This window comes from Pandoraea bronchicola (assembly GCF_902459805.1).
GTDB lineage: Bacteria > Pseudomonadota > Gammaproteobacteria > Burkholderiales > Burkholderiaceae > Pandoraea > Pandoraea bronchicola.
Genome location: NZ_CABPST010000013.1, coordinates 57,672 through 114,005, shown reverse-complemented (window position 1 = coordinate 114,005; position 56,334 = coordinate 57,672). Strand labels below are relative to the sequence as shown.

Here is a 56,334-nt window from a genome sequence, read left to right as displayed (position 1 = left end):
GCAGGTTCGACCAGCGCGCCTCCTTGGGCACCCAGAACACGTTGTCAGCGAGGTACTCGTCTTTGTCCTCGGCGGCCTGCACGTCTTCAGCCAGCAGCGCTTTGTGCTTGGCCTCGAAGGCATCGGAGATGTACTTCAAGAAGATGAGCCCGAGCGCGACGTGCTTGTAGTCGCTTGGCTCCATATTGCCGCGCAGCTTGTCGGCGGCCTTGAAAAGATCAGCCTCGAAGCCGAGGTTGCCTCCGTTCCCGTTCTTGGCGGTGTCGTTCTGTGCCATCGTGTTCTTATCCTTTGCGTGATGTTTTTGCTGCCGGGGCTTGATAGCCCGGTGCGAGCTTTGCGTTCTCAACGCCGTACAGGGCCAGCGGATCGCTGAGCCATAGGCGGTACTGTTCTTCCTTGAGCCGGTGGTCGGGCGAGCAGTCCACGCTCCAGCGCAGCAGCATGTACCCCGCGACCGCAGCGCGAACGCGCATCCGAATCGAACCCTCAGTCATCCCGTAATCCAACTTGATGATCTCGGGGTGATCAAGGCGCGGATGCGGCACGAAGTCCAACTCGACGATGCGCGTCCACTGGATGTCGTTGTCCGGACGCTCGTTGGCCTGTGGTTCCTCGTCGAGCAGCGTTGGCGCTTCGATGCGGGTGACGACGAAATCCCGAAACTCTCCGCTCTTGCGATCAAAGGCCCGGACGTGCCAGCGCAGGCCGGTATCCACCAGCGCGAAGGGAACGATGATGCGCTCGGACTCACCGCTGCTCATCGAGTGGTAGCGGATGGCGACAGGCCGCTTGGCGTGGATCGCCCGGCAAACCGGGGCAAGCACGTCCATCCTGGGGTTGCTCAGAGCGGTGGGTGACTCGCACGGCAGCAGCGGCTGCGTTGCACCGTTCAAGCCATCGCCGAAGCCGAGCGCCAGCGCCGACAGCACGCGCTGCGATGCGTGGTCGAACAGCGGCGAGAATGCCTGCCCGATCCGGTAGATCTTGTTGCTGCCGTCAAAGGTGATGTTCTGCGGCGCGATTTCCCGGTACAGCGCCAAGTCGCGTGTCGCCCCTGCCGGAGCCACGCCGAAGCGCTCAATCAGGTCTGGGCGACCGATCTCACCGAAGAAGTAGAGTCGGAAGTCGATGTAGGCGAGCCGCTCGCGCTGGGCGTGGCTCAAGCTCTCGACGCGCTGGGGTTGAGTCACCGAAGGCTCCTCATCCAAGACGGACGGCCAAAAGTCTGAGATTGGTTTTATATTGGACCATTCTATGGCGCATAATGTAATCACTTTGATCACATTATGCGCCGTCAAGCGGACTCCTGCAACACAGCTACACCTCTACGCCGGGTCGTCAAGTTCAGAACAAGCTAGCCCCCTAGGCGGCGCACGCTAGCTGCACCCAGTTGCAGTCGTTAGCTCTATTCCGGCTCCTCACGATGAACCCCCTGAATGCCCAAGCCATACCTCGCCTCCAGCTCCAAAATCCGCGCCTCACGCGCTTCCAACTGCTTGATCAGGGCCTGCGCTTCCATCATGGTTTTCTCGGCAAATGAACGCAGTTGGCGGTCTCGTTCGCCCGTCCCACGCGTGATCTCTCGCGCACGCTGGAGCAGCGCGGCCTGCGCCGGCAGCCCGAACTTCACCCGCGTCCACTGCGCACGACTCATGCGCTGGCGACCCGGCCCCAAACGAGCGAGTCCAGACGGACCGGCAACGTGCTCCCAGAATCGGTCCTGAAATGCGCGCATTGCCGTGTTGTAGGCAAGGCGCTGTTCCTTGGGTGTTTGAGCGCCCTTTGCCGCACGGAAGCCGGGATGTAAGTCCTTGACGTTGCCACCGTCAGGATTGACGACATAGAAGTGGAGGTGCGGGTGCGCCTCATCGGTGTGCTCGACAACGGACCGAAGGCGATCACCGAATTCCGTTTGCAGCCACTCCAAGGTGCTTTGCTTCCAGTAGCTGTACTCAATGCCTCCACGTGGATACGACGCTACGCCAGCCATCAGTACGGACGCATCCTTTCGCAAACGGCGACCAGCTGCGTCACGGCTGCGCGCATGGATGGCGCCAATCTCGGCTTCCAGCTCTGCCAGGCTGGGACCATGCAGCAGGTTGGGTGACCTCGGTCTCGGCACATGCAAGCAGGCTTGCGGCTCGCGGCTGGCCTCAGCAATCACGTCGCGCACAGCCCATTTCCGATCCGCTCCCCGCGAGGTTTTCTTCGGTGAGTGCAGCGAATAGACAGCGATGTGAACAAACTGGATGCCGCCTGTGATCATGGCGCACCGTGTTCGCAAACATAGTGACCGACTATATTTATCGCCGCTGTCGCAACGATAAATGTCGGCCAGGGGGAAATCCCCTGGACCCCGCCGCCCAATGTGCGAACAGTGTGTTGAAACTGTGCGAACCAATGGGCGAAACTGTGTGAACAATTGGCCGATTTGATACCAACCATTGTGCTAACAATGTGGCCATGATGTGGGGGCACGGTGGCGCATATTGTGTAATCAGTGTGTGAGTTGCCCACGGCTTCTCCGCTGATTACCGAAAATTTGGGTGAGCAGACCGTCGTTCACCAGGCTCTTCAACAACTCCGGCGCAACCAAATGGACTGGGGTTGATGGGACCTGCAGCAGCCTTTCGATGACAGCATCGAGTGGAAGCCGGGCCACATACTCGCGCAGTACGAGGCCGGTGTCCGTATATTCGATCAACGTGTTCTGATCGAGCGCAATGAGACAAAGCCGCATGCATCGGTCGTTGCCGAGAGCTGGTTGCTGTACGCATTCAATATTGACCCTGCCTGTCGCCACGGTGCAGGTTTGCATCCATCCCCAGCCAGCCCATTTGTCATCCGCCACGACATCTCGCCAAGCGAATCGGCTTTCCAAGTTTTTGTTGTTCATGCTGTGCCTCGTGTCATTACCGGTGTCTGCGCCTTCTTTGCGAGTTCATCGCGCATCTGCTGGAGCCTTTCTCTGACTTGAGCCCGATCCACCGATGGCCGATCCGTCTCGATTGTTTGAGCGAGCTCAGCTGCGGCTTCCACGGCGCGTTGCCGCCTGATGATTTGCCGAAGGTCCCTTCGCAGCTCTGACCCAGCCGACAAGCTGAACTTGCCCTCGCGAGCCCTGCGCAGCAGGGAGGCAAGGAATTGGGGGACAGTTTTGCGGATGCTGTTTTGTCGCCTGCATTCGAGGACTTCTGCCAAAACATCCAGAGCTACAGATGTGGGGACGGCTGCCAGCCGGTCTCGATCACCAGTTGCTGGACAAAGCCCTGGAAGGCGAGCTGCTGCCGCTCGCTGATCGGCTGCCGGTCGGGGATGGCCAGCATGGGCGGCTTGGGGCCAGCCGTACGGACATTGCCGCTGTGGTCGACCGCCATCTGCTGCATGAAGAGGTGCAGGTTGGCGGCGTTGTTGACCGCGTACCCCACTGACTGCCCCCAGCACACCGAGAAGGTGGGTACAGGTTCGGACTTGGTTTTGCTCCACCAAATCGTGGCCGTGCCGACCCAGCAGTCGTTGCGCGACCAGTCCGTGACCGTGACAGCCACTCGCGGGAAGTAGGTCTTGGGCGTTCCGTCGTAGGGATGCTTCGCGAAGACGCCTGCCAGCGCTGTTGCACGGATGCCAGGAGCGCCGGGCGGCGCGCTTTGGTCTGGCCTGGCTTGATTGGCAACATCTGCTGGGCGAGCCTCGGTAGCAGGAGGTAGCGCTGGGTTGCCTTGGCTAGCTTTGGATACGCCACCCAGGGAGAGATGAACCTTGGTCGAGCCGTCAGCCTGTGGCTGTGAAGTGACACAGCCGGTCACGGTCGTCACAACGGCCAGCCCGGCCAGCATCCGAAAGCAGACTCCACTCATCCATCAGCTCCCTTTGATCTCAAGTGGAGCCAATTATGAAGACTATATTCGACATTGTAGAATATAGTCCGTGGATTAAAGGTCTCGTGACGCCCATGCTCGGCGTTGATGGGACGAGACTACGAGCAAGTGCGTCAGGACTTGGCGCGCAACATGAAAGACTTCCGGGGCAGGCGTGGCTTGTCGCAGGAGGCGCTCGCCCTGAGCGCGGATGTGGATCGCACCTACGTGAGTCAGATCGAGCGCGCCGTGGGCAACCCCTCCCTGCTGGTCCTGTGCAAGCTGGGCTCGATCCTGGAGACCGACGTGCTCGATCTCTTGGCTGAGCAGGCCAAGTAAGCACGGGTGCGGCCCTCCACACGGGGACGCTCGCAAAAAATGTATACGGAGGTGACTACGGAATGCGACGATCTGCACTGGGCCCCAGTAAAAATGGCACTTCCGAGGCCATCTTCCGCTTTACGTCTGACGCTCTCGTCTGCCAAGACCACCGACACCCCGGCCATCGCGCCGGGGTGTTTTGTTTTCAGCGCTGGAAAAGCGAGGCCTTCAACCCTGTTGTCCCGCGAACGTCATCTCGACGTATTCGCCGTCGTCCGACACGCCACGGCCGGTCACCTGGAAGCCATGACTTGTGTAAAACGCGCTGGCGCGCGTATTTCGAACAAGGCACTTCAGCCGATAACGGTGCCCCGGCCAGCCGGGCAGGGCTTGCAGTAACCGCGCGCCAACGCCGCTTCCTTGCGACGACTCTCGGACATAGAGCATGTGGATGAAATCGTCGGCGCGCCACACCGAGACGAAGCCCAGAACACTGCCGTCACCCGATTTCGCGACAATCACCTCCTCGCCCGCCGAATGCAACGCGAAATCGTTCTCGTCAAAGGTCGACGGATCGAGCCACGTCATCGTGGCGACGCGCACCTCGTAATAGAGTCTCGCGACTTCACGTCGATCTGCATCCGCCAGCGCCTCGACAACGTAATCGCCGCCGCCGGCACGAGAGGTTTCGAACTCGCTCACGCCGCCCATCCTTCACGAATGATCCGAGCGATTTGCTCGCCCGTCGCACGATTGTGCGCTTGTACCAGTGCGACGGCACCGGCATCGTCACCCGTCTCGCATAAACGCAGCAACTCGCGATGCTCCTCATGCGAGCGCAACGCGTTGCCCGCCTTCTGCCAGGTGAGAAACAGATAGCGTCCGAGGTTCAGTCGCGCTGTCGCCACGGCGCGCTGGAAATACGGGCGCTCCGCCTTCGCGTAGAGCATGCCGTGAAACGCGGCGTTGCGCGTCACGATGTCCGCGAGGTCAGTCGCCGCCTCAAGCGCATCGAGTGCCGCTCGCGCACGAGAGAGATCCGCGCGCGAAAGATTCGGCATCGCCAGCGCCATCAGGCGCCCCTCGAGCATTGCGCGAAAATCCGCCAGCTCCAACGCATCCGCTTCCGTCAGTGCCGTCACCACCGTGCCGCGATTGACCCGGCTCACCGCCAGCCCATCCGACGCCAGCATCGTCAGCGCTTCACGCACCGGGACATGACTCACGCCCAGCGCCGCCGCCAGATGGTCCTGACGCAGGGCCTCGCCCGGCTTCAACTCGCCACGGCCGATCTGCTCGCGCAGCGCTTCGTACGTGCGCTCCACCGCCGTTCCCATCCCCGATTCCTGACGCATTGACGATCTCCATCGGCAAATTATATATAATCGTTTCAAATTATATATTATTTAACAACAGGTGACGCCCATGCCCTCGGTCAACCCCTCATCATCTGCCCCGTCTGCCCCAGCGCCGGTTGCGACGGCAGTCCCCGCCGACGCCTTCGCACCCGGCCGCCTTTGGCGTCACGCACTGCTCACGGCGATCAGCGCTGCCGCTGGCCTCGCCCTCTACGCCGCAGGACTACGCGGTGACGCGCTCGCCGTGGCCGTCATCGTTCTGTTTTGCCTCAGCTACTGGGCAACTGGCTGGCTGCCAGACTTCCTGGTATCGCTCGCATTGATGTTCCTGCTCGCGACCTGCACGTCGCTTGGCGCGAACGTCGTGTTCTCGGGCTTCATGTCGAGCGCGTTCTGGCTCGTCTTCAGCGGCGCGGTCATCGGCATGTCGCTCGGCGTCACAGGACTGGGCGAGCGTGTCGCCTCGCGTCTCGCCGACCATTGCGCTCACGCCTATGGCATCGCCCTGACCGGCTTCGTCGCCATCGCTTTCCTCCTCGGAATCGTGATGCCGTCGACGCTCGGCCGGATCGCCATCCTCACGCCCATCGTGCTGAGTTTCTGCGAGCGCGTCGGCCTGACGCAAGGCCGCCCGGGCCGCACCGGGCTCCTGCTGGCAACCGCGCTGGCCAGTTGCGAGTTGTCGACGGCGATCCTTCCCGCCAATCTGCCCAATCTCGTGATGGCCGGCACCGCCGAGACCGTACTCGGTCTGCGGCTCGGTTACGGCGAATACGCGATCGCACTCGTTCCGGTGCTCGCCGTCGTGCGCGGCGTGGTGCTGGTGGTCGTCGCCATGCGGCTCTTCCCGGACCGGTTGACGCCCCTCGCGACAACGGCGGTCGACGGGACGCGCACGACGATGCGTCCCGACGAATGGCGTCTGCTCGCCGCGCTGGCACTGATGCTCGGGCTTTGGCTGACGGAGCCGTGGCACCACATCGCCGCCGGGTGGATTGGACTCGGCGTGGCATTGCTCTGCCTCGGCCCATTGCGGCTGGTGAACCCGGATGCGTTCCTCAAGCAGGTCAAGCTCGCCCCGCTATGGTTCGTCGCCGCCATCATCGGGCTGACGGCCGCCGTCGATCACGCCGAACTCGCCAACGCGTTGCGCCCCGCGCTGTCGCGGCTCGATCTGGCGCAGATGTCTACGCCGTCGGCCTATCTGGTACTCGTCGCGCTATCGGTCACGCTGACCTTCCTCGTGACCTCGAACGCTGCCCCCGCGCTGTACACACCGTTGGTACCCGCGCTCGCCGTCGGTGCACCGCTCGGCGTAAAGGCAGTCTTGCTGACGCAGACCGTCGGCATCTCCACCATTGCACTGCCCTACCAGGCACCGCCACTCGTGCTGGCCATGGCGCTGGCCGGCATCGGCATTCGCGACGCCACCCGCTACTGCTTCGCGACCGCGCTTCTCGCGCTGGTGACCGTCGTCCCGCTAACTCCGCTCTGGTGGCAACTCATCGGCCTGCTGCGTCTTTCAGGAACGCCGTGACCCGCGGCGGGCGGCGGCACATTGCCCGATCTCGTGGCTCGAATTTCCCCTTCAAACGCCGGTTTGCCACATCCGGCACCGGAATCCGATCTGACGTGCTCCGAAGTGACTTGCCATGATCCTTTCGGAGACCGTCTCGTCTAATATGGAATACCGGGAATGCCCTGCTTGAGGTGACTGCGCACGACCCGCGACAATCGGTCATAAAACAAGACATCACAAGCACTGCCTCGCGTCACCCGATGCAGTCACCGTAGTCGAGCATCGCCGTTTTCATGCAGCCAAGGGGAGGTTCATGCATGACATCGAAGCCGTCGACCGTCTTTGAAGGGACACCGCGCGAGCGCCGGCATTGGTCCGACGACCGCGCGCGCATTCGGCTGTACAGCGGCGCCGGACTGTGCTTCGCCATCGCCATAGGCGTCGCCTGGTGGTATCAGCACTCGTACCTCCCCACGCCAAAGATCGGCCCCGTCGGTCTCGACTTCCTGCCGTTCTGGGGGGCATCTCATTTCGTGTTGCAGGGGCATCCGCTCGACGCCTACAACATCGAACTGATGACGCGCGTCCAGATCGCCGAGCAACCGTGGGCCGAGAAGTTGGGCGGCGTCATGCCATGGCTTTATCCGCCGGTCATGATGCTGCTGCTCGCGCCGATCGCCTTTCTCTCGTTCACCTATGCCTATACGGTGTATGCCTGCGTCGGCTTCGGTCTGTACTACGCGGCCCTGCGACGCACCGCCCCGTGGCGTGACGCGCGGCTGGCCACCGTCGGCTTCCCCGGCGTACTGCTGGTCATCCTCGCAGGACAGATCTCGCTCTACACCACGGCACTCGCGGGCTTCTCGCTGGTCATGCTGCGCAAACGCCCCGTCTGGGCGGGCATCCTCGCCGGGCTGCTGTTCGTCAAACCGCATATCGCCCTGCTCTTCCCGCTGGCCTTTCTCTGCGCACGCCAGTGGCGTGCGTTAGCCGCCTGTGTCGCCACGGTCGTCGGCACAACGGTGCTTGCCGCTGCGGTCTTCGGTCTCGATGTCTATCCGACGTTCCTGCACGCGACGGCATTCGCGCAACAGAGCATCGTCAACGGCACCGCACAGATCGCTCGCGTGCCGACGTTCTTCGTCACGGCACGCATGCTGGGCGCGCCTCTCGCGATCGCCGCCGTCATTCATGGCGTGGTAGCACTCTGCGCCGTGGCGGTGATGATCGACTTCTGGCGGCGTCCGACGGCGTTTGCGCTGCGCGCGGCCATGCTCGTGTGCGCGACCACGCTCGTGAGCCCTTATCTCTACGACTACGACCTCGCAATTCTCTCGCTCGTCATTGCCTGGTATGTGCGCGACGGCATCGCGCGCGGATGGCTGCGCGGGGAGCGCGAATGGCTCGTCGTGCTGTGGCTCACGCCAATGTCCGGATTGCTCGGCGTGCAGTACGTCGGCTTTCAGTTCATGCCGTTCATCACGCTGGCAACGCTCGCGATGTTGTGGCGCCGGCGTCGCCACCTCGCGCATGTGCCCGATCTGCCAGATACGCAGCACACCTCCGGCACCGCCCGCCCATCTCGCCGTTCGTCCGTCACTGCACCCGCGTTCACGAGGTGAGCCCCATGCCCCGCGCCGCCGATACCCGCCATTCGTCTTGCACCCAGCGCGCGCCGCTCGTCTCGCTCGTCGTGCCCTGTCACAACGAAGCACCGGCGCTAGACAAGTTCTACCGCGCCGTGGCCCCTGTGCTGGCCAGCGTGACTGACGTGCGCTTCGAGATCGTCTGCGTGAACGACGGCAGCACCGACGACACGCTGAGCGCCCTGCTCGCGCTGCGGCGAGCCGACCCGCGTATCCGCGTGATCGACTTCACTCGCAACTTCGGCAAGGAAGCCGCCCTGAGCGCGGGCATCGACGAAGCGCAGGGCGATGCCGTCATTCCCATCGACGCCGATTTGCAAGACCCGCCCGCCCTCATCCCCGTGATGATCAAGCGCTGGCGCAATGGCGCCGAAGTCGTGCTCGCCAAACGCACGAACCGCACGAGCGACAGTGTCGCCAAACGTGTCGCTGCGGGTCTTTACTACCGGGTGCACAACCGTCTCTCGGAAGTGAAACTGCCCGAGAACGTGGGCGATTTCCGCTTGATCGACCGGCGCGTCGTAACCGCCATCAAACGGCTGCCCGAGCGCCGCCGCTTCATGAAGGGGCTGTTCGCCTGGGTCGGATTCCACACGGAAATCGTGGAGTACGTGCGCGATGCGCGTAGTGCGGGCGAATCGAAGTTCTCCGGGTGGCGGCTGTGGAATTTCGCGCTCGAAGGCATTACCAGCTTCAGCACCGTGCCGCTGCGTTGCTGGACCTACATCGGCGTGTCGCTCGCCCTCGTCTCGCTCGCGTACGGCAGCTATATCGTGCTGCGCACCCTCATCCACGGCATCGACGTGCCCGGCTATGCCTCGCTGCTCGTCGGCATCTTGTTCCTCGGCGGCATCCAGCTCGTCGGCATCGGCGTGATCGGCGAGTACGTCGGACGGATCTACTACGAGTCGAAGGGACGCCCGCTGTATCTGGTGCGGCGTCGCTATCAGTCGAGCGTCAAGGTAAGCCACTTGCCGTCGCGCGCACCCTTGCACGAGCCCGGGGTCCGCTTGCCGTCTGCGCGAAAGACCCTCCGGGCGCACACCGGCATCGGCAAATCGGCCACCTCGCGCGTCCACCGTTTCATCGTGCGTTGAGGTGACGGCAAAACGCGACAGGTGTCAGGCGCCGCGATATGTCCAATAGCGATGCAGCAGAAAGGTCGCCGGCGGCACGATCAGCACCACGGCAGCGATGCCTGCCCAATGATTGCCGCCCAGATGCTCGACCGTGCGCGCGACGAACGTCGTGAGCAACAGGCCGAAGATCGACACCGGCAGGAAACGCGCGAGACTCGTGCGATGCACCCGCGCGGAAAAGCTCCACAGCGTATTGAGCAGATAGGAACACGGTGTGGCCGTGCAGAACGCCACGGCATTGGCCAGCACCGACCCCGCCCCGAAGACTTCGATGAGCGTGATCGCCACGATCACGTGGACTGCCGTCGAAATCACCCCCGAGACACCGAAGCGCATGAGCGGCACTACCAGCGTGCGCACATGCGTCGACGCACGCCCGCGTTGCCCGGGCATGGCGGGTTCGTTCGAAGACGTCTGACGCATATCCGGCATGGGCGTAATTGCAGAAGTGACCGACAGAAGCGGTGGCGGGTTCGCCTGACGATACGGGCACGCACACGCGCATGCGCAGAGGTTTGCGATGCAGCCTCGAAAAAATGCCCCGTCATGGCTCGACGACTAAGAATTTATTCCATTTCCAGGAATATAGGTTGCACACCCGTGCGATACGTCTAGGATTGCGTGGTACTCCGCAGCATCAAGACCCCCAACAAGAACAGGAGGAAGACAATGCAACGCCCCAATGCCATCCACGCCGCCAGTGTTCTGGCTTTCGCCGTCACGACGTGGAGCGCGAGCCTGCATGCCGCCGATGGCGCGGCTGCCGCAACACCGTCGCAGACCCTCACCGTCGCAGGTCTTTCGCAACCGGCCGATATCCTGATCGATCATAACGGCGTGCCGCACATCTTCGCCGCCAACGAGCGCGACGGCTTCTTCGTGCAAGGCTTTAACGCCGCCCGCGATCGTCTGTTTCAGATCGACCTGTGGCGACGCCGCGGACTCGGCCAGTTATCCGAAGTGTTCGGTCGCGCCTACGTCGCCCAGGACGACGCCGCACGCCGCTTCGTCTACCGTGGCGACATGGCCACCGAGTGGCGCCGCTATGGGCCCGATGCGAAGCCCGCCGCCGAGGCGTTCGCCGCCGGTGTGAACGCCTATATCGGCTGGCTCGCGTCGCATCCCGATCAAATGCCTTACGAGTTTCGCAAGGTCGGCTACTGGCCTGCGAAATGGACGGCCGAGGACATCGTGCGCATTCGCAGTCACGGCCTGACACGTAACCTGAAGAGCGAAGTCGCTCGCGCCAAGGTCGTGTGCCGTGCCTCGCTCGAGGCCGACAGTGTGCGCGTCGGCCTGCAACCGACCTGGAAGACACAAGTCCCCGACGGTCTCGACCCGTGTCTGCCCGACGACCTGCTGAAGGTTTTCGATCTCGCGACGCAAGGCGTGAAGATCACCAGGGAGTCGTTGCAACGCGCGGACGCCGACGTAGTGCAGCTCGCGGATAACGGCCCTTACGATGTGTCGACCGAGTCGGCCGAAGGCAGCAACAACTGGGTGATCTCGCCGCAGAAGTCGTCCACGGGCCGCGCCATCATGGCGAACGATCCGCATCGCGCCTATGCCGCGCCGAGCCTGCGCTACATCGTGCAGGTGAGCACGCCCACGCTCAATCTGATCGGCGCGGGCGAGCCGGCCATTCCCGGCGTGGCGATCGGCCACAACGGCACCATCGCGTTCGGCCTCACGATCTTCAACATCGATCAGGAAGACCTGTACGTGTACGAGCTGAACCCCGCCAACCCCGATCAGTATCGCTATCGCGGCAAGTGGGTGCCGATGCGCACCGTCCACGAGACCATCGACGTGCGCGACGGCGCGCCGGTGCAGACCGATCTCAAGTTCACGAAGCACGGCCCGGCGATTTACGTCGACGCTGCCAAACATCGCGCGTACGCCGTGCGCACGGCCTGGCTGGAGCCCGGCATGTCGCCCTATTTCGACGCCATGCGTTACATGCGCGCAAAGACCTACGCCGAATTCCAGACTGCGCTCAACACGTGGGGCGCGCCGACGGTGAATCAGGTCTATGCGGATACAGCGGGCAACATCGGCTGGGTGCCAAGCGGCATGGCGCCGATTCGTCCGAACTGGGACGGCCTGATGCCCGTGCCGGGCGACGGCCGCTACGAATGGGCAGGCTTCTGGCGGCGCGATCAATTGCCGTCGGCCTATAACCCGGCGAGCGGCTATTTCACCACGTCCAACGAGATGAACATGCCGGCCGGCTACCCCTACGCCGAACGCAAGCTCGGCTTCGAATGGACCAACGGCTCGCGGCACGCGCGCATCGACGAGGTGCTCAAGGCGAAGGACAAGGTCTCGATCGAGGACTCCGAGCGGCTGCAAAACGACATCGTGTCGATTCCGGCGCGGCGTCTCATGGCGTTGCTCTCCCCACTCTCGAGCGCCGACCCGCAAACGGCCGCTGCACTCAGGCTGCTCAAGGGCTGGGATGCCAACATGCGGGCCGACTCTGCTCAGGCCGCGCTCGAGGAAGTGTGGTTCAGCCGTCATCTGGGCCGCGCTTACAAGAATGCAGTGCTGCCCAAGGCCGCTGCCGATAGCTTCGGCGCGCCCGACCCGGCCGCCATGCTCGACGCCCTCGAACAGCCCGCCGCCCGTTTCGGCGAGAACGCCAACGCCAGGCGCGACGCCGTGTTGCTCTCGAGTCTGGGTGAAGCGTGGGGCGAGATGGTCAAGCTGCAAGGCAGCGATCCCGGTGCGTGGCAGTGGGGCAAGCTCCAGACAAATCTGAACGCCCATCCGCTCGCCGACGCCGTGGACGCCGACATGCGCGCCAAGCTCAACGTCGGCCCGCTTCCCAAAGGCGGCAGTGCGTTCACGCCGAACCAGTCGACCTATCGGGTCAGCGACTTCCGGCAGACGAACGGCCCGTCGTTCCGGATCGTGGTCGACGTGGGCAACTGGGACAACACGCGCGCCATGAACCTGCCCGGCGAATCAGGCAACCCGGACAGCCCGCACTACCGCGATCTGGCGCAGAAGTGGCTCGATGGCGAGTACTTCAAGCTGCCGTACTCGCGTGCAGCGGTCGAGGCGGACACGGAGACGCGTCTGCACCTAGTGCCGGAGGCGTCGCGTTAAGCCGTGGGTCGTTGCGGCGTTGCCGCCATGAAAAACGGCCGGTGGGAGATCCCAACCGGCCGTTTTGTTTTGTGTGTTGCGCGACAGAATCGGTCGATCAATGCCCGCCCGGCACGAATTCCGGCTTTTCGCGCTTGGTGTCACGCGAACGGTCCACCGCATGGGTCGGCACCAGCAGCAGTAACAGCACGACACCGATCGAAATGGCCAGGATCGACAGGAACGTGAGGTGCAGCGAATGTTGCAGCACCGCGCGAATCATCTGATCGGCCACCGTCGACACGCCCCGGTCTTCCAGCACGTGACGCAACTGATCGGAAGTGACGACGCCCACACCGCTCGAATGCGTCAGTCCGAAGTTGAGTACCGCGCCAAAGAGCGTAGCGCCCAGCGTGCTGCCCAGATTCCGGGAAAAGATGTTCGACGCCGTGGCGCTGCCACGCTGCGACGGATCGACCAGTTCCTGAATCAGCACGAGCGCGCTGACGCTGCCTGTGCCCATCGAGAAACCCATCAGCAACGAGCCGAACCCGGCAAGCAGCGGCGAACTGTTCGGCCCGAGCAAGGCGAAGACGATCCCGCCGACCGGCATCAGCAGGCTGCCGCCCACGAGAATGCGGCGCAGACCGAAACGCGTGAACGTCTTGGCGGCGAGCGTCGCGCCAATCGGCCAGCCGACCATGATCATGGTCAGCGCCATGCCCGCCACGACTGGCGTCTGACGCAGCACGCCCTGCGCGTACATCGGCAGAAAGGTCGTCAGCCCCATGAGCACCATGCCCGAGAGCAGCGTCGCCGCATTGGCCGCCGCAATCGGACGGCGGCTCCACAGCGCGAACGAGATCATCGGGTCCTTGGCGCGGCGCTCCTGCCAGACGAACAGCAGCGAGGCGATGGCGCACGCGAGCACCCCGGCCCAGACGTGCGTGTCGGAGAAGGCGTTCGCATCGGTGAGCGCGATCATCAGCGCCGCCACGGCAATCGTGAAGAATACGGCGCCGAGCACATCGATGCTCGGGCGCTGACGTGGCGCGTCTTCGTGCAGGTAGGCGATGAAGCCCACCGCCGCCAAAAGACCGATGGGGATGTTGATCCAGAAGATCCACGCCCACGACAACTCACGGATGATGATGCCGCCGAGCATCGGGCCGAGCACGGCCGAGATGGCCCACACGCTTGCCAGATAGCCCTGCACTTTGCCGCGCTCGCTGATCGGGTAGTAGTCGGCAATGATGGTCAGGCTGACCGGCTGAATGCACGCCGCCCCGACACCTTGCAGCAGGCGAAAGGCGATCATCGCCGGCATCGACCAAGCCAGCCCGCCGCCGAGCGACGCGATCAGGAAGACGACGATGCCCACGAGGATGACCGGCTTGCGGCCGTAGAGATCGGCCAGTTTGCCGAACACCACCGTCATGGCCGTCTGCGCGAGCAGGAAAGCCGAGAAGACCCAGCTATACAGATTCAGGCCGCCGAGCTGGGCGACGATTTGCGGCATGGCTGTCGAAATGATCGTGGCCTCGATGGCAACCATGGAGGTCGCCGCCATGACCGATGCCACGATGAATGGCCGCATGGAATTGCGTGTCGCAGACATGTGTTTTTTTGATGTGGGGGGATCGGGCGTACCAACTTGCGAGGTGCGCCACCGCACCCCTGTCAGGCGCGGCAGCCACGCCGGAGGACGGAAGACGGGGATCGAACGTGGCGGCGCGATGCCGCACGCGTAGTCAAGACGACTTGGGTCTGGCGATGGCGACAAGGATAGCCGAACGCGGAAAAACGCGTGCAACAGGGGCCGCGCCATCGCGCCCCGGGTCGAAGATGCGGCCGCAAACCCTTATGCCACGGGGTTCGGCACTGCGCAAAACCCTGCTCGGACCCGGGTTTTGGCAGGTTTCGGACGGCGAAAGACTCACGCGACTCCGGCCTCGGCTCGCCGTTGCCTCGATGCCACAGAGCATGTCCCGCGAACGTCCCGATTTCCGGACCGCTCGTGCGGCCTATCGTCGCACCAGACGCAACAGCGCGAGTAGCACGATCGCACCAATGGTGGCGGTGATGATGCGCCCGAGCGTGCCGTATCCCACGGCAATCCCCAGATGCCGCAGCAGCCACGCGCCGACGAACGCCCCGACCACACCGACGACCATGTCGCCAATGAGGCCGAAGCCGCCACCGACCACGAGCCCGGCAAGCCATCCGGCGACCAGTCCCACGAGCAAGAGCACTACGATGTCCATGACCGGCCCTCGTATGTTGCGTCAGGCAGTGCGGCTGCGCTTGATGGCGCCATAGATCACCAGCAGCACGATCGCGCCGAGGATGGAGGCAATCCAGCCGGCCGACTGACCTTCGGTGTAGAGGTGGAGGAACTGTCCGACATAGCGGGCGAGTAGCGCACCGCCAATGCCGAGGATGATGGTCATGATGATGCCCATGCTGTCCCGCCCGGGATGCAGGGCGCGTGCGATAAGGCCGACAATCAGACCGACGACGATGGTGCCGATGATGCCCATGACGTGTCTCCAAAGACGGGAACCCGAGCGCAGTATAGCCTTGAAACCGGACGTTTCGGCAAGTGCGATGCATCGCCCCGCCCGGCCAGGCAAGCAACTGATATATCAAGAATCTGGCGACGGTGGCGCTCCGCGCTATGCCGGATATAAGCGATGCCTATTTGTCAAAAGCGCACGGCTGCGCCATGATGGAGCAAGCTGTCCCGACGCGCGGGGTACGCGGCGCCGCCGAAACGGGCATCGCGTCGACGCGCTATAATCAGGGGCTATCAGATCCCCCACACCATGCAACTGCTCGCTCTCGGCCTGAACCACCACACGGCGCCCGTCTCGCTGCGCGAACGGGTGGCGTTTCCGTTCGAGCGGATCGAGCCCGCGCTGGCGGGCCTCAAGGGGTTGTGGACCGGCAGGTCGAGTGCGCCCGAGGCCGCCATCCTGTCGACGTGCAATCGCACCGAGATCTACTGCGTCACCGATGACGCCGCCGCCCGCGAGCGCGCCGTGCATTGGCTGGCCCAGTTCCATAACATCCCGGCCAGCGACCTCGCACCTCACCTGTATGCCCTTCCGCAGTCCGACGCCGTGCGTCACGCCTTTCGCGTGGCGAGCGGTCTCGACTCGATGGTGCTCGGTGAGACGCAGATTCTCGGTCAGTTGAAGGATGCCGTGCGCACCGCCGCCGAGGCCGGCGCACTGGGTACGTATCTGAACCAGCTTTTCCAGCGCACGTTCGCGGTGGCCAAGGAAGTTCGCGGCCAGACCGAGATCGGTGCGCATTCGGTGTCGATGGCTGCCGCAGCGGTACGTCTCGCCCAGCGCATTTTCGAGAGCATCAGCACACAGAAGGTGCTGTTCATCGGTGCGGGCGAAATGATCGAGCTTTGCGCCACGCACTTCGCCGCGCAGAATCCGAAAGCGCTATTCATTGCCAACCGGACTGCCGAGCGCGGCGAAAAGCTCGCCGAACGTCTGGGTGGCACGGCCATTCGTCTGTCCGAGTTGCCGCAACGCCTGCATGAGTTCGACATCGTCGTGTCGTGCACGGCGAGCACGCTGCCGCTGATCGGCCTGGGTGCCGTCGAGCGCGCCATCAAGGCTCGCAAGCACAAGCCGATGTTCATGGTCGATCTGGCGGTGCCGCGCGACATCGAGCCGGAAGTCGGCCGTCTGACCGACGTCTTCCTGTACACCGTCGACGATCTCGGCGCGGTCGTGCGCGAAGGCAACGCGCTGCGTCAGGCAGCGGTCGCGCAGGCCGAGGCGATCATCGAGACGCGCGTTCAGAACTTCATGCAATGGCTCGACGCCCGCAGCGTCGTGCCGGTCATTCGCGACATCCACGGCACCGCCGAGGCCATGCGCCTGGCCGAGCTCGAGCGTGCCCAGCGCATGCTCGCGCGTGGCGACGATCCCGCCGCCGTGCTCGAAGCCCTGTCCCAGTCCCTCACCAAGAAATTCCTGCACGGCCCGACGCACGCGCTGAACACGGCGCGCGGCGATTCGCGCGAGCAAATCCTTCACCTCATTCCCGAACTGTTCCGTACCTCGGGATCCGCCGATAAATAGATGAAAGCGAGCATGCAAGCCAAGCTCGACCAGTTGACGCAACGTCTGGTCGAGCTTGATGGGCTATTGAGCCAGAGCGACGTCACGCGCGATCTGGACAACTACCGCAAGCTCACCCGCGAACACGCCGAGCTGGCACCGGTCGTCGAGCAGTATCGGCAGTACCGCGAAGCCCAGAACGATGTCGTGGCGGCGCAAGAGATGGCGGCAGACCCCGAGATGCGCGAGTTCGCGGAAGATGAAGCCGCGAATGCCCGCGTGCGCATGGACGACATGGAAGGCACGCTGCAACGCATGCTGCTGCCGCGCGACCCGAACGACGACCGCAACATCTTTCTGGAAATCCGCGCGGGCACCGGCGGCGACGAATCGGCGCTGTTCGCGGGCGATCTGCTGCGCATGTACACGCGTTACGCGGAACGTCAGCGCTGGCAGGTCGAGATCATGTCGGCCAGCGAATCGGATCTGGGCGGCTACAAGGAAGTGATCGTTCGCCTGATCGGCCAGGGCGCGTATTCCCGTCTCAAGTTCGAGTCGGGCGGTCATCGCGTGCAGCGCGTGCCGGCCACCGAAACGCAGGGACGTATTCACACGTCCGCCTGCACCGTGGCCGTGATGCCCGAAGCCGATGATGTCGCCGACGTCGAGATCAACCCGGCCGACATCCGCATCGACACGTTCCGCGCGTCGGGCGCGGGCGGGCAGCACGTCAACAAGACGGACTCGGCCGTGCGCATCACGCACTTGCCCACGGGCATCGTCGTCGAATGTCAGGACGACCGCTCGCAGCATCGCAATAAAGACAAGGCACTCAAGGTGCTGGCCGCACGCATCAAGGACGGCCAACTGCGTGCCCAGCAAGCCAAGGAAGCCGCCACGCGCAAGAGTCTGATCGGCTCGGGCGACCGCTCGGAACGCATTCGCACGTACAACTTCCCGCAGGGGCGGATGACGGATCACCGCATCAACCTCACGCTCTACAAGCTCGAGTACATCATGGACGGCGATCTCGACGAGATGATCAACGCCCTCGTCACCGAGCATCAGGCCGAACTGCTGGCGTCGCTGGGCGAGGCTGCCTGATGCCGCACGGCGCGGTAGACGCTCACCCTGCGGCCGCCACGGCCGCCACCGTCGCGTCGTTGCTGCGCGAGCCGGGACTGCCGCCGATGGAGTCGCGCATCCTGCTCTCGCATGTGCTCGGCTGGACCCGCACGCAACTGATCACCCGCGACCGCGAGCCGCTCTCGCCTGAGACGGTTGCCGTCTATCGCGCACTGCACGCGCGTCGTCTGGCGGGCGAACCCATCGCCTACCTGACCGGCACGCGCGAGTTCTTCGGCTTGACACTCTCGGTCAGCCCGTCCGTGTTGATTCCCCGTCCGGAAACCGAATTGCTCGTGGAACTGGCGCTCGCGCGACTGGAGGGCCGCCCGGCACCGCGCGTGCTCGATCTGGGCACCGGCAGCGGCGCAATTGCGCTGGCCATCGCGCACAGCCGGCCCGACGCCCAGGTCACCGCGCTCGACCGCTCGGCCGACGCACTCGGCGTTGCCCGTGAAAATGCCCGGCGACTCGGACTCCACGCGCGCGTCACGTTCGTCGAAAGCGACTGGTACGCCGCCTTGCCGGCCGGCACCGCACCGTTCGACATCATCGTCTCGAATCCGCCGTATATCGTGTCGGGGGACGAACATCTCTCGCAAGGCGATCTGCGCTTCGAACCGGTCGATGCCCTGACCGATCACGCGGACGGCCTCGCCGCCCTGCGCACGATCGTGGCTGGAGCGCCGTCGCGCCTGCTGCCGGATAGCTGGCTGCTGTGCGAGCATGGCTACCATCAGGCCGCCGACGTTCGCGGGCTTTGCCAGGCGGCGGGCCTGGCCGACGTCTACTCCGAGTGCGATCTGGCGGGCATCGAGCGCACCACGGGTGGCCGGCGCGTCTGAGCGCACGCCGACAGGCGCGGCGGAAAACCGCTAAAATGCCGGATACGCCGAATTTCCGGCATCCCAACGGGCTTTTTCACCATGACCACCCAGCAACGTATCCAGCAAATCGTCACCGAACATCCCGTCGTGCTCTTCATGAAGGGCAACGCGCAATTCCCGATGTGTGGCTTCTCGGGCCGCGCCGTGCAGATCCTGAAGGCCTGCGGTGTCGACAACCTGTTCACGGTTGACGTGCTGCAGGACGAGGAAATCCGCCAGGGCGTGAAGGAATTCGCCAACTGGCCGACCATTCCCCAGCTCTACATTGGCGGCGAATTCATCGGCGGCTCGGACATCATGATGGAGATGTACCAGAGCGGCGAACTCAAGCAGGTTCTCGCCGACCTCGCGTAATTCCGCCTCGATGACGGTGTCGACGGGAACCCCGCGGCCCACGCGTCTGATCGTAGCCATTACCGGCGCGACCGGCGCAATCTATGGCGTGCGGCTGCTTGAACGGCTGCGTGCCATGGGCGGCGTCGAGACCCATCTGATGGTATCGGGCGCGGGGTGGCTGACGTTGCGTCACGAACTCGGGCTCGAGCGTGCCGACGTGCAGGCGCTGGCCGATCAGTACCACAGCGTGCGCGAGATCGGCGCCAACATCGCCAGCGGATCGTTCGCGACAGCGGGCATGGTGGTCGCCCCTTGCTCGATGAAGACACTCGCGAGCGTTGCGCACGGGCTCTCGGACAACCTGATTGCACGCGCCGCCGACGTCACTCTCAAGGAACGCCGCCGCCTCGTGCTGATGGTGCGCGAAACGCCGTTCAACCTCGCGCATCTGCGCAATATGACGGCGGTCACCGAAATGGGCGGCATCGTCTACCCGCCGCTGCCCGCGTTCTACAACCGGCCGGAATCGCTCGATGCGATGGTCGACGACACTGTTGCGCGCGTCATCGATCTGTTCGGCATCGCGCCGCCCGTCTCCACCAGCTGGGACGGCCTTGGCAAGGACACCGAAGCCTGAGCGCGTTGAGCGCTTTCGCGGCCGCTCACCTCACGCCGTCGACCCAGCGCTGCAACGTGTCGAGCGCCCCCTGCCACTGCCCGGCCGCCGACTCCGGTGTCTGCACGCACAATTCCAGCATGACCTCGTTCGGATCGAGCCAATAGAGATGTTCACCGTCTCCGTGCCGCTCGCGCGCGAACGGCACGTCGTGCGCGCTCAGACGTGACTTCCAGCGCTCGAGCGCCTCAAGGTCCGCCACGCGCAGGGCCACGTGATGAATCTGTGCCGCCGGCGTGTCGGAATGACCGTCCGGGGCCAGGCCGTCGCAGTTGAAGAACGCCAGCGCTTGGCCCGGTGCGATCTGGTAGCTCACCAGCAGGTAGGGCTTGCCCCACAGGCGGCTCATGCCGGTCTGCGCGCCAGCGAGCGTGAAGCCCATGACGTCGACGTAGAATCGGTGGGTGAGCATCGCGTCGTAGCTCGGATACGCGACGTGATCGATCGCCACCGGGGGCACGGGCGGCATCGATTCGGCGGCTGGACTGGCGACTGGTATGGCCTGATTCATCACGATCCCCCGGACAGCGAAGTGGCGGTTGACGCCAGCGTGGCCACCGCGCAGCATGGCAGCGGCATTCGGGAAACGGCGTCTGTAGTGTAGTCCTGCAATCCGCGTGGCAGCAACCGAGTGTCAGCGAGAGCCGCATGGACTATAGTGAAAACGCTGCACGTTGCATGCCAGGCCGCATCCCCCCGTGGGGTGACACGTTCGCGACCGGAGTTTGTCATGGAGACCACCCTCTCGCCTGTTGTCGTCTACGCCGTCGTGACGCTCGTTTTCGTCATGCTGGTACTCGTCGTTCCCGCTGGCGCCCGTTGGCGTCAGGTTGCATGGCCCGCGTCGATGCCGCCGCTGTCGCCACATCGTCCGGGAGATCTGCTCGGCACGGCACGCACGCCGTACTGGCGCTCGCCGAACGACACGCAGGACTTGCGACGCCCGTCGTACTTCGCGACATCGGCACGGCGCGGACGCCGTCCCCCGAGCTTTCTCGCCCCGCGAGATCACGATCGACGCTGAGTCGCCGGCACGCCTTGCCTGCGATCACCATCGCAGGTTTCCTTACGCCTTGTTACATCTGTAGTGCTGCCGTAGCACCGGCCGGCCCGCGCGCTCCGTAAAATCGGGGCCACGAATCGCGCGCAAGCACGCATCGAGACAGTGCGCGGCTGGCAGACACAAATGACAAGGAGAACAGATGCAAGGTCAATACCGGATCGCTGCTGCGGCCATCACGGGTATCGCTGCGGTACTCGTTTCATGTAGTGCTTTCGCACGCACCGACGTTTCGGTCAACATCGGCATTCCCGGCCCGGCCATCGTGGCGCCGGGCCCGGTCTATGCCCCGCCACCGGTCTACGCCGCTCCGGCCCCGATGGTCGTCGCACCGCCGCCGCCAGTGGTCTACGCACCGCGTCCGCATTACTGGCGTGGTCCGCCGCCGGGTCATTGGCGTCACGATCGCGACTGGGATCGTCGTGATCACGACCGCCGCGACTGGCATCACCGCCGGTAAGCCTGCGCGTCACGAACCTTGCCGCACTGACGGCGCAGGTTCACGGCGACAGATGAAAGGCGCCCCGCAGAGTCAAATCTGCGGGGCTTTTTTTATCAGGTTTTGAAATGAGATCGTCTCGTATTCATTCGACGAGATTTCATCCCCACTCTCCCTTTCCGGTTTTCGCTTTTTATTGAACGAAACGCAATTCACGCGTTAATAGCGATAACAGCACGGATGCCCGTAGTACCCTCCGTAATACGGCCTGGCCGGAACAACAACGCACCCGGCGAGCGTGACGGCAAGCAGCGCGGCGACAACAAACTTCATGATCTGACTCCTGGAAATGGAACGTGAATCCGTTCGCTTTCTTTATATCGTCGCGTTTGCAGCAAGCCCATCACGCGTCTGTAAGCCGTGTAAGCGAAGGTTGCCAAATCGGGAGTGTGTCGCACTTTGTTACGTAACGTGCCGGGCATCCGGCCGTAACATCGCGCCACCCGGATACACGACAAGTGAATAACGGCAAGGGTTTGCGGAGACCGGCGGGATTGGCACAGAGATTGCTTAGTGATCGGTGTCGCCCTTTCAATTGCCCCGAAGAGTGCGACTTTGAGTCAAACCCTCCCCCCGTTTCAGACGCGGGGGGAGGTCTTTTTCCCCCATCTTCCGATCCGTTGCCCAGAAGGTTTCCGACACTGGATCGCGCCAGTTTCCTGCACCGCCATCGTGCAGGTGCACACTGATTACCTATTTCATCTGTGCGTTTGAAATGTATCGACGCTATAACAGCGTCGACTTCGGCCGCCATTCCATTATCTTTAAAGCCTTATTGGACGTGGTTTTCGGAGCGTTTTTACGATTTTCCGCAAAAACAACATGCGGGTTGGCACTGATCTCAAGTTGCCTTTTGCGCTGTCGTAATCGCGTCTATAGAGGACTGCGCGCCAACTACCGGGCTCACGCAGCATCCCTTTCGTGACGGCCGCACGACACGCGCCGGGGCAAGCGCATCTGGGGGAAAGGTCATGGAAATCGCCACGCCTGAATTCCAAATGGAGCAGCAGGAACTACAGGCCGTCAGCGCCGCACTCAATCGCGTGCAGGCCGTCATCGAATTCGACTTGCAGGGCCGCATCCTGCATGCCAACGAAAATTTCCTGCAAACGATCGGCTACCGGCTCGACGAAATTCAGGGCCAGCACCACCGCATGTTCTGCGAAACGGATTACGCGGCGTCTGCGGCCTATCGCGACTTCTGGGCCAAACTCGGTCGCGGCGAGTTTGATTCCGGCGAGTACAAACGCATCGGCAAAGGCGGTCGTGAAGTGTGGATTCGTGCCTCGTACAACCCGGTGTTCGACGCCAACGGCGCGGCCTACAAGGTCATCAAGTTCGCCACCGACATTACCGCCGACAGGGGCCGTCAGGCCGAGTTCGAAGGCAAGGTGCGCGCGATAGACCTCGCGCAGGCCGTCATCGAGTTCAATCTCGACGGCACCGTCATTACCGCCAACGACAATTTTTTAAAGACGCTGGGGTACTCGCTCGACGAGATTCGCGGCAAGCACCATCGTCTGTTTTGCGAGCCGGAGTACACCGCTTCGCCGATGTATCACGACTTCTGGGCGAAGCTCAATCGCGGCGAGTTCGACGCGGGTCGCTACAAGCGCATCGGACGCGGCGGCAGGGAAGTCTGGATTCAGGCGACGTACAACCCGATCCTCGACGCGAACGCACGTCCCTACAAGGTCGTGAAGTTCGCCACCGACATCACGCAGCAGGTCGAGCTTGAGGCGAGCGTGAAGCGCCGCGCCGAAGACGATCAGCGCAAGGTGGCACTGCTGCTCGACACGGTCAATCGCGCGGCAGCGGGCGACCTGACCGGCGAGATTGCCGTCTCGGGCACCGACCCCATCGACCAGTTGGCCGACGGCATTCGTCACATGATGGACGACCTGCGCAGCGTGATCGGCAAGGTGGTCAATTCGGCAGGCGAGTTCTCGGGCGCGTCGCGCGACATTGCCGATCGCGCCAATACCGTGGCGACCGGTGCTCAGGCGCTCGGTGCAACGGTCGAAGAGATGAACGCGTCCATCGAAGAACTGACGGCATCGATCAACTCGATTGCCGACAACACCAAGGGGGCCGATCAGCTCGCCAAATCGACACAGCAGGAAGCCGAAACCGGTGCGCGCGCCATTGCCCGCTCGGTCGAGGCCATGGAACTGATCAACAAGTCCTCAGAAGACATCAGCGAGATCGTGAAGGTCATCGGCGAGATCGCCGGGCAGACCAACCTGCTGGCGTTCAACGCGGCCATCGAGGCCGCTCGTGCCGGCGAGCACGGGCTCGGCTTCTCGGTTGTCGCCGACGAGGTACGCAAGCTCGCCGAACGCTCTTCGCAAGCGACGAAGGAAATCTCCAAGCTCATCAACGAGTCGACCAAGCGCGTGGCCCAAGGCAGCGAAGTGTCGCGGCAGGCAGGCGAGGCGTTCGAGAAGATCGTGGGCGGGGTGTCGCGCACCACGCAGGCGATCTCCGAGATTTCGTGCGCGGCCGAAGAGCAGCTCGTCGCCGCACGCGAAGTGAGCCTCGCCATTCAGCACGTCGCGGAAGAAACGGAGAAGTCCGCAGGTGCGTGCGAGACGATCGCACAGGCAACGACCGGCCTCAATCAAGGCGCCGAGGAACTCGACCGCACGGTATCGCGATTCAAGGTGTAAGCACTACCCGGCAACGACCGCGGGCGCTTGCCTCGGTCGCTCGCAGGCATATTCCGGTTCTGACCGGCCACGCAGAACCGGACCCAACGTCCTCCACGAGGGCCCGATATGGAAATCGAAGCCGACGCCGATCCCGGTACCCAACTGGCGCTTCTGCGCGCAGTTCACCGGCACACGGGTATCTCGATGAACGAGAAGAAGTGGACCATGTTGCAGGGCCGCCTGCGCCCTCGCCTGCGCGCACTCTCACTGCGCTGTTACCGCGACTATCTCGCGCTGCTCGAGAACACGCCCGACGAAGTGCGCAACTTCGTCAATCTGGTCACGACGAACGAGACCACGTTCTTTCGCACGCCGCGTGTCTGGGACTACTTTTCTCAGCATTTCCTGCCGCGCTGGCATGCCGCCAATCCCGGGCGGACATTCCAGATGTGGTCGGCCGCCGCCTCGTCCGGCGAGGAGTCTTACTCGGCGGCGATGATCTGCGAGGAGTTCCGCGCACGGCACAGCGGTTTCCAGTACCAGATCCATGCCACCGACATCTCGAGTCAGGTGCTGGCCGTGGCGATGGCAGGCAACTACGGCGGGCGCAGCATCGATGGCCTCAAGCAGCAGCGTCCGGCCATGCTGGCGAAGTATTTCCGCCCGGGCGCCGGTGGCTTCACTGTCGCGCCCGAGTTGCGCGCGCACATCTCGTTTGCCGAACACAACCTGTATCAGCGCATGGCGCGTCGTGAAGCGTTCGATCTCGTGATGCTGCGCAATGTGCTCATCTATTTCGAAACCACCGATCAGGAGCGTGTGCTCGAGAACGTCCGCCGCACGCTTGCCCCCGAAGGCGTGCTGATTGTCGGTGAATCCGAGTCGCTCACGCGGCTCTCGACCGGCTATCAGTTTGAGCAACCGCTCATTTACCGGAATCAGGGAGCGTTAAATGGGGCCGTCGCATGACATTCAGGTGTTGATGGGCGAGGTGCGCATCGGGCGCGGCGAAGATGTGCTGCGCGCCACCCTCGGCTCGTGTGTGGGAATCGGTCTGATGTGGCGCTCGCGCGGCCTTTACGGACTTGCGCACTGCTTGTTGCCGGAGGCGCCTAATCCGACCCTCGCCATCGGTGCGAAGTACGTCACGCAAGCCGTGCCGTCGCTGCTTGCCCTGATGAAGGCCGACAGCGCACGCCGCTGCGAGATCGAAGCCGTGATCGCGGGCGGCGGCAACATGATGCCGCATCAGCCGCCCGCCCGGCACGGGCTGATCGGTGTCGCCAACGCCAAGATGGCTCAGGCGTTGATTGCCGAGACAGGCATTCCGATCGTACACGTCGAGGTCGGCGGTGAAATCGGACGGCAACTGACCATCGACTGTGCGCATCACGCGTTCCATGTGCGCACGATCGGCGCCAACGGGGGGGCTGCGATGCCGCGTCGCCCCTCTCTTCGACTCGTGGGGCGGGAATCATGAATGCACGCACGCCGGGATTTCCCTTTCTGCATCGCGACGCCGTCGCGGGCACGACGGTGCTGCCGCCCACGGTATCGCCGTATCAAGGGTATGCGGGCTTCGGGCGCGACGGCGACGCAGGTCTTGCCGGTTATGGCTTGCCCGCCGGGACAACGGCAACGCGCCTGCGCGGCACGCCATTTCCGCTCGATGCCGAGGTGCCACCGTCGCCGGCGGATGTTCCCTGCGCCGAGGCCCGGGCTCAGGCGCTGGATCGACCTGCCAATTCCGTAGCGCCTTCCACGCCCTGCACACCGCGCGCCCCCCGCCGGGACGACATCGAAGTCTTCGGCTCCTTTCATCTGGGCAACGTCGAGTTCGCGCTACCCATCGCCGCGCTACAGGAGGTGGTGAACTACCCGGCACGCATTACGCCTGTGCCGCTCTCGCCGCCCTTTCTGCTAGGTCTTTTCAACCTTCGCGGCACGCTCATTCCCATCATCGATCTGAAGCCGCTGCTGGCCCTCGCTTCGGAGGCGTCGAGCAAGCTCGCAGCCGTGACTGAGAAGGTCGCGATCGTCGACGTCGATGGGGTGCGTGTGGGGCTGCTGTTCGACGCCACCAGCGAGATCCTGCGCGTGCGTGCCTCGCAGCGCACCGGGTTTGAGTACGACCCGTCGCACACCGCGCCGCAGGTGGTCTGCGGTGCGATCAAGCTCGACGGCGGCGACCGCATTCTGCAGATCCTGGCGCCACATGCGCTCGTGCATATCGAGAACATGCCGCAGTTGCTCGCGCGTCAGGCCCTCGTCGCACCGCAGCGCCGCCAGCAACGTCAAAGGTTGCAGTGCGTGTCGTTCACGGTCGAGCATTCACGTCTCGCGCTGCCGATGAGCGCGATTCGCGAAATCATCCGCATCCCCGACTTGCAGAACTCGGCGCTCGCCAGCGTGTTTTGCGTCGGCATGCTCAACCTGCGCGGCACGGTCGTGCCGGTCATCGACTTCGCTCACTTCCTCGGTCTGCACGCGAGCTGCCCGGAGGCCGGCATCGCGGGCACCGCGTCGGACCCGCGCCGGATTCTGATCGTCAAACAGGAGGATGTGCACTTCGGCCTGCTGGTCGACGCGGTCGATAGCATCGTGACGTACTTCGCCGACGAACTGCTCGCCATGCCATCCTTCAGCGCGTCGCACGCGCAGCTTTTCTCCGGTTGCATCACGCGCGAGCAGACCGACGACATCGTGCTACTCAACGCCGACGAACTCTTCACGCATTCGCAAGTGCTGGACCTCACTCGCGGCCATCGCGAGCTGTATCGGGAGACCGATAACGCCCAGCGCGCGAAAGCGGGCGATTCGGCTTGGCGCGGCGCCGTCGGGAAGTCCTCGCGCGGCACGCGACATGCTTACGTGTCGTTCCGTCTGCAGCACATGCTGGCAGTGCGTCTGGACCAGTTGCGCGAGATCATTCACGACTCGCCGGATGTCATGCCGGCCCCGGGTGCACCGCCATTCGTGCGCGGCATGCTCAATCTGCGGCGCGAGCTGGTGACCATCGTCGATCTGCGTGCGCTGTACGGCATGCCGCCGCAAGACGATGCGCAAGCGCGCAAGATTCTCGTCATCGAACACGGCAAGGACAAGCTCGGGCTGCTCGTCGACGCCGTCGAGAATATCGTCACGCTCGACGAAGCCGACAAGCTGCCGGTGCCGGCCATGCTGCTTGGCCGGGCCACGCATGAAATGCGCAACGACATGCGCGACGCGGTCGAGCTGCCTGCGGCCGACGGCACCGCCCGCACGGCCATGCTGCTCGATCTGCAACCGCTCAAGACACGGCTGGAGACAGCGCTGACGCAGTCATCGAAGCGTTGTGCGGGAGACCCTGTTTAGCGTAGTGCCGGCGCGATGCCAGCGCCGGTCGCGGGGCCCTGTGGCGTGTCGGGGGGCACGCCACAGGGGTAGTACGAAAGGGATGGGAGCGCACGCGGCGTCAGACGACTTCCTGACGATGAATGTCGTGCGTGACAAAGCCCGACGAGCCATTGGGCATCGTCAGCCATTCGGGATGCGCAAGCGTGCGCCGCACGTCGTCGAGACCGCTCGCCCAGTGCTCGAGCATGGTGGAGAGCCCGAACTGATAGTCCTTGTAGTGCCCCTCGTACTCCTTGTTGCGGTAGATGAGCTGAATGACGTTATAGCGTTTGCTGCAAGCAATTTCTTCCGCCGCGTGACACCACGGATCGCGCGCGCGCACCTCCGCAGGCACCCGCTCGAGGACTTCTCGTAACACGCGGCGATAGTGTTGCGCACGCTGCAGATTGTCGGTCACGAGACGCGTGCGGCTCGAGAATTGAATGTCTTTCTGCCGGTCGGCGACGTCGTTCAGATTGTCGGGCAGCGGCCCGCGCGCACTCCACAGATCAACCTGAAACGCGAGCGTGTCGCGACGCGGCGACGTGCCCAGCACCTCCGAGAGCGGCGTGTTCGACACGAGACCGCCATCCCAGAAGTATTGACCGTCGATCTCCACGGCGGGAAACCCCGGCGGCAACGCGCCGGACGCCATGAAGTGCTCTGCGCGCAGCACTTCGCGCGTGTTATCGAAATAGACGAAGTTGCCCGTATGCACATTGACGGCGCCCACGGACACGCGAATCTCGCGCGAATTGATGCGGTCGAAGTCGACGAAACGCTCCAGCGTGCTGCGCAGCGCCGACGTGTCGTAGAAACTCGCATGCGCCGGATCCCCCATGGCGGTAGGCAACGGCTGCGGCCAGCGCGGTGTGAAGAAGCCTTTCTGGCCTTCGACCATGGCGCGCCAGGCCTGCCATGCGCTGTAGGCGATGCGCCCCGACTCGGGACCGTTGAGGATGGCCGCTTCGAACGGTGCGGGCAGCGGCGGAAACACGGCCGGCTCGCAGATCGTGCGCCAGAACGCTTCGAGCTGCGCCATGCGGCGCTCCGGCGGATTGCCCGCGATGATGGCCGTATTGAGCGCGCCGATGGAAATGCCCGCGATCCAGTTCGGCGCAATGCCGGCTTCGAACAATCCGGCGTACACGCCTGCCTGATAGGCCCCGAGCGCCCCCCCGCCCTGCAAGACGAGCGCCACCGTCTCGTAAGGCGGCAGATCGATGGCACGTTTGGGGACTTTCGGCGGGTTGGCCGTCATGACCGTTCTCCTGAGACTTCCTGATGCTGACCTTGAGGGCAACGCCGGCACACGACATGTGCCGGCGCGGGGGGACCGCCGGCTTACTGCATGAACCAGCCGTGGCTCACCACGAACGACTGCCCCGTGAAAGCCGCCGTCGGGAACGTGGCGAGGAAGAGCGCGGTTTGCGCAACGTCGTCGACCGTGGTGAACACACCGTCGACCGTGCCGCCGAGCATGACCTTCCTGATGACCTCGTCTTCCGAAATACCGAGTTCCTTGGCCTGCTCCGGAATCTGCTTGTCGACGAGCGGCGTGCGCACGAAGCCCGGGCAAATGACGTGCGAGCGAACGTTGTGCTTCGCACCTTCCTTGGCGAGCACGCGCGCGAGTCCCAGCAGGGCGTGCTTGGCCGCCACGTAGGCCGACTTCAGCGGCGACGCCTCGTGCGAATGCACCGACCCCATGTAGATGACGATGCCGCCGCGGTCATCCTTGTACATGTGCTTGAGCGCCGCCTTGGTCGTGAGGAACGCGCCGTCCACGTGAATGGCCTGCATTTTCTTCCAGTCGGAAAACGCGTAGTTCTCGATGGGATTGACGATCTGGATGCCCGCGTTGGAGATCAGGATGTCGACCGAACCGAAGGTGTCGGCCACCTTGTCGATGCCGCTGTTCACCGCCTCTTCGCTGGTCACGTCCATCGCCACGCCGATGGCACGGCCGCCGGCCGCTTTGATTTCTTCGGCCACCGCATCGGCGCCCTGCTGGTTCAGATCGGCAATCGCCACGGCCGCCCCGGCGCGCGCGAGCGTGAGCGCGATTTCCTTTCCGATGCCGCTGGCCGCACCGGTCACCACGGCGACTTTCCCATTCAACTGATTCACTGACTGGCTCATTTGCACACTCCTGATTCGTCAAAATGGCGGGCCATGCCGCGCACTGGGCATTGGCATGACACGTCGAACACGGGCTGTGGACCACAGGCTCGTTGCTGCCGCCCCGTCGTCCACCGTTCAAACAGAAAAGGCGCCTTGCGGCGCCTTTTCCTGCATTACCGCGCGATCGGCTTGTAGCGGATTCGCTTCGGTTTTGCTGCCTCCTCGCCGAGGCGCTTCTTCTTGTCCGCCTCGTACTCCTGATAGTTGCCCGGGAAGAACTCGACGTGCGAGTCGCCTTCGAAGGCCAGAATATGCGTGGCGATACGATCGAGGAACCAGCGATCGTGCGAGATGACCATCACACAACCGGCGAACTCGAGCAACGCGTCCTCGAGTGCACGCAGGGTTTCGACGTCCAGATCGTTCGACGGTTCATCGAGCAGCAACACGTTGCCGCCGGAAATCAGCGTCTTGGCCATGTGCAAACGGCCGCGCTCACCGCCCGAGAGCGAACCGACCTGCTTCTGCTGGTCCGAGCCCTTGAAGTTGAAGCGGCCGATGTAGGCGCGCGACGGCGTTTCGTACTTGCCCACCGTCAGCACGTCGGCACCGCCCGAGATCTCTTCGAACACCGTCTTGGTGCCGTCCAGTGCATCGCGGCTCTGGTCGACGTAAGCCATCTTGACCGTCGGCCCCACCTTGATCTCGCCGCTGTCCGGTTGCTCGCGGCCCGTGAGCATCTTGAAGAAAGTCGACTTGCCGGCACCGTTCGGGCCGATGATGCCGACGATGGCGCCCGGCGGCACCGTGAAGCTCAGGTCGTCGATCAGCAGACGGTCGCCGAAGGCCTTCGACACGTTCTTGAACTCCACGACTTCGTTACCCAGACGCTCTCCCACCGGGATGAAGATTTCCTGGGTTTCGTTGCGCTTCTGGTATTCCTGGCTGTTCAGCTCGTCGAAACGGGCAAGACGTGCCTTCGACTTCGCCTGACGGCCCTTCGGGTTCTGACGCACCCACTCCAGTTCCTTCTTGAGCGCCTTCTGACGAGCCGACTCGGTCGACTCTTCCTGCTTCAGGCGCTGTTCCTTCTGGTCGAGCCAGGAGCTGTAGTTGCCTTTCCAGGGAATACCGTGTCCCCGGTCGAGCTCGAGAATCCACTCGGCGGCGTTGTCGAGGAAGTAGCGATCGTGGGTGACGGCCACCACGGTGCCCGGAAAGCGCGTGAGGAACTGTTCGAGCCAGTCGACCGATTCGGCATCCAGGTGGTTGGTCGGTTCGTCGAGCAGGAGCATGTCCGGCTTCGAGAGCAGCAGACGGGCGAGCGCCACGCGGCGCTTTTCACCGCCCGAGAGCACGCCGATCTTGGCGTCCCACGGCGGCAGGCGCAGCGCGTCGGCGGCCACTTCCAGCGTTTGTTCGATGTTGTTGCCGTCGCTCGCGGCGAGAATCGCTTCGTACTTGGCTTGCGCGGCGGCCAGCGCGTCGAAGTCGGCGTCCGGCTCGGCGTATGCGGCGTAGATTTCATCGAGCTTCGTGCGCGCTTCGAACACTTCGCCCATGCCGCCTTCCACGGCTTCACGCACTGTCTGCTCCGGATCGAGCTGCGGCTCCTGCGGCAGATAACCGATATTCAGGTTCGCCATCGGGATCGCTTCACCCTCGATCTCCTTGTCCACGCCCGCCATGATCTTGAGCAGCGTCGACTTGCCCGAACCGTTCAGGCCGAGCACGCCGATCTTGGCGCCCGGGAAGAACGACAGGGAGATGTCCTTGAGGATATGACGCTTGGGCGGCACGATCTTGCCCACGCGGTTCATGCTGAATACGTACTGTGCCATTCGGCTTTCCTGATCCTGAAACGGTTATGACAGCTCGGAGGCGAGCGCCAGATAGCGGCAAGTTTAACAAAGCGCGGCGTCAGGCGCGTCGATGACGAGGTCGGCACGCGCATGCGCGCAGCATGGCAGCAACCAGCCATCCCGTTTCTCTTCGCGCGACAGCCCGGGCCATTCGATCCGGTAGGCCACCGGCGCAGGCGCGCCGCCAGTTTTCGCCTGACACAGGCACGCTCGACAGGTGCCGTTGCGGCACAGACTTGGCAGCTTGATACCGGCGGCCAGCGCCGCGAGCAGGATCGGCATGCCGGCCGGTGCATCGAACTGCCAGCCCGACGGCACGAGCGTGACGCGATACGGCATCGGCTCGGGCGTTTCGGTCGATGGGACGGGATCGGGAAGCGAGCGGTCCAAAGGATGCAGGTTCAGAAGTGATCGGGACGGTGCGCGGCGCATCTTGCACCAACGCGCTACCATACCTCGTTCCTGCGGCTTTTTGTCGCGTCCCCGAGCCCGCCTGCGGCCGCCATCTCCGAATATCGTCCCTCATGTCCGCTGCCCCCAAGGATTGTGCTGTCTCCGGCGACGCCAATGCCGTGCGCGCCCGCCTCATTGATACGACAGGACTGGAAACGGCCCTGCATGCGTTCGCCGACGCGCGCGACTGGCACCGGTACCACACGCCGAAGAACCTTGCGATGGCGTTATCCGTCGAAGTGGCAGAGCTCGTCGAGATCTTCCAGTGGCACACGGATGCCGAGGCCAGGGCCGTCATGCAAACGAGCGAGGCCCGGCATGTCGAGCAGGAACTGGCGGATATCGCCATGTATCTCGTGCGGCTGTCGTCGGTCCTTGGTGTCGATCTGAATCGCGCCGTCGCCGAGAAGCTCGTGATGAACGCGCAGAAGTACCCGGCGCCGCAAGCGTAATGGATCACCTGCCCTTGCAATTGAGCGCCGCGCCCGCATAACGGCCACGTCCGCCCCCGAATCCGACCAGACAACACTATGTCGCAACCTTCCCACGCCTCAGAGGCATCGCAGACCCCGTCCGGCGGCGCACACGCGCACGGCAAGTCGTCGCGACGCACATTACCCGCACGTCCACGCTGGTTGATGCTCGCCATCATCGCGCTATTGCATGCCTACATCGGCTGGCGGCTGCTCACACCGCTGCCGGTCGCCCTCGGTTGGAAGGTGTTGGGTGGCGTATGGCTCGCGATGTCGACCGTCCTCATCCCGTTGGGCCTGATGAGCCGTGCGATCCAGCGAGAGCCGCTCGCGACGTTGCTGACGTGGACCGGCATGACCGCCATCGGCATTTTCTCGACGCTCTTCGTGCTCACGCTGCTGCGCGATGTCGTGCTCGGCGTGGCGATGGCCTTCTCGGCGCTCGATGAGCAACTCGTCACCCGTTCAGCCGTGATCGTGCTGGCGCTCACCGCGGTGTCGACGCTGCTGGGCTTCTACAACGCCCGCCGCCTCGCCCGTGTGGTCGAGATCGACGTCCCCATCGCCGGCCTGCCGGCGGAACTCAAGGGTTTCACGATCGTGCAATTGAGCGACATTCACGTCAGTTCGACAATTCGCCGCGGTTACATCGAAGCCATCGTCGAAGCCGCCAACGAACTCAAGCCGGATCTCGTCGCCATCACCGGCGATCTGGTCGACGGAGGCGTGCCTGCCTTACGCGAACACATCGCGCCGCTCGCGCAGCTCACCTCACGCCACGGCACCTACGTATGTACGGGCAATCATGAGTACTACTCGGGCGCGCCGGCGTGGGTCGAGGAGCTGCGGCGCATCGGTCTGACCGTGCTCGAAAACGAGCATGTGGTGCTCGCGCACGAAGGCGCATCGCTCACCGTCGCGGGCGTAACGGACTTTACGGCACACCATTTCGATCCGGAAAAGCGCAGCGACCCGCTGGCCGCCGCGGCCGGAGCCCCGGAGGGCGTGCCGCGTGTGCTGCTCGCGCATCAGCCGCGAAGCGCGCCGGCGGCGCGAGAAGCCGGCTTCGACCTGCAACTCTCCGGACACACTCACGGCGGACAATTCTGGCCGTGGATGTACTTCGTGCCGCTGCAACAGCCGTATGTCCATGGCCTGCACCGGCTTGGCCGTCTGGCGATCTATGTGAGCCGGGGCACGGGCTACTGGGGACCGCCCAAGCGGTTCGGCGCCCCCTCGGAGATCACGCGTCTGCGTCTGGTGCCGGGCACAGCCTGAGTCGCAACAGCGCATTCACGGGCAAGGGCGAGAGCCACCGTCGCGCGATGGCGCTACAATCGCCCAGCGCCAAAGGCTCGCCTTTCGCATTCCCGTTTCCGCTCTCCCGCTGCTCGCTGCCATGAAGTCACTCTTGCCCAGTTCCTTGCTTGAAACCGTTGTTGTGCGTTTGCGCGGCAAGATCCAGGGCGTCGGCTATCGTCAGGCGGCGGTGCGTGAGGGGCACCTCATCGGGGTGCGCGGCTGGGTGCAGGCGCTGCCGGAGGGCGACATCCTCGCCACGGTGCAGGGCACGCCCGATCAGGTCGACAAAATGCTCGAATGGATGCGGCACGGGCCGCCGGGCGCGCGTGTGACGGAATTTGAAAGTGAAGTGGAATACACAGGCCGCCGTTTCGACCGCTTCGAACAACTCTGACATGACCACACCGAGACCCAGCACTCGCCGCGCCATCGACAGCGATGCTGGCCGCATCGTCGCATTGCTCGCGCAACTGGGCTACGACACGCCGCTGGACATCGTTCGCCGGAACATCGCCCTGTCAGCGGCGAATGGCGACGACGCGGCCTTCGTCGCCGTCGACGAAAACGCCCGGATCGTGGGATGTATGGGATTGCACGCGCTCACCATGTTTCATCTGGCGGGGCGTCTGGGGCGCATTACTGCGTTGGTGGTGGAGGAGAATGTGCGAGGCTCGGGCGTCGGGCACGCGCTGATGGCGGCCGCTCACGCGTGGTTCAACGAGCGAGGGTGCGAGAAATTCGAAGTGACGAGCAGCGACCACCGGGTCGCCGCGCATCGCTTCTATGCGCGTCATGGCTATGCCCGTGACGGGCAACGACTTGCGCGCAAAAGCCAGACGTCTTCGCTGACTTAATTCTTGTGACGGTAGTTAATGCGGCCCTTGCTCAGGTCATAGGGCGACATTTCCAGCGTCACGCGGTCACCCGCCAGAATGCGGATGCGGTTCTTCTGCATGCGGCCGCTCGCATATGCCATCACTTCCACGCCGTTTTCGAGCGTGACGCGAAAGCGATTGTCCGGCAGCACATCCGAGACGTGTCCGCTGAATTCGATCAGTTCTTCCTTGGCCAATATCGTGTCCTCTTGAGGGTGCCGCTCGCGAGGGCGCAGCACCGGTGTTACTGAAGGTTCGTTCGCCAATACCCTCGCCGCACCCTGTCTTGGACGGAGTGCACATCGAACGCCAAAAGGAGCCTACCCGGTGGACCGGCCATGATGGCATCACGGCGCACCGAAAAGCGGCGATGGTTCGAAGGAGCAAGGCACATTGCGGCAGTGCCACAATGACGAGCAGTGCGTGTCGGGAGGGCGAAGACCCTGGGGGTCTGCGTCATCGGCACACCGCGTGATCCGGCTCGCAGGACATGGCTGTCAGCGGCGCCGATAAAGCATTTCGCGATCGTCAGGCGATGATCGGCGAATTTTCGCCGATCCCGCAAGGATACGCCTTTCTACGTCGCCCGTGGAAAAAAAATGGCGATGGCAAGCCATTTTGGAGGCTTTTGCCGTGTATTCGTGGCGCAATGCACCAACGAACGCGCCCGGCGCCGAGCTGCCAATGTGCGATTCACTCGGGGACAATGCGGGCATGACGCGCGACGAGCGCTCTACTATGCTGTAAGTACCCGTAGCCCGCAGGAGGAAGACCATGAAAACAGTCGCTCAGATCCTGAAGTCCAAATCGGCCGACACGGTGTACCAGGTGCGCCCGTCCGATTCGGTCCTCGATGCCTTGACCCTGATGGCCGAAGCGCGGATTGGCGCGGTGCTGGTCAGTGACGACGATCGCAAGATCGTCGGCATCTTCACCGAGCGCGATTACGCCCGGAAGGTCGCGCTCATGGGCCGCACCTCGGTCAACACGCCGGTTCGCGACGTAATGACCTCTGCCGTGCGCTACGTCGGCCCGGATCAGACCAACGAAGAGTGCATGTCGTTGATGACGGAACACCGCATTCGTCACCTGCCTGTCATGAAAGACGGCGAGCTGGTCGGTCTGCTGTCCATCGGCGATCTGGTCAAGGACATCATTACGGAACAGCAATTCACCATCGATCAGCTCGAGAATTACATCATGGGCGGGGGTGCCGCGCTCGCAGGCCGCACGCCGCCGCGACCAAGTTAAGCTAGCGCTCACTACCACCATACATGCCACCGGGCATCGCATCGCAATAAAACCGGCAGCGAAATCAGGGGCACGGCGCTTCATTCGAAGCGCCGTTTTTTCGAGGACATGACGCAAAGCGCCGGGACTGGTCTGCCCTATCGAGGGGCGTGTGCCAAAATGCAAACACCCCTTCCGGTATTCGACAGCCTCCATGCCAGCCCTTGTCTCTCACGCCCCTTAGCCCGCTTGACTCAACCTTCGCACGCCATGCGTCATCGATAGCCGCACGCTCATCGTCGCGCGTCGTCGACACGCGCCTGCCGCCCTACGTCTGGTGGGTCGCGATTTCGGTGCTTGCGCTGCATTGGCTGGTGTGGATTGCCGCGCCGGCGCCGCTCGCCGACCTCAGCGAGAACGGGCCCGAACGCAAGGCTATGCAGGTCACCATCGTCACACCGCCCGCGCCACGGGGTTCAGCGCTTCAGCCCCCTTCCCTTGCCGAATCGCCACGCAAAGGCGAGCCGGCATCCGCCGTGCGCACACCAGCACCACCACAGCGAATCACGTCGCCATCCGCAAAACCGGCCGAGCCGCAGGTATCGCCTGCTCCTGCGTTGAGCGCCCCGGCCCTTGACTGGCGCGCCGATATTGCACGGGAAGCTGGCGCGCCACCGGCGTCGAAAGCCTCGTCACCGGTGGCAAGCGCCGAACGCGCGGTCACTAACCAATCGCAACGGGCCACGCCGCACGATAAGCCGCCGGCTCAGGGCAACGTTGCCCAACGCGCCTTCGAGCGCGAGTTCGGGTCAGGTCAGGCGTCCGTGAGCGGCCCCCAAGCCACGCGCGAAGGCGGCAATCCGCTTGGCACCACGGAATGCATCGAAATGAACGGGAAGCGGGTATGTACACGCCAGCGCAATCTGGCCGGCGACATCGACCCTTTCATGAAGCGCGAACGCATTTTTTCGCCCGTGATGCGCTGAGTCTTCAGACGCTCAATTCACCGGGCACGCGGCGCCAGGGCGGTCACCGCAGGAGGGTGGCGAGCGCCGTTGCGGCGCCGCCACTTGTCCGCCGGCAGGCGGGCGAATCTCAGAAGTCTTCGGCGTCGACGTCGTAATTCGACGGTTCCCAGCGGATCGCCAGCAACGCCAGCAAACCAATAGCCGGAGCGATGGCGATCACCCAGAACACCTTCGTCGCGAGCGCGGCCGCGAGCACCGGGAACAGGAACAGCGAGACGGTCGAGCTGGCGCGCATGAGCGTCTGGTTGAAGCCCACGCCCACACCGCGCAGCGACGTCGGGTAGCTCAGCGATGCAAAAGTCATCGAATGTGCCCCAGGGCCGAAGCCCTGACCGAGCAGGAACAACGCGAGGAAGCCCAGCGCCCACGCGACCTGCACGGCACCGTCCGGCTTGCCGACGAGCGCAAGGCCGACGAGCGCGGTCAACTGAAACGCATAGCCGAGCACCGTCAGCTTCCACGCGCCGACCTTCGGCACCAGACGCACGCCCAGCAGGCCACCGGTAAACGCGAACAGCAGGTTCAGCGCGAGCGACATCAGAATCGTGGTGAGCATCGATTGCGCGAGGAAGCTCGCGATGATCACGGGCAGCCCGAACGCCACCGCGTTGTAAGCAAACGACGATGCCACGGCGATGATGGTCGCGAGCGTCGTGCGACGAAGATAGACCCCTTTGAGCAGCGCACCGTAGTTGCTCCACGCCGCCGGACGCTTCGGCGCTGCGCGTTCGGCGTCGGCCGCCACGACGGCGTCGATACCGTAGGAGCGCTTCAGAATCTTCGCGGCGCCTTCCAGATCGCCCTGATTCGCAGCCCACACCGGCGATTCGCTCATGTAGCGGCTGCGCACGGCAATGATCGCCAGCGCAGGAATCGCGCCGAAGCCGAGAATGATGCGCCACAACAGCGCGCTGTGCGACGACGGCAGGACCGAATAGCACAACAACACGAGCAGGTACGACGCACAGATCGCCGCGTACCAGGTTGGACACCACATCGCGACGCGCGCCGCCTTGTTGCCTCGCCCCTTGAGCTTCGAGAATTCGGCGAGGAAGGCCATCGCCACGGGCAAATCGATGCCGACCCCCAATCCCATCACGAACCGCGCTCCGGCGAGCACGTACTCGTTAGGTGCGAACGCACAGGCGATGGCGGCGATCACAAAGCACAGCATGTCGGCCATGAACACGCGATAGCGGCCGATGCGGTCGGTAAAGTAACCGCCAAGGAACGCCCCCACGATGGCGCCGAACGTGATGGCGGACGCTACCATGCCCGTCCCCGCCGGCGTGAGGTGGAATTCGCGGGTCACGTCTTTCAGGCCGAAGGCAAGCGCGCCAAGGTCGTAGGCGTCGAGGAAGACACCGCCGAGCGCGATGGCCACGATCCAGCGCGCATTCGATACGCGGGCGCCGCCCTCGTTGACGAGTTGCGCGACATCGGCAGCCGAGCGGATCACTGCGGGGCTGGCGGAGCCTTTGGCATGGGAAGCGGACGATGCCGCAGGATTCGCGTGCGCAGACGCGGCAGAAGACAAGGAGACGTCAACGGACATGATGCAGAACAGAGGAAACGGTGACAGGCCAACCAGCGCCAAAGCTCGCGATGTTACCGCTTGGTACCGAGGCATCCAAGTGCTTTCTGGTTATATGCTTAGAAGATTCTCGCGCCACATGGTGCACTTCTGAAATTTATCGGCAACAAATCGCAACAGAACACAAAAATATGGGGAATTCCACCCTTCGATTAAGCATTTACAGAGCATGGCCCCATGTCTCACCCGATGGGAATATCATCGAGGATCGCTTCGAAACGGGTTGATCGGCCGCAAACCTGCGCCTTAGCAGCGTGTGCGCCATTACAAACGCTTACCTTTTCTTACAGCACAAAGGTCTGCGGAACCCTACATTCCGCGTCGTGGTCGCAATAGATGCGTCACATTGTGCGTAACATCACCCGAAGCGGTGACGGCGCATTCACCTCACGCTCACGAGGACGAACCAAAATGAACATCAAAGCACTTACGGGAATCAGCGCGGCACTGGCCGCCGTTATGTTGGCTGGCTGCGTTGCACCGGGCCCGCAGTATGGGTATCAGCAACCGGGCTACCAGCAAGGCTATCAACAGCCGGGGTATCAGCAGGGTTACCAGCAACCGCCCCAACAACAGCAGCAGATTCCGGGTGCGCTCTACGGCCGTGTCGAATCGATTGAACAAATGAACGGCGCCAATAACAGTCCGAACATTCTCGGGACGGTGCTCGGCGGCGCAGCCGGCGGCCTGCTCGGCAACACGATGGGCGGCGGACGCGGACGCACTGCCACCACCATCGGCGGTGCCGTGATCGGTGCCATCGCGGGCAACCGCATCGAGAACGGCATGGGCCAACCGAACGTGCTATACCGCATCACGGTGCGTCTGGATGACGGGCGCGTCGCGACGGTCACGCAAGCGCCGCCGCTGCGTGTTCAGCAAGGCCAGCGCGCTGCCGTCGCGAACGATACGGTGTATCCGTACTGATCGAGACCGAAAGCAAACGAACGCCCGCCGGCTTTTCCCCGGCGGGCGTTTTTATTTTCTGGGCAGACAATGCGGGTCCGGGGGGACGTCGGGGGGACGGAGAAGGGCGACAATCGCCGGCCTGCGCGTTCATACGCAAAGCGAATTTGGCCTGATAAGATACGCGCGACCATCGGAGGGCTCTCGCCGTTCCGGAACTTTGTCGAGACCGTCAGTTACCGCTACCCTTCGAATTCCGTCATGTCGACCCAGACGACCTACCACCATCGGCTTTTCATGGCGATGGTCGGCGGCTTCAGCGCCGTGCTCAACGCGAGCGCGTTCTTCACCGTCCTTCAGCTCAACGGACAAAACCCCTACACTCCCCTCGGTCTGACACTCGTCGGCGCTTTGGGCATAGCAGCGTTCATCGTCTTCGCACGTTTCCATCTGCTGGCAAGTGCTCGCAATGTCGGGTGGATGCTCGGACGCGGCGCCATGCGCTGGTGCCGGCTGCTGCTAACGACGATTGTCCTGCTGTTTCTGACGTACGAGCGCACCGAACACGTGCGCATGATGGTGGCTGAGTGGGCGCTGCTGGCGTTGCCGATGCAGATGATCGGCCTGGCCGTCCTGCGCGGCATGGCACACAGCATCAACAACGCTCCCGGCAATCAGCGACGCGCCGCGTTCTTCGGTCTCGGACCGGAGGCGCGCAGACTGCATATGCGGCTGCGCCGCTCGCCGATTCTCGGCATCCAGGTCTCGGGCTACTACAACGACACGCCGGTCACGCCGGAAGACGGCGAAGTGCTACCGCCCTACCTCGGCCGTTACGCAGACGCAGCGGCACGCATCCAGGCCAACGATTACGAGATCGTCTTCATCGCCATCGGACAACAGGACAACAAGGAACTCACCAGCGACATCGTCAACCGTTTGTACGATTCGACGGCCGCCATCTACCTGCTGCCCGAATTCCGCTTCCCGGGCGACCTGCCGATGACCAGCACGGACCTGGCGGGGGTTCCGCTGCTTGCGCTGCACGACGTCACCGTGCAGGGCCTGCTGCGCATGATCAAGCGCGCCATCGACCTTGTGGGCGCGACAGTGCTCCTGTTGTTGCTGAGTCCGGTGATGATCGCGATTGCCATCGCCGTGCGACTCGATTCGCCTGGCCCGATTCTCTTCCGTCAACGTCGCTACGGCGAACGTGGCGAACCGATCATCGTGCGCAAATTCCGCTCGATGCGTGTCGAGCAGCCTGACGATGCTGCCGCCGCCGCGACGGGCGGATTGCGTCAGGCCCACGCAGGCGACAGCCGTATTACGCCGCTCGGCAAGCATCTGCGCCGCACATCGCTCGATGAGCTGCCCCAATTGTTCGATGTACTAAGCGGATCGATGAGCCTCGTCGGTCCCCGTCCGCATGCTGAAGAGCACAACGAAATGTACCGGCGGGTCATCCCCGGCTACATGCTGCGTCATAGTGTCAAACCGGGCATCACGGGATGGGCGCAGATCAATGGCCTGCGCGGAGAGACTGACACGCCCGACAAGATGCGCATGCGTGTGGAGTACGACCGTTACTACATCACCCACTGGTCGCTGTGGCTCGACATCAAGATCCTGCTCAAGACGATTCCCGTGATGGTGACGGGACGCAACGCCATCTGAGCGGCATAACTTACCGCTCGCGCGAGGCGTCCTTCATGGAGACATCACGCAGACGGACGTCCCTCGCGGGCGAAGGTGCGCCACTGCCGCCAGCAGATGCCGATGAAGCGGCGATCGTCGACAAGATAGCGCCGCCACATCCGGCCTGGGTCCTGCATGATGCGGAAGACCCACTCGAAGCCCGTGCGCTGCATCCAGGCGGGCGCACGCTTCTGCATGCCGGCCGCGAATTCGATGGCCGCGCCAACGCACAACATCACACCGCCCGGCATCGTGCCCGCGTAAGCCATCGCCCAACGCTCCTGCTTCGGCATGCCAAGGCACACGAAGATGAGGTCAGGCGCGGCCGCACGAACGCGTTGTGCGATCTCCTGCCCTTCCGGTCCGGTCGGATCGAATGTCATCGAGGGGATCATCACCGTGAAGTCGAGTCCCGGGAAGCGTCGCGAAAGCCCTTCAGTCAACTGCGCCTCCTGCCCCGGCCGCCCGCCGACGAAAATCGCACGGCGTCCCGATGCACGTGCCCTGTCGCACAGCGCGGGCAGCAGATCGGCCCCGGTCACGCGCCCCGGCAACGGCATGCCGAAGAGACGGCTCGCCCAGATGATGGGCATACCGTCGGCGAACAGGTAGTCGGCCTTACGGTATTGCTGCTTGAACTCGGGCTGCGTATCGAGCCGCACGATGTGATCGACGTTCGGTGTCACCACGATGCGCGCCCGTCCGTCGCGTTGTGCAGCAGCCTTTGCGAGCACGTCGACTGCCGTGTCGAACGGTACGGCTGCAATATTCAATCCGAACAGCGAGATGCTCGGCTCGAAGCGATCGCGCACGGCAGTGTCCGGTGCTGCTTTCAGATCGGTGTCGCAGGTCATGACTTATCGTATTCCTGTCGCCCGGCGGTGCCGGATACGTTCGATGGCAGGCACGATAGTAGCAGCGTGTCCGCGGTACGTCAGCGACACTTTTCGCTACGTCGTGCGCACACACCGTTAAAAGTTGTGATCCCGACATTACGGATCGGCTACCATCGCAGCGGCTACATGTCCCGCCCCGTTGCCCTCATTTCTCCTTTTACCGCTAGCTACGCTGCCGGTTGCTGCGCACGATGATCCTCGACGCCAACGACATTCCTTCCGGTACTTGCCTGCAAGCCGACCTGTGCATCGCAGGTGCCGGCGCCGCCGGCATTACGCTTGCCCTTGCGCTGGAAGCGAGCGGGCTCGACGTGATCCTGCTCGAGAGCGGCGGCGACGCACCGGAGCCGGCCGTCCAGCAACTCTATGCGGGCACCGTTGCCGACGCGCGGCTTCATCCCCCCGCCGACAGCTACCGGGTCCGCCGCTTCGGCGGGTCGACCACCCTGTGGGGCGGACGCTGCATGCCGCTCGACGCCATCGACTTCGAAACACGCGACTACATACCGCACAGCGGCTGGCCCATCGGGTTGAACGACCTGCTGCCGTGGTACGGTCAGGCTAACGCGTTGTGTGAAGCTGGCGAGTTCGCCTACACCGCGGAACAGGCGTTCCCGAGGCCATCCCACCCTTCCCCCCCGATGATCGGCAACTTCGACAGCGATGTGTTTTCGACGAACACGCTGGAGCGGTTTAGTTGTCCGACGGATTTTGGCGGCCGTTACCGAAACCGTCTGGCCAAGGGACGCGTTCGCGTCGTACAGCACGCCAACCTCTGTCATCTGCCGATGCGCGAAGGAAACACACGCCTCGTCGGCCCGGCCGACGTGCGAACGCTCAATGGCAACACGTTCACCGTTGCCGCGCGTGCCTACGTGCTCGCCACCGGTGGCCTCGAAGTGCCCCGTCTGCTGTTGAGCAGCCCGGGTGTGAGCGGCCGGGGCCTCGGGAACGCGCATGACGTCGTGGGCCGCTATTACATGAGTCATCTCGCCGGGACCATCGGCACGATCGACCTTTCGAAGGCGACATCGGTCTGGCATGGCTACGACGTATCGGACGAGGGCATTTATTGCCGTCGTCGTCTGGCGCTGCGCCCGCAAGCACAGCACGACCTTCACGCGGGCAATTTCATCGCCCGCCTGCACCATCCGCGTATTCCCGACGCCGGACATGGCAACGGCATTCTCTCGGCGCTGTATCTGGCAAGACCGATCGTGCCGTACGAATACGCAAAACGCCTTTATGGCGATGCCCCCGGAGGCGTCGGCAACTGGCTTGCGCATGCACGCAATGTCATCACGGACGTGCCGAACACCGTGCGCTTCCTCACCCATTGGCTGTCGCACCGAACGCTGGCGGCGCGGAAATTCCCGTCCGTGATCGTGCGCCCGGCCAACCTTCGTTTCAGTCTGGATTTTCATGCCGAGCAGGTGCCCAACGCCGATAGCCGCGTGACACTGGGTGACGAAGCGGATGCGCTGGGCATGCGCCGTATCCACATCGACTGGCGCTACACGCCGCAGGATATCGCCACCGTTACGCGCGCCCTGGCCGCGCTTGCGCAGGAAATCGAACGCACGGGCGTCGGCCACTTCTCGTACGACCCCGCTCAGGTGGAAACCGAAATGACGCGCTACGGCGCCTACGGCGGCCACCATATCGGCACTGCGCGCATGGGCGACGATCCCCTGAGCAGCGTGGTCAATGCTGATAGCCGGTTGCACGAGGCCGACAACGTGTTCATCGCGGGCGCGGCGGTCTTCCCGACGTCCGGTCAGGCGAACCCCACCTTGAGCATTGTGGCGCTGGCGCTGCGGCTTGCAGACCATCTGCAATGTCGGGCGGACCTGTCCGCTCTGCCCCTGCCGACAGCTTCGACGCCGCCCCTCCCATCCACCTCTACGTGAGTTCGCACGCCTCATGAAAGCCCGCATCCTCGTCACCGGCGCGACCGGTTTCATCGGCCGCCACGTCGTCAAGGCACTCGCTGCCACCGACTGGGCCGAACCGATCGCGGCCTCCCGCCGCGCCGGCCTCGGCCTACGCGCTGTCGACGCGCTCAGCGCATCCTCGTTGGGCGCAGCACTCGCCGATGCCGACGGTTTGGTGAACTGCGTTGCCGGGTCGCCGGAGACGATTGTCGCCAACGCGCGCGCGCTGCGTGCTGCGCTCGATGCGCGCAGCACGCCGCTACCGGTGGTGTATTTCAGCTCGATGGCAGTGTATGGCACGGCCGAGGGCCGGATCGACGAGACCGCTGCGCTCGCCGGGGCGAGCCCTTACGGCATGGCGAAGGTGGAGGCCGAGCAAGCGCTCACGGGCCTGCCGATGGTCTCGGTGTTGCGCCCGGGCTGTGTCTATGGCGGCGGCAGCCCGCAGTGGTCGGAGCGCATTGCCGAACTGCTGCGCGCGGGCCGCCTCGGCGATCTCGGCGCGGCCGGCGATGCGCACAGCAATCTGGTTCACGTCGACAATGTCGTCACCGCCGCGCTCAAGGCGCTGCGCCAACCCGAAGCGGGCGGCCGGGCGTACAACCTCGCCATGGCGAACGCACCACGCTGGAACGAGTATTTCACCGCCTACGCGATGGCGTTGGGGGCCACGCCCGTCAAGCGCATTGGCGCACGACGTCTGAAGATCGAAACGAAAGTGATCGCCCCAGCGCTCAAGATTGCCGAGATTGCGGGCCGCAAGATTGGCCTGAAAGGGTTGCCGCCGCCGCTGCCGCCGTCACTGGCCCGCCTCTGGCAACAAGACATTTGCCTCGATGCCGGCTTGGCGGAGAAGACCTTCGATTTGACGTGGACGCCGTGGCGCGAGGCCATTCGGGCGGAAGCGGCACGGTCCTGATCAACGACGGGCAACGCGTCCCGCCGTCCAACGCCAGAGCGTAGTGAACGGTGACACGCCGAGCAATCGGCGTGCCGCCCACGCGGCGGCGGCACCGTTGACAGTAATGGCGAGCGACGCCGCCACCGACGCCCCGACGCTCCCGCCAAGTGGGGTTAGCACAGCAAGGCACAGCAACAGCACGCCGACAGATACCACGTTGATGCGCATGAGCGCGCGCGTGTGGGCTGTCATACCCAGCAGTTCGGGCATGGCGGTGAAGCAGGCCGCGGCCATCTGTCCCAGCGCCAGCACGCGCAACGCGCTCGCGCCATCGTCATAACCGTGACCGAACAGTCCCAGCAGATGCTGCGGCACGAGCAGCATGCCCAAGGTCACCGGCAGCGCCAGACACAGCACCAGTCCGATGGCCTGCGCAGCACTGCGCTCGAGCCCGGGCAGGTCCTGACGGGCATAGAGGCTCGCGAATCGCGGCGCGGCCATTCCGGTCACACCGCTGATCAGAATGTTGACGACCAGCGCCAGACGCCACGCGAGCGCAAAGAGCCCCGTCTCACGTGAGGTGGCGACAATGCCGAGGACGATGGCGGGTGCCGACGTAATCAGTAGCTTGGTGAGTTCCAGCGAGAAAAGCGAGAGACCGGGCTTCAACAGCCCCGGGAGAGGACCATGCGGCGCACCTGCGGGAATCTCGCGCAGGAACCGTTGCAGCAACACGGCGCCGGCAATCGCCGCGAGCGTAAAGCTGGCTGCGATCAGGACCAGCGCATTCGCCACTGTCAGGTGCTGCGTGACCACCAGCGGGATGACCGCCACGCAGAAAATCGCCGGCCAGAGCCACGAGTAGATCATCTGGCTATAGCCCACACGCTGCAATCCGGCGAGCGCCCCCGCGAGCGCCGCGCCCACATTTTGCGGAACGAACGAGAGCGCGCCCAGCATGAGCGGCACCGCCAGCTCAGGCTTTCTCAGCACATCGTTGGCGAATAGCGACGCCCCTGCCGCCAGCAAGACGGACACCGCCACCGACGCGATGAAGACCCGCCCCAATGCGCGTCGAATGGCAGGACGAACGGCGCCGGACTGCCCTGACGCGACATCCATCGCCAATTGCCGCGTCAGCGCCTGATCGATGCCCAACCGCCCGAAGCCCGCGAGCGCCACCATCGTGCTGAACACGATGTAGAAGTTGCCGGTATCGACAACGCCGAGCGCCGCCGCAACCAGGAGGTGAAAACCGTAGCGACTGGGAAGGTCCAGCAAGCGAACGCCGAGACTGATCACGCTGCCGCGAATCATCGAAGCGCCCGTCTTGCCGGGCGAGGTGCGCGTATCCGTCATGTCACTTGGCCGGCTTGCGCAACACGAAGAGCATGATGCTCTGTGGCGGCAGATCGGCACGCAGTTCGCCGCCGGAATAGGTGGCGTCCGGTTGACGCGTCAATTGATTGTCCGCCAATCGCCAGACCTCCCCGGTCCCCGTTTGCCCAAAGTTCGCCAGCGAGATCGTGGCCTGCGCGGCCCGATCGAGTTGCTTGTTGATCACGACGACGGTCAAGGCGCCGTCCTTCTCACGCAACGCTGCAAACGCCGAGACCGTATCGGGATCGGGGACGGTGGCGGCGACGCTGGTCGAACCGAACTCCCCGCCATTTCCGTCGTAATTGCGATACAGCTTGATCGCCTTGTAGACCGGCATCGACGGATCGAGCGTGCCCCAGCGGGTGGCCATGTCCAGCCCTTCCCGTCCGAAGATGCCCAGAATGTCGGCCTGCGCCGTCGCCCCGTTCATGCGGGTATCCGCGCCCCAGTTGTACTCGGTGAGCGCGATGGGCGTGCCCGGGTAGTAGTAGGTGTCGACCCACTGGCGCATCATCGGAATCAGCGCGACCACGCTGTTGATCCACGTCGGGTCCTTGTAATTCGGGTCCCACAGGTTGCGCGTGGAGCGGTTGCGCATGAGCGCGATCTCCGGTGAATTGCCGTTGGCCGGCTCCTCGTACTCTTTGCTCTGCGGGTAGAAGTGCAGACTGAAGACGTCGACCGGACGACCTGCCTTCTTCCACTGCGTGAGCAGCCACGGGATATAGGGCATGCCGCCGGTCTCGTGCTGACGGTCCGGTGCCTGCGCGTAGCCATGCTTGATCGAATACTGCTGGTCGAACCCGCTGTACAGATAACCGTTCCAGCCCCATTCTTCCGGCGCGAGCACCTTGGCGCCCGGGTCAGCGGCCTTCACCGCGCGCGAATAAGCGATCACTTTCGCGGCAATTTCGCTCGCGTGCGCACCAACCGGGTGCGAATTGTTGTGAATCAGTTGCCACAGGCTCGGCTCGTTATCCATGGCGTAGTACCGCACGCCACCCGCACGTGCCGGTCCGAACTGCTGGACCAGCGCCGTGACTCGCGCCTGCTGGCTTGCCGGATCGTCGCGCATCGTGGCGTCGTCCGGATCGTTGACGACGGGTGTGCCGTCTCGCAGGATGCCGTTGCCCGCGTCGGTCATGCCATCGACGTCGTAATTCTGTTGCGGGCCGTACTTGGCAATCGAGAAGCTGGCCAGCCGCTCGCGGGCGCGTGAGAGTATGGCCACGCGCCCCAGCATCGAAATAGTGATGATGGGGGTTGCACCACCGGCCTGCGTCAACCCGACAAACCGGTCGCCGAACTGGTCATTGATGTCGGCCGGATTCACCGGCAGGCTTTCGTAATACCAGTCCCGGCCCGCGTTGCGAGCGTCGAGCCGCCAGTTATAGGCAGACGCACTGTTGCCCCCCGAGCGATTGAGCGGCGCGCGCAAGTCCTGCAGCATCGCCGTCGTACCGAAATTGATGCCGTAGATCAGCGGATTGATCGGATGACGATTCGCGGCCGCATCCACCGCGATCGCTACCGGCAGCGGTGCGCCAGGGGTCGCTTTCGTGCAGGCTGCGCATGACAGCAGCACGGCCGCGCCCATCAGTCGAATCAGATTGGAACACGCACTACGGCGCGGCAACACGCGCATGGAAACTCCGGGGATCTGCACGATTGTCGAAACCGCCTGCACGCCAGATGTACGCGAATATCGCCAGAATGACGGCGGTCTCGCCTGGCGCAAGCGTTGGGGGGTAAAAGAACGAGGCCAGCAGCACAAAGACCAGATAGTCGTAGAGCGCGCCAAGGAAGTCGTCTTCGACTTCCGCACGCAAACGCCGGTAGAAAAACAAGCCCCGCAGTTGCAAGCCCAGAATGATCAGCGCGCCGATCAGGCCGAACTCGAACACGATCCCCAGCCAGGTAATGTCCGCCAGGAAGAAAAAATGGTGGAAGTAGGTCGTGAGGGTATCGCCGCTCGCGGGACTGATGGTGCCCACGCCTAACAGCCAGCGCATCGAATCGTCACCGAGGAAGCGCGTCGCCAATTGGGCCGAAATGCGACGGGTGTCGAAACCGGTTTCGGTTCCTGCGCTGAAAACGGTCGCCAGATACCCCATCGAAAAGATACTTGCCAGCACGACAGGCGCCACGATCAGCAACCCGATACGTGCACGCGGACGCGCCCACACGAACGTGTTGATGACCAGCACTCCCATGACGCCAATCGCCAGTGCGCGCGACTTCACGATCAGCAGCGCAACGGCCAGCCCAATAAGCGCTCCAACGAGGTACCCGAGATGGCGTTCGAAAAACGCGCGGCGATAACAAAAGAACAGCAGGATGAACGGGAAATACATCGACATCCGGATGCGATGCCCGCGGCTGTCGCTGGTGAAGAACGGCGCCTGACCGAAAACGTAGGTTTCCTTGTACCAACTCGCGGGCACCACGATCCACATGACGATCAGTGCGCCGACGACGACCGCGCCCAGGATCACGAAGCTGCGGCCCAGCTCATTGAGCGTCGGTTTGAGTATCAGGAGCAGCGCCAGAAACGAGAAGAAATACAGGATCGGCAGCAGCTTCACCTGCGCCGTGATGCTGACGAAGACACTCTCGTGGAAATAGATGACGGCGGCGAAGCTCGGCACCAGAAGCAGCCAGGCGAAGCTCAGCAGCACCTGCCGGGTCATTGGGAAACGCGGCTGACTGCCCAGTCGCAACACCAGCGGCAGCGTGAGGATGGGGAACGCCTTCGACAGCGCCCACAGCGGATACAGCGCCGTAATGTAGTGGAAGGTCTGACCGAACAGCGGCAAGAGCACCACCAGACAGCCGACGACAAAGGTGCGCGGCAAGTCACCCGCGAAGACGGGCGGCAATTCGTCCGTCACATCGCCGGGGGCGGCGGATTTCATTTCGAGGGTTTGCTGCCCGGCTGTCACGAAGTGGTTGAATTCGGTGGTTAGACTTGGCGAATTTGGCGCGCCCGGTTGCCGCGGGTAGTCTGCGGCGACCGGGTGCGAGCGCTCATCAGAAGCTGCGTGCGCCGTTGATGTCGTAGTTCAGGTTCTTCTGGAACGGCAAGCCCTTGTTGATGTACTGGTCGACCCACATATCCACTTCGGCAATCGACGACTTCGGCACGAATATGGTGTCGTTGGATTGCAGAACGATGTCCTGTGCCGGGTCGCCCTGCTGCGTGAGCGCCTTGACGTCGACCGTACGCAGCATCGGACGACCATCCGGGCTGCGACGAATCAGCACGATCTCGCCGGTGCGTGCCGTATCGAGCAGGCCTTGTGCGGTGATGACGGCTTGCATCACGCTCATGCCGGGCGTGAGTGCGAGTTCGCCGGGCTTGCCCACCTCACCGCCCACGAAGATGTGCGCGGCGGTCTGGGTGACCGCGACGATCGCGTGCGCGTTGGCGGTCATGCCGTTGGCCGCAAGCGCGCGATTCACGGTTTCGCCGAACTGCGCGAGGGTCTGGCCGGCGGCCGGCAGATTACCGGCGAACGGCATGGCGATCGTGCCATCCGGGGCAACGCGGCCCTTGTAGTTGAGTTCGACGTTGAATGGCAAAACGACCGAAATATCGTCGCCCGCCAACAGACGATACGGGCTCGGCGCGGCGTCGACCCAGGTCGCGAAGCGATCGGCTTGCTGGTATTTCGTGTCAACCCATGTGTGAGTGCAAGCCGTCAGCATCATCAGCACCAATACACAGGTCGGGCGGAGAATATTCATTGGACAGATGGCTAGAAGCCGAGGAGTTTCACGGTTTGGACCGTACTCTAGAGCAGTTCGGCCGTCTCGCCAAGCACCATAAATCAGCGTCGGATTTATAGGACAATATTGGCTTTTGGGGGACTTTTCGGGGACATTTTTCCGTAAGATATGCGCCTTGAAGCCATTCACTGTGGCCGGGCAACCTTTCCGCTTCTTGCATCCCTATGGCAATTACGACTAGAACAAGGCCTGACCGGCGCGCCGCGGTCGTCGACGTGACGATTCGAGATTATCTCAACACATTCTTCTATTACCGCAAGATTGCGACAGCGGTATTTCTCGCCATCGTTGCCATCGGCATTCTTGCCGCCCTGTTTGTGCCCATTCCGTACAAGGCACAGGCCACGCTGCTAGTCCTGAACGCAGGGTATTACGACCAGACCAACAACCCGAATCCCGGCGTATCGATGCAGCCGCCGCCCGGCCAGTTGAACGGCGTCGAAGCGCAGATTCTGTCGAGCCCGGAACTGCACCGGGAAGTGATTCTGTCGAAGCTGGGTCCGGGGGCGACCGAGAGCGACATCAATCGCGAATTGCAGAACTTCGAGCGCCGCCTGCATATCGAGCAGAACGACCTCGCCAACACCATCACGCTGACTTACTCGGATACCGATCCGAAAGTGGCCGCCCAGGCGTTGGCACGCCTGCTCGACAAGTACTTCCGCCAGCGCGCATCGATCTTCACCTCGGGCCGGGTCAATCTGCTGGTCAGCCAGCGCGACGACGTGGGCAAGCAGCTCGACAAGGCCGACGCCGACTTGCTCGCGTTCCAGAAAAAGCATGGCATCGTCAAGATCGACGACCAGACGTCGCGCGCCGTGCAGCTCGAAGCCGAACTCGTGCAGCGCAAGCTGGAAACCGACGCCAAGCTGGCGCAGGACCGCAGCGAACTGAAGTCGTTGCAGACGTCGACCAAGGACGTGCGCTCGACCATTCCTATTTATGCGGATGACTCCGAATCCAGCCGCGCGATCAACGGCATGCAGGTCACGCTCATGGAGCTGGAGACCAAGCGTGCCGACTTCGCTTCGCGCTACCTGCCCACGTCGCCGTTCGTGCAGCAGCTCGACAAGCAGATCGCCGACATGCGCGCCAACATCGCGAACCAGAAGCAGCAGATGATGACGGCGACGCGCATGGGCCACAACAATTATTACGACGTGGTGCAGGAACGTCTGGCCGTGCTGGGCGCAAGCATTTCGGGCGGCCTCGCGCAGCAAGCCGCACTTGACGAGCAAATCAAGCAAACGCGATCCAAGTTGCAGGGGATGAGCGATGTTTCGAGCCAGTTGAGTCAGTTGCAGGCGCGCCGTGACATTCTTGCCGATAGCTTCAAGGATCGTTCGCGCCAGGTCGAACTCGCGCGTGTGCAGCAAGGTCAGGTGAGCCAGATCAATGGCACCAACGTGCGCGTGATTCAAGCGCCGTTCCCGCCGTCGCAGCGCAGCGTATCGGCCAGCCTGCTGATCGCCGCATCGATCGTCGCCGGCCTGCTGATTTCTGCGCTGACGGTGCTGATTCTGGCGAGTATGCGCGAGACTTTCCTGAGCCCCGAACAAGTGGAGCGCGCACTGCTGCTGCCGGTGGTCAACGCACCGGTGCTGCTTAGCGGTGACAGGCGCACGGGTACGGGCGGGAGTGCGGTTGCAGCGGGCTCGACAGAGGCTGTCGCCGCCGGGAGTGCCGCCAGCACCGAACCCGCTTTCGCACGGCCCGCCCATCTGGCGTACGGCCGCATGATTGCGGCGATCAACAGCAGCACCGACGCGCACGCCAAGGTCGTCATGGCGCTCTCGACCGGCAAGAACGATGGCCTGCTGTCCGTCATTCAGGGCCTGACCACCGAACTCGAACATCGCACGTCCAAGCCGATCCTGATCCTCGACATCGCCTCGACACCGGATTCGCCGATATACGGCAAGCCCAATGCGCAGGGTCTGCTGGCCTGGCCATCGAACGGAGGCAGCGGCACGGTCAGCGCCGACGCCGTCGTGCCGGCCGATTCGCCGGTCATCGAAGATCTGAAGATCACGCGCGTGGACGGCCACAACATCGTCGTGGCGCAACCGCTCAGCGGGGCGATCCCGTCGTCGTGGCAGCAGGTCGCCCGGTTGTTCGACGCGCTGCGCGAGTCGCATGACTACATCGTCGTCCATGCGCCGCCGTCGAGCCAGTCCTTCACCGGCATCGAGAACGCCTCGCTCGCCGACGCCACGGTGCTCGTGGTGCGCGCCGAAGCGACGCGCAAACCGGTCATCGCGGAACTGAAGGCCCAGGTCGAAGACGCCGGCGGGCGATTGATCGGCGTGGCGCTCACGCATCGCCGCGGGTATATCCCCAGCGTCATCTACCGTTTCTTCTAGCCGCCGGCCTCAGACCAACATGCAACAAATCAGTGCGATCCTGCCGATCAAGACCCGGGGACGACATTACGCCGACAACATCGGCCGTTGCGACATCCTGTTCTCATCGCTGCGCCACTTCACGACGCCGGATCTGTTCCATCGTTTCGTGATCATCGTGCCGCACGACGAAGTCGACGAGGTCAGGGGCTATGCCAAGGCCTGGTCGGACTTCCCCATCGAGGTCATCGACGAATCGCTGTACATGGGGGCGTTTGCCGAGTTCTCGCAGCGCCACCAGATCCGCAACTGGCATCGTCAGCAGATCATCAAGATCAACGCACCGGAGTGGATCGAGACCGAGTATTTCCTGATCTTCGATCCGGACTGCTTCGCCACGCACACCTTCGACTTCAATTCGCTGATCGTCGACGGCCGTGCGGTGACGCACCTCAAGGCGCGCAGTGTCGAGCCGTACTACTGGGAAGCGTCGGCCAAGCTGCTCGACGTCGAGCCGCATCTGGAGCGCGAGGGTGTCTGGTGGACACCAGCGACGCTGTCGCGCTCGCTCTGCCTGTCGTTGCAGCAACGGCTCGAAGCGGTGAACGGCACCGACTGGAAGCGTGTGCTGCTCGCCAACTACGCCATCGACTGGACGGAATACACGCTGTACTGGCTCAATGCCGAGTACGCGGGACTGCTCGACCGGTATCACACGCAGGCGGTGCCGCCGCAGCGCACATTGCATGCCAGCGAGAGCGTGTGGTTCGCCGACAAGATGCAGGAATGGGACGCCGCGCACTATTTCGCGCCCGAGAGCGACGGCATGTTCGCAGTTGTTCAGAGCAACACGAAAATTCCGCTCGATCAGGTGGTGGCCAAGCTGTCACCCTATTTCCCCATCACGATTCAACCCTACGACCGGCATGTCGACCCGTTGCTCAAGGGCAAAGAGATATACTCTGCCGCCATACGCAAGGGGCTCAAAATGCTGCGAAAACTTCGCGGAGAGAAAGGAATCAAGGGATAAGACCGATGAGCAGTACCCAAGACCGGTTGGTCGGCATCGAGATCCTGCGGTTCTTCAGCGCATTCGCCGTTCTCATCTGGCATTACCAGCACTTCTTCTTTGATCCGGCGACGGCGTCGATCGACGTCGTACGCAGCGGCCAGCCGCTCTACGCCGTGCTGCATCCGTTCTACGATTACGGATGGCTCGGCGTGAACGTTTTCTGGACGATCTCCGGCTTCATCTTCTTCAATCGCTATCTGGCGAAGATCGCCGCACGGCGGGTGTCCGGCGGACTGTTCTTCCTGAACCGTTTCTCGCGGCTGTATCCGCTGCACATCGTCACGCTTGTCGCGGTGGCTGCGCTTCAGGCGTACTACGTTCGCGAGAATCACGCGTTCTTCGTGTATCCGTACAACACGCCGTATGACTTCTTCGTCAATGTGATTTTCGCGTCCGGGTGGCTCACGCCGCACACCGACTCGTTCAACGGGCCGGTCTGGAGCGTGTCGACGGAGATCGTCATCTATCTCGTGTTCTTCCTGCTCGCGCGGTTTCTCCGCATCGGGCTGGTATGGACGCTGGTGCTCATGGGCGCATCGGCTGCTGCGGGCGGGCTGTTGATCCACCACCAGATCAAGGGCAGCGAATCGAACATCGTCTTCTGCGCCTTTTACTTCTTCATGGGCGGCGCCGTGCATCTGGTGTATGAGCGGCTGCGGCGCGTCATTGAGTCGCGGCGGCTTGCAACGGTGCTGCTGTGCTGCGCTGCTTATCTCGGTCTGATCGGCTTTTGCGCGGCATTCGGTGGCACGAAGTATCTGGCGGCCACCGTCATTGCGCCGGTCTCGATCGTTCTGCTGCAAGTCATCGAGCCGTGGATTCCCGCACCACTGGCCGGGCCGATTGCCAACCTCGGCAACACGACATACTCGAGCTATCTCATCCACTTCCCGTTACAGTTAGCGGCCGTGATCGTGCTGTCACTGTTCGGCATCGGCAGCGCAACGCTTGCCGTGAGCCCGTGGTTCCTCGCGGCGTATCTCGTTGTGGTTTTCGCGCTGGCGCGTCTGGTCTACCGGGCGCTGGAAGCCCCTGCACAGGCGGTCATTCGACGGCGTCTGGCGTGGCTTGGCGGGCGCCCCCCGGTCAACACCACTCGCTGAGCACGGCGGCACGGGGCCATGGGAAAATGACGCCGGCCGGGCCACATGCCCCGTCCGGGGGACGGACCGGGGACGTGCGGCAGGCACCATAACGACGCAGCAGGACTGCGCCGTTCAATGATGATGGTGATGCGACCACAGCGGGTCCATCGAGTCGACGAACGACGCCACCGCCTCCTTGTCGCCCGTGGCGTGACGCATCAACTGACCGCACTTGCACCATCCCTGATAAGGGATGATATGCGAGCAGGCCGACGTCTTCTGCAAATACAGCGTGACGGGTTTGGCACACTTGGTGCACTTGAACTTGAGAGTGAGGGCAGGTTTGCTCATGATGAATCCACAACACGGCGCACGGCCTGAAGCCATGCACAAAGACGTCATTGTACCGGCAGCGGCTCTCGCTTCGCCGATGCGCCGCCGTCTGCTGCAAGCCGCCGCACTGGCCGCCTGCCTGCCACTGACTGCCTGTACGACGCCGCCAGCAATCGGTGGCAGTTTCGTGCAGCTCTGGCGCAGTCATCTGGAATGGACACCAAAACAGTGGCGTGAACGCCTCACCGCCACTCATGCCCTGGGTTGCAAGGAAATTTTCGTGCAATGGGTCGGGATCGACGGGGAACCCGACAACACCTGGATGGCCTCCGACGCGCTAATCCGCACGCTCCTCGACGAGAGCGCTGCCCTCAAGATGGGCGTCCATCTGGGCGTGCCGTACGACGAACGTTGGTGGACGGCCGTCGATGCCGCACAGGCAAGCACGCTCGACGCCTATCTGCAACGCACCGGCAAACGCGCCACGGCCTACATGCAGAACACGGCTTGGACAAAACATCCGGCATTTCGGGGGTGGTATCTGCCCTACGAGCTGGAGCAATATCACTGGGCCACGCCCCTCCGGATCGACAAGCTCTCGGCGTGGCTCGGCCCGCTGGCAGACGTCGCCATCGCCACGAGCGGGCAAGCGCCGACCATTTCGACCTATTTCAGCAAACTTCCGACGCTCGGCACACTCACCGACCTGTGGAGCACGCTGCTCGATCGTGTTCAACTCCATCCGATGATTCAGGATGGCGTCGGCGTGGCGGGCATGTCGAACTACACAGCGCTCACCCCACTGTTTTCGATGCTCAAATCGCGAGGGGAAGGCTTCGATATCATCCTCGAGCTGTTCGAAGAGCTGCCGTCGGAGAAGAACGACGGCACCGAATTCAACGCGATAGTGGCCGACTTCGACCGCGTGAAGCGTCAATGGGAAATGGCCAGACAGTTCGGCGCGACCCGTCTGGTCGCATTTGCCATCGATCCGTGGGTGCTCGACGACACGCCCGGCTCGAAAGCGCTGCTGCGCGACTGGAAGGCTGCGCTGTCTTAGTATCGGCGTGCGCAACGGCGCGAGGCCGTCGCGACACTTATCGCTGATACGTGTCGGTTGCGCTCAACTGTCCGCGCAGCACCGGCGCAGCCGCCGTGCCGATCAGGAACAGACTGTAGTGATCGCCCGGCTCCAGCCCGGGCAGCGCCAGCGACTTCGACGTTACCGCGCCGCATCCCGATACCAATGTGGCCTTGACCGGATTGATGGCTCGCGCCACCGAAGCGCCCCGCCCCACGTTATCGAACAGTGCGGGCCCCGACGGGCTCACGCTCAGTTGCGCCCCCTCGCACTTCTCGCTCAGGTTGTAAAAGCGCAGCTCCGCTTTCAGACCGTCCTGCGTACCCGCGGCATCGGCCAATGTGGTGAG

56 protein-coding genes (2 of these 56 running past the window's edge) are annotated in these 56,334 nt (G+C 63.5%); 31 read left to right on the top strand and 25 right to left on the bottom strand.

Annotated features, from left to right (window positions below; genetic code table 11):
* From PBR20603_RS20365 to PBR20603_RS20345, 5 genes are all read right to left on the bottom strand, one after another.
* Positions 1-277, bottom strand: the start of a protein-coding gene (locus tag PBR20603_RS20365; RefSeq protein ID WP_150561267.1) for a class I SAM-dependent DNA methyltransferase. The gene continues 1,292 nt to the left of window position 1, outside the view; the window shows 277 of its 1,569 coding nt (coding positions 1-277); its start codon is at positions 275-277; its stop codon lies off the left edge, out of view.
* Between the two features lie 7 nt (positions 278-284).
* On the bottom strand, positions 285-1,193 hold the full coding sequence (locus tag PBR20603_RS20360) for a helix-turn-helix transcriptional regulator (RefSeq protein ID WP_217425982.1): 909 nt from the start codon (positions 1,191-1,193) through the stop codon (positions 285-287).
* A 215-nt stretch (positions 1,194-1,408) separates the two neighbouring features.
* Positions 1,409-2,269: a plasmid recombination protein gene (locus PBR20603_RS20355; RefSeq protein ID WP_150561266.1), complete on the bottom strand. Its 861-nt coding sequence runs from the start codon at positions 2,267-2,269 to the stop codon at positions 1,409-1,411.
* A gap of 231 nt (positions 2,270-2,500) precedes the next feature.
* On the bottom strand, positions 2,501-2,899 hold the full coding sequence (locus PBR20603_RS20350) for a hypothetical protein (RefSeq protein ID WP_150561265.1): 399 nt from the start codon (positions 2,897-2,899) through the stop codon (positions 2,501-2,503).
* 316 nt (positions 2,900-3,215) lie between these two features.
* Complete coding sequence (locus PBR20603_RS20345; RefSeq protein ID WP_246174877.1) at positions 3,216-3,839, bottom strand: hypothetical protein; 624 nt, start codon at positions 3,837-3,839, stop codon at positions 3,216-3,218.
* A gap of 129 nt (positions 3,840-3,968) precedes the next feature.
* On the opposite strand from PBR20603_RS20345, the gene PBR20603_RS20340 reads away from it, so the two are divergent.
* Positions 3,969-4,199 (top strand): helix-turn-helix domain-containing protein, encoded by a 231-nt coding sequence (locus PBR20603_RS20340; RefSeq protein WP_150561264.1) that lies wholly within the window; start codon positions 3,969-3,971, stop codon positions 4,197-4,199.
* A 210-nt stretch (positions 4,200-4,409) separates the two neighbouring features.
* On the opposite strand, the gene PBR20603_RS20335 is transcribed toward PBR20603_RS20340, so the two are convergent.
* Complete coding sequence (locus PBR20603_RS20335) at positions 4,410-4,883, bottom strand: GNAT family N-acetyltransferase (protein WP_217425981.1); 474 nt, start codon at positions 4,881-4,883, stop codon at positions 4,410-4,412.
* Positions 4,880-5,536, bottom strand: coding sequence for a GntR family transcriptional regulator (locus PBR20603_RS20330; RefSeq protein WP_150561262.1), 657 nt, complete (start codon positions 5,534-5,536; stop codon positions 4,880-4,882). The genes PBR20603_RS20335 and PBR20603_RS20330 overlap by 4 nt, the downstream gene beginning before the upstream one ends.
* Positions 5,537-5,606: 70 nt before the next feature.
* Here PBR20603_RS20330 and PBR20603_RS20325 point away from each other — a divergent pair, with 70 nt between their 5' ends.
* From PBR20603_RS20325 to PBR20603_RS20315, 3 genes are all read left to right on the top strand, one after another.
* Complete coding sequence (locus PBR20603_RS20325) at positions 5,607-7,076, top strand: SLC13 family permease (RefSeq protein WP_150561261.1); 1,470 nt, start codon at positions 5,607-5,609, stop codon at positions 7,074-7,076.
* 299 nt (positions 7,077-7,375) lie between these two features.
* A complete protein-coding gene (locus PBR20603_RS20320) occupies positions 7,376-8,680 on the top strand; it encodes a glycosyltransferase family 87 protein (RefSeq protein ID WP_150561260.1) in 1,305 nt (434 codons plus the stop codon).
* A gap of 5 nt (positions 8,681-8,685) precedes the next feature.
* On the top strand, positions 8,686-9,801 hold the full coding sequence (locus PBR20603_RS20315) for a glycosyltransferase family 2 protein (protein WP_150561259.1): 1,116 nt from the start codon (positions 8,686-8,688) through the stop codon (positions 9,799-9,801).
* A 24-nt stretch (positions 9,802-9,825) separates the two neighbouring features.
* Here PBR20603_RS20315 and PBR20603_RS20310 read toward each other — a convergent pair whose 3' ends face one another.
* Positions 9,826-10,236, bottom strand: a complete 411-nt coding sequence (locus PBR20603_RS20310; RefSeq protein ID WP_150561258.1) for a GtrA family protein — start codon at positions 10,234-10,236, stop codon at positions 9,826-9,828.
* Between the two features lie 276 nt (positions 10,237-10,512).
* Between PBR20603_RS20310 and PBR20603_RS20305 the strand changes: the two genes are divergently transcribed.
* Positions 10,513-12,954: a penicillin acylase family protein gene (locus PBR20603_RS20305; protein ID WP_150561257.1), complete on the top strand. Its 2,442-nt coding sequence runs from the start codon at positions 10,513-10,515 to the stop codon at positions 12,952-12,954.
* A 97-nt stretch (positions 12,955-13,051) separates the two neighbouring features.
* Here PBR20603_RS20305 and PBR20603_RS20300 read toward each other — a convergent pair whose 3' ends face one another.
* From PBR20603_RS20300 to PBR20603_RS20290, 3 genes are all read right to left on the bottom strand, one after another.
* A complete protein-coding gene (locus PBR20603_RS20300) occupies positions 13,052-14,551 on the bottom strand; it encodes an MDR family MFS transporter (protein WP_150561256.1) in 1,500 nt (499 codons plus the stop codon).
* A 406-nt stretch (positions 14,552-14,957) separates the two neighbouring features.
* Complete coding sequence (locus tag PBR20603_RS20295; protein WP_150561255.1) at positions 14,958-15,197, bottom strand: GlsB/YeaQ/YmgE family stress response membrane protein; 240 nt, start codon at positions 15,195-15,197, stop codon at positions 14,958-14,960.
* A 21-nt stretch (positions 15,198-15,218) separates the two neighbouring features.
* Positions 15,219-15,473, bottom strand: coding sequence for a GlsB/YeaQ/YmgE family stress response membrane protein (locus tag PBR20603_RS20290; protein ID WP_150561254.1), 255 nt, complete (start codon positions 15,471-15,473; stop codon positions 15,219-15,221).
* A gap of 285 nt (positions 15,474-15,758) precedes the next feature.
* Here PBR20603_RS20290 and hemA point away from each other — a divergent pair, with 285 nt between their 5' ends.
* The 5 genes from hemA (at position 15,759) to PBR20603_RS20265 (ending at position 20,003) form a co-directional block, all read left to right on the top strand.
* A complete protein-coding gene (gene hemA, locus PBR20603_RS20285; RefSeq protein ID WP_150561253.1) occupies positions 15,759-17,039 on the top strand; it encodes a glutamyl-tRNA reductase in 1,281 nt (426 codons plus the stop codon).
* Complete coding sequence (gene prfA / locus PBR20603_RS20280) at positions 17,040-18,122, top strand: peptide chain release factor 1 (protein WP_150561252.1); 1,083 nt, start codon at positions 17,040-17,042, stop codon at positions 18,120-18,122.
* Positions 18,122-18,988 (top strand): peptide chain release factor N(5)-glutamine methyltransferase, encoded by an 867-nt coding sequence (gene prmC / locus PBR20603_RS20275; RefSeq protein ID WP_150561251.1) that lies wholly within the window; start codon positions 18,122-18,124, stop codon positions 18,986-18,988. Before prfA ends, prmC begins: the two co-directional genes overlap by 1 nt.
* An 81-nt stretch (positions 18,989-19,069) precedes the next feature.
* Positions 19,070-19,384 (top strand): Grx4 family monothiol glutaredoxin, encoded by a 315-nt coding sequence (grxD, locus tag PBR20603_RS20270; RefSeq protein WP_039373971.1) that lies wholly within the window; start codon positions 19,070-19,072, stop codon positions 19,382-19,384.
* Between the two features lie 10 nt (positions 19,385-19,394).
* A complete protein-coding gene (locus PBR20603_RS20265; protein ID WP_150561250.1) occupies positions 19,395-20,003 on the top strand; it encodes a UbiX family flavin prenyltransferase in 609 nt (202 codons plus the stop codon).
* 25 nt (positions 20,004-20,028) lie between these two features.
* Here PBR20603_RS20265 and PBR20603_RS20260 read toward each other — a convergent pair whose 3' ends face one another.
* Positions 20,029-20,454 carry a VOC family protein gene (locus PBR20603_RS20260; protein ID WP_174977999.1) on the bottom strand — a complete coding sequence of 142 codons (426 nt, stop codon included), beginning with the start codon at positions 20,452-20,454 and terminating at the stop codon, positions 20,029-20,031.
* A 24-nt stretch (positions 20,455-20,478) separates the two neighbouring features.
* Here PBR20603_RS20260 and PBR20603_RS24225 point away from each other — a divergent pair, with 24 nt between their 5' ends.
* The 7 genes from PBR20603_RS24225 to PBR20603_RS20230 all read left to right on the top strand — a co-directional run bounded on the left by PBR20603_RS24225 (position 20,479) and on the right by PBR20603_RS20230 (position 27,606).
* On the top strand, positions 20,479-20,646 hold the full coding sequence (locus tag PBR20603_RS24225; RefSeq protein WP_174977998.1) for a hypothetical protein: 168 nt from the start codon (positions 20,479-20,481) through the stop codon (positions 20,644-20,646).
* A gap of 126 nt (positions 20,647-20,772) precedes the next feature.
* Complete coding sequence (locus tag PBR20603_RS20255) at positions 20,773-21,066, top strand: hypothetical protein (RefSeq protein WP_150561248.1); 294 nt, start codon at positions 20,773-20,775, stop codon at positions 21,064-21,066.
* Positions 21,067-21,244: 178 nt separating this feature from the next.
* Positions 21,245-21,562 (top strand): hypothetical protein, encoded by a 318-nt coding sequence (locus PBR20603_RS20250; protein WP_150561247.1) that lies wholly within the window; start codon positions 21,245-21,247, stop codon positions 21,560-21,562.
* Positions 21,563-22,572: 1,010 nt separating this feature from the next.
* Positions 22,573-24,270 (top strand): methyl-accepting chemotaxis protein, encoded by a 1,698-nt coding sequence (locus PBR20603_RS20245; protein WP_150561246.1) that lies wholly within the window; start codon positions 22,573-22,575, stop codon positions 24,268-24,270.
* A 108-nt stretch (positions 24,271-24,378) separates the two neighbouring features.
* Entirely contained in the window at positions 24,379-25,221 is an 843-nt protein-coding gene (locus PBR20603_RS20240) for a CheR family methyltransferase (RefSeq protein ID WP_150561245.1), read from the top strand.
* On the top strand, positions 25,205-25,732 hold the full coding sequence (locus PBR20603_RS20235; RefSeq protein ID WP_150561244.1) for a chemotaxis protein CheD: 528 nt from the start codon (positions 25,205-25,207) through the stop codon (positions 25,730-25,732). The genes PBR20603_RS20240 and PBR20603_RS20235 overlap by 17 nt, the downstream gene beginning before the upstream one ends.
* On the top strand, positions 25,729-27,606 hold the full coding sequence (locus PBR20603_RS20230) for a chemotaxis protein CheW (RefSeq protein ID WP_150561243.1): 1,878 nt from the start codon (positions 25,729-25,731) through the stop codon (positions 27,604-27,606). Before PBR20603_RS20235 ends, PBR20603_RS20230 begins: the two co-directional genes overlap by 4 nt.
* Positions 27,607-27,706: 100 nt before the next feature.
* Here the strand turns inward: PBR20603_RS20230 and PBR20603_RS20225 are convergent, their stop codons facing one another.
* The 4 genes from PBR20603_RS20225 to PBR20603_RS20210 all read right to left on the bottom strand — a co-directional run bounded on the left by PBR20603_RS20225 (position 27,707) and on the right by PBR20603_RS20210 (position 31,952).
* Positions 27,707-28,888 (bottom strand): DUF3734 domain-containing protein, encoded by a 1,182-nt coding sequence (locus PBR20603_RS20225; protein ID WP_150561242.1) that lies wholly within the window; start codon positions 28,886-28,888, stop codon positions 27,707-27,709.
* Positions 28,889-28,971: 83 nt separating this feature from the next.
* The gene (locus tag PBR20603_RS20220) at positions 28,972-29,757 is read right to left on the bottom strand and encodes a 3-hydroxybutyrate dehydrogenase (protein WP_174978000.1); all 786 of its coding nucleotides are present in this window, start codon (positions 29,755-29,757) and stop codon (positions 28,972-28,974) included.
* Between the two features lie 167 nt (positions 29,758-29,924).
* Positions 29,925-31,592: an energy-dependent translational throttle protein EttA gene (ettA, locus tag PBR20603_RS20215; protein ID WP_150561240.1), complete on the bottom strand. Its 1,668-nt coding sequence runs from the start codon at positions 31,590-31,592 to the stop codon at positions 29,925-29,927.
* Positions 31,593-31,655: 63 nt separating this feature from the next.
* The gene (locus tag PBR20603_RS20210; protein ID WP_150561317.1) at positions 31,656-31,952 is read right to left on the bottom strand and encodes a 2Fe-2S iron-sulfur cluster-binding protein; all 297 of its coding nucleotides are present in this window, start codon (positions 31,950-31,952) and stop codon (positions 31,656-31,658) included.
* Between the two features lie 185 nt (positions 31,953-32,137).
* Here PBR20603_RS20210 and PBR20603_RS20205 point away from each other — a divergent pair, with 185 nt between their 5' ends.
* From PBR20603_RS20205 to PBR20603_RS20190, 4 genes are all read left to right on the top strand, one after another.
* On the top strand, positions 32,138-32,518 hold the full coding sequence (locus PBR20603_RS20205) for a nucleotide pyrophosphohydrolase (protein ID WP_150561239.1): 381 nt from the start codon (positions 32,138-32,140) through the stop codon (positions 32,516-32,518).
* 186 nt (positions 32,519-32,704) lie between these two features.
* On the top strand, positions 32,705-33,817 hold the full coding sequence (locus PBR20603_RS20200) for a metallophosphoesterase (RefSeq protein WP_150561316.1): 1,113 nt from the start codon (positions 32,705-32,707) through the stop codon (positions 33,815-33,817).
* 121 nt (positions 33,818-33,938) lie between these two features.
* Positions 33,939-34,235 carry an acylphosphatase gene (locus PBR20603_RS20195; RefSeq protein WP_150561238.1) on the top strand — a complete coding sequence of 99 codons (297 nt, stop codon included), beginning with the start codon at positions 33,939-33,941 and terminating at the stop codon, positions 34,233-34,235.
* 1 nt (position 34,236) lies between these two features.
* Positions 34,237-34,695 (top strand): GNAT family N-acetyltransferase, encoded by a 459-nt coding sequence (locus PBR20603_RS20190; RefSeq protein WP_150561237.1) that lies wholly within the window; start codon positions 34,237-34,239, stop codon positions 34,693-34,695.
* On the opposite strand, the gene infA is transcribed toward PBR20603_RS20190, so the two are convergent.
* On the bottom strand, positions 34,692-34,913 hold the full coding sequence (gene infA, locus PBR20603_RS20185; RefSeq protein ID WP_010808709.1) for a translation initiation factor IF-1: 222 nt from the start codon (positions 34,911-34,913) through the stop codon (positions 34,692-34,694). The genes PBR20603_RS20190 and infA overlap by 4 nt on opposite strands.
* Positions 34,914-35,490: 577 nt before the next feature.
* Here infA and PBR20603_RS20180 point away from each other — a divergent pair.
* Both PBR20603_RS20180 and PBR20603_RS20175 read left to right on the top strand, forming a co-directional pair.
* Complete coding sequence (locus PBR20603_RS20180) at positions 35,491-35,967, top strand: CBS domain-containing protein (RefSeq protein WP_150561236.1); 477 nt, start codon at positions 35,491-35,493, stop codon at positions 35,965-35,967.
* Between the two features lie 203 nt (positions 35,968-36,170).
* Positions 36,171-36,932: a hypothetical protein gene (locus PBR20603_RS20175; RefSeq protein ID WP_150561235.1), complete on the top strand. Its 762-nt coding sequence runs from the start codon at positions 36,171-36,173 to the stop codon at positions 36,930-36,932.
* A gap of 109 nt (positions 36,933-37,041) precedes the next feature.
* On the opposite strand, the gene PBR20603_RS20170 is transcribed toward PBR20603_RS20175, so the two are convergent.
* Positions 37,042-38,529, bottom strand: a complete 1,488-nt coding sequence (locus PBR20603_RS20170) for an MFS transporter (RefSeq protein ID WP_150561234.1) — start codon at positions 38,527-38,529, stop codon at positions 37,042-37,044.
* Positions 38,530-38,979: 450 nt separating this feature from the next.
* Here PBR20603_RS20170 and PBR20603_RS20165 point away from each other — a divergent pair, with 450 nt between their 5' ends.
* Positions 38,980-39,495: an outer membrane lipoprotein gene (locus PBR20603_RS20165; protein ID WP_150561233.1), complete on the top strand. Its 516-nt coding sequence runs from the start codon at positions 38,980-38,982 to the stop codon at positions 39,493-39,495.
* A 240-nt stretch (positions 39,496-39,735) separates the two neighbouring features.
* Positions 39,736-41,151, top strand: coding sequence for an undecaprenyl-phosphate glucose phosphotransferase (locus tag PBR20603_RS20160; protein ID WP_246174874.1), 1,416 nt, complete (start codon positions 39,736-39,738; stop codon positions 41,149-41,151).
* 44 nt (positions 41,152-41,195) lie between these two features.
* Here PBR20603_RS20160 and PBR20603_RS20155 read toward each other — a convergent pair whose 3' ends face one another.
* Positions 41,196-42,026, bottom strand: coding sequence for a WecB/TagA/CpsF family glycosyltransferase (locus tag PBR20603_RS20155; protein WP_150561232.1), 831 nt, complete (start codon positions 42,024-42,026; stop codon positions 41,196-41,198).
* A gap of 233 nt (positions 42,027-42,259) precedes the next feature.
* Between PBR20603_RS20155 and PBR20603_RS20150 the strand changes: the two genes are divergently transcribed.
* A complete protein-coding gene (locus tag PBR20603_RS20150; RefSeq protein WP_150561231.1) occupies positions 42,260-43,978 on the top strand; it encodes an FAD-dependent oxidoreductase in 1,719 nt (572 codons plus the stop codon).
* A gap of 13 nt (positions 43,979-43,991) precedes the next feature.
* On the top strand, positions 43,992-44,921 hold the full coding sequence (locus PBR20603_RS20145) for an NAD-dependent epimerase/dehydratase family protein (protein WP_150561230.1): 930 nt from the start codon (positions 43,992-43,994) through the stop codon (positions 44,919-44,921).
* Here PBR20603_RS20145 and PBR20603_RS20140 read toward each other — a convergent pair whose 3' ends face one another.
* The 4 genes from PBR20603_RS20140 to PBR20603_RS20125 form a co-directional block, all read right to left on the bottom strand.
* Positions 44,922-46,262, bottom strand: a complete 1,341-nt coding sequence (locus tag PBR20603_RS20140; protein WP_246174872.1) for an oligosaccharide flippase family protein — start codon at positions 46,260-46,262, stop codon at positions 44,922-44,924.
* 1 nt (position 46,263) lies between these two features.
* Positions 46,264-47,928, bottom strand: a complete 1,665-nt coding sequence (locus PBR20603_RS20135; RefSeq protein ID WP_150561229.1) for a glycoside hydrolase family 44 protein — start codon at positions 47,926-47,928, stop codon at positions 46,264-46,266.
* Entirely contained in the window at positions 47,906-49,198 is a 1,293-nt protein-coding gene (locus PBR20603_RS20130) for a hypothetical protein (RefSeq protein ID WP_150561228.1), read from the bottom strand. The genes PBR20603_RS20135 and PBR20603_RS20130 overlap by 23 nt, the downstream gene beginning before the upstream one ends.
* A 115-nt stretch (positions 49,199-49,313) precedes the next feature.
* Positions 49,314-50,030, bottom strand: coding sequence for a polysaccharide biosynthesis/export family protein (locus PBR20603_RS20125; RefSeq protein WP_150561227.1), 717 nt, complete (start codon positions 50,028-50,030; stop codon positions 49,314-49,316).
* A gap of 257 nt (positions 50,031-50,287) precedes the next feature.
* Here PBR20603_RS20125 and PBR20603_RS20120 point away from each other — a divergent pair, with 257 nt between their 5' ends.
* Genes PBR20603_RS20120 through PBR20603_RS20110 form a run of 3 tightly spaced genes read left to right on the top strand, consistent with a single transcriptional unit; the run spans position 50,288 to position 54,589 of the window.
* Positions 50,288-52,435, top strand: a complete 2,148-nt coding sequence (locus PBR20603_RS20120; protein ID WP_174977996.1) for a GumC family protein — start codon at positions 50,288-50,290, stop codon at positions 52,433-52,435.
* 19 nt (positions 52,436-52,454) lie between these two features.
* Positions 52,455-53,444, top strand: coding sequence for a DUF6492 family protein (locus tag PBR20603_RS20115; protein WP_150561225.1), 990 nt, complete (start codon positions 52,455-52,457; stop codon positions 53,442-53,444).
* 5 nt (positions 53,445-53,449) lie between these two features.
* On the top strand, positions 53,450-54,589 hold the full coding sequence (locus tag PBR20603_RS20110; protein WP_150561224.1) for an acyltransferase family protein: 1,140 nt from the start codon (positions 53,450-53,452) through the stop codon (positions 54,587-54,589).
* Between the two features lie 114 nt (positions 54,590-54,703).
* Here the strand turns inward: PBR20603_RS20110 and PBR20603_RS20105 are convergent, their stop codons facing one another.
* Positions 54,704-54,922 (bottom strand): hypothetical protein, encoded by a 219-nt coding sequence (locus tag PBR20603_RS20105; protein ID WP_150561223.1) that lies wholly within the window; start codon positions 54,920-54,922, stop codon positions 54,704-54,706.
* On the opposite strand from PBR20603_RS20105, the gene PBR20603_RS20100 reads away from it, so the two are divergent.
* Positions 54,921-55,964 (top strand): DUF4434 domain-containing protein, encoded by a 1,044-nt coding sequence (locus PBR20603_RS20100; protein WP_246174869.1) that lies wholly within the window; start codon positions 54,921-54,923, stop codon positions 55,962-55,964. The genes PBR20603_RS20105 and PBR20603_RS20100 overlap by 2 nt on opposite strands.
* A 37-nt stretch (positions 55,965-56,001) precedes the next feature.
* On the opposite strand, the gene PBR20603_RS20095 is transcribed toward PBR20603_RS20100, so the two are convergent.
* Positions 56,002-56,334, bottom strand: partial view of an alginate O-acetyltransferase AlgF gene (locus PBR20603_RS20095; RefSeq protein WP_150561222.1) — the end only. 342 nt of this gene lie beyond the right edge of the window; only the last 333 of its 675 coding nucleotides appear in the window; its start codon lies off the right edge, out of view — the gene reads right to left on this strand; its stop codon occupies positions 56,002-56,004.

Coding starts and splice junctions, on each gene's coding strand:
- PBR20603_RS20355 (WP_150561266.1), bottom strand. CDS start 2,269: ATGATCACAGGCGGCATCCAGTTTGTTCACATCGCTGTCTATTCGCTG.
- PBR20603_RS20350 (WP_150561265.1), bottom strand. CDS start 2,899: ATGAACAACAAAAACTTGGAAAGCCGATTCGCTTGGCGAGATGTCGTG.
- PBR20603_RS20345 (WP_246174877.1), bottom strand. CDS start 3,839: ATGCTGGCCGGGCTGGCCGTTGTGACGACCGTGACCGGCTGTGTCACT.
- PBR20603_RS20340 (WP_150561264.1), top strand. CDS start 3,969: ATGGGACGAGACTACGAGCAAGTGCGTCAGGACTTGGCGCGCAACATG.
- PBR20603_RS20330 (WP_150561262.1), bottom strand. CDS start 5,536: ATGCGTCAGGAATCGGGGATGGGAACGGCGGTGGAGCGCACGTACGAA.
- PBR20603_RS20325 (WP_150561261.1), top strand. CDS start 5,607: ATGCCCTCGGTCAACCCCTCATCATCTGCCCCGTCTGCCCCAGCGCCG.
- PBR20603_RS20320 (WP_150561260.1), top strand. CDS start 7,376: ATGACATCGAAGCCGTCGACCGTCTTTGAAGGGACACCGCGCGAGCGC.
- PBR20603_RS20315 (WP_150561259.1), top strand. CDS start 8,686: ATGCCCCGCGCCGCCGATACCCGCCATTCGTCTTGCACCCAGCGCGCG.
- PBR20603_RS20310 (WP_150561258.1), bottom strand. CDS start 10,236: ATGCCCGGGCAACGCGGGCGTGCGTCGACGCATGTGCGCACGCTGGTA.
- PBR20603_RS20305 (WP_150561257.1), top strand. CDS start 10,513: ATGCAACGCCCCAATGCCATCCACGCCGCCAGTGTTCTGGCTTTCGCC.
- PBR20603_RS20300 (WP_150561256.1), bottom strand. CDS start 14,551: ATGTCTGCGACACGCAATTCCATGCGGCCATTCATCGTGGCATCGGTC.
- PBR20603_RS20295 (WP_150561255.1), bottom strand. CDS start 15,197: ATGGACATCGTAGTGCTCTTGCTCGTGGGACTGGTCGCCGGATGGCTT.
- PBR20603_RS20290 (WP_150561254.1), bottom strand. CDS start 15,473: ATGGGCATCATCGGCACCATCGTCGTCGGTCTGATTGTCGGCCTTATC.
- hemA (WP_150561253.1), top strand. CDS start 15,759: ATGCAACTGCTCGCTCTCGGCCTGAACCACCACACGGCGCCCGTCTCG.
- prfA (WP_150561252.1), top strand. CDS start 17,040: ATGAAAGCGAGCATGCAAGCCAAGCTCGACCAGTTGACGCAACGTCTG.
- prmC (WP_150561251.1), top strand. CDS start 18,122: ATGCCGCACGGCGCGGTAGACGCTCACCCTGCGGCCGCCACGGCCGCC.
- grxD (WP_039373971.1), top strand. CDS start 19,070: ATGACCACCCAGCAACGTATCCAGCAAATCGTCACCGAACATCCCGTC.
- PBR20603_RS20265 (WP_150561250.1), top strand. CDS start 19,395: ATGACGGTGTCGACGGGAACCCCGCGGCCCACGCGTCTGATCGTAGCC.
- PBR20603_RS20260 (WP_174977999.1), bottom strand. CDS start 20,454: ATGCTCACCCACCGATTCTACGTCGACGTCATGGGCTTCACGCTCGCT.
- PBR20603_RS20255 (WP_150561248.1), top strand. CDS start 20,773: ATGGAGACCACCCTCTCGCCTGTTGTCGTCTACGCCGTCGTGACGCTC.
- PBR20603_RS20250 (WP_150561247.1), top strand. CDS start 21,245: ATGCAAGGTCAATACCGGATCGCTGCTGCGGCCATCACGGGTATCGCT.
- PBR20603_RS20245 (WP_150561246.1), top strand. CDS start 22,573: ATGGAAATCGCCACGCCTGAATTCCAAATGGAGCAGCAGGAACTACAG.
- PBR20603_RS20240 (WP_150561245.1), top strand. CDS start 24,379: ATGGAAATCGAAGCCGACGCCGATCCCGGTACCCAACTGGCGCTTCTG.
- PBR20603_RS20235 (WP_150561244.1), top strand. CDS start 25,205: ATGGGGCCGTCGCATGACATTCAGGTGTTGATGGGCGAGGTGCGCATC.
- PBR20603_RS20230 (WP_150561243.1), top strand. CDS start 25,729: ATGAATGCACGCACGCCGGGATTTCCCTTTCTGCATCGCGACGCCGTC.
- PBR20603_RS20225 (WP_150561242.1), bottom strand. CDS start 28,888: ATGACGGCCAACCCGCCGAAAGTCCCCAAACGTGCCATCGATCTGCCG.
- ettA (WP_150561240.1), bottom strand. CDS start 31,592: ATGGCACAGTACGTATTCAGCATGAACCGCGTGGGCAAGATCGTGCCG.
- PBR20603_RS20210 (WP_150561317.1), bottom strand. CDS start 31,952: ATGCCGTATCGCGTCACGCTCGTGCCGTCGGGCTGGCAGTTCGATGCA.
- PBR20603_RS20205 (WP_150561239.1), top strand. CDS start 32,138: ATGTCCGCTGCCCCCAAGGATTGTGCTGTCTCCGGCGACGCCAATGCC.
- PBR20603_RS20200 (WP_150561316.1), top strand. CDS start 32,705: ATGCTCGCCATCATCGCGCTATTGCATGCCTACATCGGCTGGCGGCTG.
- PBR20603_RS20195 (WP_150561238.1), top strand. CDS start 33,939: ATGAAGTCACTCTTGCCCAGTTCCTTGCTTGAAACCGTTGTTGTGCGT.
- PBR20603_RS20190 (WP_150561237.1), top strand. CDS start 34,237: ATGACCACACCGAGACCCAGCACTCGCCGCGCCATCGACAGCGATGCT.
- PBR20603_RS20180 (WP_150561236.1), top strand. CDS start 35,491: ATGAAAACAGTCGCTCAGATCCTGAAGTCCAAATCGGCCGACACGGTG.
- PBR20603_RS20170 (WP_150561234.1), bottom strand. CDS start 38,529: ATGTCCGTTGACGTCTCCTTGTCTTCTGCCGCGTCTGCGCACGCGAAT.
- PBR20603_RS20165 (WP_150561233.1), top strand. CDS start 38,980: ATGAACATCAAAGCACTTACGGGAATCAGCGCGGCACTGGCCGCCGTT.
- PBR20603_RS20160 (WP_246174874.1), top strand. CDS start 39,736: ATGTCGACCCAGACGACCTACCACCATCGGCTTTTCATGGCGATGGTC.
- PBR20603_RS20155 (WP_150561232.1), bottom strand. CDS start 42,026: ATGACCTGCGACACCGATCTGAAAGCAGCACCGGACACTGCCGTGCGC.
- PBR20603_RS20150 (WP_150561231.1), top strand. CDS start 42,260: ATGATCCTCGACGCCAACGACATTCCTTCCGGTACTTGCCTGCAAGCC.
- PBR20603_RS20145 (WP_150561230.1), top strand. CDS start 43,992: ATGAAAGCCCGCATCCTCGTCACCGGCGCGACCGGTTTCATCGGCCGC.
- PBR20603_RS20140 (WP_246174872.1), bottom strand. CDS start 46,262: ATGACGGATACGCGCACCTCGCCCGGCAAGACGGGCGCTTCGATGATT.
- PBR20603_RS20135 (WP_150561229.1), bottom strand. CDS start 47,928: ATGCGCGTGTTGCCGCGCCGTAGTGCGTGTTCCAATCTGATTCGACTG.
- PBR20603_RS20130 (WP_150561228.1), bottom strand. CDS start 49,198: ATGAAATCCGCCGCCCCCGGCGATGTGACGGACGAATTGCCGCCCGTC.
- PBR20603_RS20125 (WP_150561227.1), bottom strand. CDS start 50,030: ATGAATATTCTCCGCCCGACCTGTGTATTGGTGCTGATGATGCTGACG.
- PBR20603_RS20115 (WP_150561225.1), top strand. CDS start 52,455: ATGCAACAAATCAGTGCGATCCTGCCGATCAAGACCCGGGGACGACAT.
- PBR20603_RS20110 (WP_150561224.1), top strand. CDS start 53,450: ATGAGCAGTACCCAAGACCGGTTGGTCGGCATCGAGATCCTGCGGTTC.
- PBR20603_RS20100 (WP_246174869.1), top strand. CDS start 54,921: ATGATGAATCCACAACACGGCGCACGGCCTGAAGCCATGCACAAAGAC.
- PBR20603_RS20105 (WP_150561223.1), bottom strand. CDS start 54,922: ATGAGCAAACCTGCCCTCACTCTCAAGTTCAAGTGCACCAAGTGTGCC.